Origin of the sequence: Halovenus amylolytica, from assembly GCA_004015825.1 — an archaeon.
In the GTDB taxonomy this organism is placed as follows: Archaea; Halobacteriota; Halobacteria; order Halobacteriales; family Haloarculaceae; genus Halovenus; species Halovenus amylolytica.
In genome coordinates, this window is record ML137216.1 from 1 (window position 1) to 57,671 (window position 57,671).

At 59.8% G+C, this 57,671-nt stretch carries 52 protein-coding genes and 1 tRNA gene (1 of these 53 running past the window's edge); 30 read left to right on the forward strand and 23 right to left on the reverse strand.

Annotated features, from left to right (window positions below):
- The 4 genes from sufB to EOW68_RS01185 all read right to left on the reverse strand — a co-directional run.
- The coding region (sufB, locus tag EOW68_RS01170; RefSeq protein ID WP_128223352.1) for a Fe-S cluster assembly protein SufB at positions 1–896 on the reverse strand (896 nt) is incomplete at its 3' end.
- 14 nt (positions 897–910) lie between these two features.
- A complete protein-coding gene (locus EOW68_RS01175; protein WP_128223353.1) occupies positions 911–1,834 on the reverse strand; it encodes an ABC transporter ATP-binding protein in 924 nt (307 codons plus the stop codon).
- Positions 1,835–2,078: 244 nt separating this feature from the next.
- Entirely contained in the window at positions 2,079–7,373 is a 5,295-nt protein-coding gene (locus EOW68_RS01180; RefSeq protein ID WP_128223354.1) for a DNA polymerase domain-containing protein, read from the reverse strand.
- Positions 7,374–7,615: 242 nt separating this feature from the next.
- Positions 7,616–8,149 (reverse strand): type 1 glutamine amidotransferase domain-containing protein, encoded by a 534-nt coding sequence (locus EOW68_RS01185; protein ID WP_128223355.1) that lies wholly within the window; start codon positions 8,147–8,149, stop codon positions 7,616–7,618.
- A gap of 518 nt (positions 8,150–8,667) precedes the next feature.
- Here EOW68_RS01185 and EOW68_RS01190 point away from each other — a divergent pair.
- Both EOW68_RS01190 and EOW68_RS01195 read left to right on the forward strand, forming a co-directional pair.
- Positions 8,668–9,240 (forward strand): magnesium transporter, encoded by a 573-nt coding sequence (locus tag EOW68_RS01190; protein WP_128223356.1) that lies wholly within the window; start codon positions 8,668–8,670, stop codon positions 9,238–9,240.
- Positions 9,241–9,296: 56 nt separating this feature from the next.
- Positions 9,297–9,818, forward strand: a complete 522-nt coding sequence (locus EOW68_RS01195) for a magnesium transporter (protein WP_128223476.1) — start codon at positions 9,297–9,299, stop codon at positions 9,816–9,818.
- A 14-nt stretch (positions 9,819–9,832) separates the two neighbouring features.
- Here EOW68_RS01195 and EOW68_RS01200 read toward each other — a convergent pair whose 3' ends face one another.
- Entirely contained in the window at positions 9,833–11,035 is a 1,203-nt protein-coding gene (locus EOW68_RS01200; RefSeq protein WP_128223357.1) for a potassium channel family protein, read from the reverse strand.
- 86 nt (positions 11,036–11,121) lie between these two features.
- Here EOW68_RS01200 and EOW68_RS01205 point away from each other — a divergent pair, with 86 nt between their 5' ends.
- Complete coding sequence (locus EOW68_RS01205; protein WP_128223358.1) at positions 11,122–11,967, forward strand: NAD+ synthase; 846 nt, start codon at positions 11,122–11,124, stop codon at positions 11,965–11,967.
- A gap of 30 nt (positions 11,968–11,997) precedes the next feature.
- On the opposite strand, the gene EOW68_RS01210 is transcribed toward EOW68_RS01205, so the two are convergent.
- The 5 genes from EOW68_RS01210 to EOW68_RS01230 form a co-directional block, all read right to left on the reverse strand.
- Complete coding sequence (locus EOW68_RS01210) at positions 11,998–12,264, reverse strand: elongation factor 1-beta (protein WP_128223359.1); 267 nt, start codon at positions 12,262–12,264, stop codon at positions 11,998–12,000.
- Between the two features lie 2 nt (positions 12,265–12,266).
- Positions 12,267–12,446 carry an HVO_2753 family zinc finger protein gene (locus tag EOW68_RS01215; RefSeq protein ID WP_128223360.1) on the reverse strand — a complete coding sequence of 60 codons (180 nt, stop codon included), beginning with the start codon at positions 12,444–12,446 and terminating at the stop codon, positions 12,267–12,269.
- Between the two features lie 492 nt (positions 12,447–12,938).
- Complete coding sequence (locus tag EOW68_RS01220; RefSeq protein WP_128223361.1) at positions 12,939–13,859, reverse strand: 3-hydroxyacyl-CoA dehydrogenase family protein; 921 nt, start codon at positions 13,857–13,859, stop codon at positions 12,939–12,941.
- 72 nt (positions 13,860–13,931) lie between these two features.
- Complete coding sequence (locus tag EOW68_RS01225; RefSeq protein WP_128223362.1) at positions 13,932–14,630, reverse strand: bacteriorhodopsin; 699 nt, start codon at positions 14,628–14,630, stop codon at positions 13,932–13,934.
- Entirely contained in the window at positions 14,630–16,957 is a 2,328-nt protein-coding gene (locus tag EOW68_RS01230) for a methyl-accepting chemotaxis protein (RefSeq protein ID WP_128223363.1), read from the reverse strand. The genes EOW68_RS01225 and EOW68_RS01230 overlap by 1 nt, the downstream gene beginning before the upstream one ends.
- Before the next feature lie 148 nt (positions 16,958–17,105).
- Between EOW68_RS01230 and EOW68_RS01235 the strand changes: the two genes are divergently transcribed.
- Together EOW68_RS01235 and EOW68_RS01240 are read left to right on the forward strand one after the other, a co-directional pair.
- Positions 17,106–17,978: a protein kinase domain-containing protein gene (locus EOW68_RS01235; RefSeq protein ID WP_128223364.1), complete on the forward strand. Its 873-nt coding sequence runs from the start codon at positions 17,106–17,108 to the stop codon at positions 17,976–17,978.
- Between the two features lie 3 nt (positions 17,979–17,981).
- On the forward strand, positions 17,982–18,728 hold the full coding sequence (locus EOW68_RS01240) for a hypothetical protein (protein WP_128223365.1): 747 nt from the start codon (positions 17,982–17,984) through the stop codon (positions 18,726–18,728).
- 24 nt (positions 18,729–18,752) lie between these two features.
- On the opposite strand, the gene EOW68_RS01245 is transcribed toward EOW68_RS01240, so the two are convergent.
- Entirely contained in the window at positions 18,753–19,001 is a 249-nt protein-coding gene (locus EOW68_RS01245) for a hypothetical protein (RefSeq protein ID WP_128223366.1), read from the reverse strand.
- A 298-nt stretch (positions 19,002–19,299) separates the two neighbouring features.
- Here EOW68_RS01245 and gltB point away from each other — a divergent pair, with 298 nt between their 5' ends.
- Entirely contained in the window at positions 19,300–23,847 is a 4,548-nt protein-coding gene (gltB, locus tag EOW68_RS01250) for a glutamate synthase large subunit (protein ID WP_128223367.1), read from the forward strand.
- Between the two features lie 73 nt (positions 23,848–23,920).
- Entirely contained in the window at positions 23,921–24,895 is a 975-nt protein-coding gene (locus EOW68_RS01255; RefSeq protein ID WP_128223368.1) for an NAD-dependent epimerase/dehydratase family protein, read from the forward strand.
- 1,653 nt (positions 24,896–26,548) lie between these two features.
- Here the strand turns inward: EOW68_RS01255 and EOW68_RS01260 are convergent.
- Complete coding sequence (locus tag EOW68_RS01260; RefSeq protein ID WP_128223369.1) at positions 26,549–26,848, reverse strand: hypothetical protein; 300 nt, start codon at positions 26,846–26,848, stop codon at positions 26,549–26,551.
- Between the two features lie 266 nt (positions 26,849–27,114).
- On the opposite strand from EOW68_RS01260, the gene EOW68_RS01265 reads away from it, so the two are divergent.
- The 4 genes from EOW68_RS01265 to EOW68_RS01280 all read left to right on the forward strand — a co-directional run bounded on the left by EOW68_RS01265 (position 27,115) and on the right by EOW68_RS01280 (position 30,635).
- Positions 27,115–27,525, forward strand: a complete 411-nt coding sequence (locus EOW68_RS01265) for a DUF5805 domain-containing protein (RefSeq protein WP_128223370.1) — start codon at positions 27,115–27,117, stop codon at positions 27,523–27,525.
- Positions 27,518–28,540, forward strand: coding sequence for a tyrosine-type recombinase/integrase (locus tag EOW68_RS01270; protein ID WP_128223371.1), 1,023 nt, complete (start codon positions 27,518–27,520; stop codon positions 28,538–28,540). The genes EOW68_RS01265 and EOW68_RS01270 overlap by 8 nt, the downstream gene beginning before the upstream one ends.
- A gap of 596 nt (positions 28,541–29,136) precedes the next feature.
- A complete protein-coding gene (locus EOW68_RS01275) occupies positions 29,137–30,165 on the forward strand; it encodes an amidohydrolase family protein (RefSeq protein WP_128223372.1) in 1,029 nt (342 codons plus the stop codon).
- 44 nt (positions 30,166–30,209) lie between these two features.
- Positions 30,210–30,635, forward strand: a complete 426-nt coding sequence (locus EOW68_RS01280) for a universal stress protein (protein ID WP_128223373.1) — start codon at positions 30,210–30,212, stop codon at positions 30,633–30,635.
- A gap of 1 nt (position 30,636) precedes the next feature.
- Here EOW68_RS01280 and EOW68_RS01285 read toward each other — a convergent pair whose 3' ends face one another.
- Positions 30,637–31,566, reverse strand: a complete 930-nt coding sequence (locus EOW68_RS01285; protein ID WP_128223374.1) for a biotin--[acetyl-CoA-carboxylase] ligase — start codon at positions 31,564–31,566, stop codon at positions 30,637–30,639.
- A 263-nt stretch (positions 31,567–31,829) separates the two neighbouring features.
- On the opposite strand from EOW68_RS01285, the gene EOW68_RS01290 reads away from it, so the two are divergent.
- Positions 31,830–31,914 (forward strand) — tRNA-Leu (locus EOW68_RS01290).
- Positions 31,915–32,105: 191 nt separating this feature from the next.
- Here the strand turns inward: EOW68_RS01290 and thpR are convergent.
- A complete protein-coding gene (gene thpR / locus EOW68_RS01295; protein ID WP_128223375.1) occupies positions 32,106–32,657 on the reverse strand; it encodes an RNA 2',3'-cyclic phosphodiesterase in 552 nt (183 codons plus the stop codon).
- A gap of 52 nt (positions 32,658–32,709) precedes the next feature.
- Here thpR and EOW68_RS01300 point away from each other — a divergent pair, with 52 nt between their 5' ends.
- Both EOW68_RS01300 and EOW68_RS01305 read left to right on the forward strand, forming a co-directional pair.
- A complete protein-coding gene (locus EOW68_RS01300; protein WP_128223376.1) occupies positions 32,710–33,453 on the forward strand; it encodes a tetratricopeptide repeat protein in 744 nt (247 codons plus the stop codon).
- A 13-nt stretch (positions 33,454–33,466) separates the two neighbouring features.
- The gene (locus EOW68_RS01305; RefSeq protein WP_128223477.1) at positions 33,467–33,757 is read left to right on the forward strand and encodes a DUF424 domain-containing protein; all 291 of its coding nucleotides are present in this window, start codon (positions 33,467–33,469) and stop codon (positions 33,755–33,757) included.
- Positions 33,758–33,784: 27 nt separating this feature from the next.
- On the opposite strand, the gene EOW68_RS01310 is transcribed toward EOW68_RS01305, so the two are convergent.
- Together EOW68_RS01310 and aroA are read right to left on the reverse strand one after the other, a co-directional pair.
- Positions 33,785–34,498 carry an SDR family NAD(P)-dependent oxidoreductase gene (locus EOW68_RS01310; RefSeq protein WP_128223377.1) on the reverse strand — a complete coding sequence of 238 codons (714 nt, stop codon included), beginning with the start codon at positions 34,496–34,498 and terminating at the stop codon, positions 33,785–33,787.
- A 61-nt stretch (positions 34,499–34,559) separates the two neighbouring features.
- The gene (gene aroA, locus EOW68_RS01315) at positions 34,560–35,849 is read right to left on the reverse strand and encodes a 3-phosphoshikimate 1-carboxyvinyltransferase (protein ID WP_128223378.1); all 1,290 of its coding nucleotides are present in this window, start codon (positions 35,847–35,849) and stop codon (positions 34,560–34,562) included.
- A 170-nt stretch (positions 35,850–36,019) separates the two neighbouring features.
- On the opposite strand from aroA, the gene EOW68_RS01320 reads away from it, so the two are divergent.
- The 4 genes from EOW68_RS01320 to EOW68_RS01335 all read left to right on the forward strand — a co-directional run bounded on the left by EOW68_RS01320 (position 36,020) and on the right by EOW68_RS01335 (position 39,241).
- Positions 36,020–36,511, forward strand: coding sequence for a pyridoxamine 5'-phosphate oxidase family protein (locus EOW68_RS01320; RefSeq protein ID WP_128223379.1), 492 nt, complete (start codon positions 36,020–36,022; stop codon positions 36,509–36,511).
- Positions 36,512–36,607: 96 nt separating this feature from the next.
- Positions 36,608–37,654, forward strand: coding sequence for a class I SAM-dependent methyltransferase (locus EOW68_RS01325; protein ID WP_128223380.1), 1,047 nt, complete (start codon positions 36,608–36,610; stop codon positions 37,652–37,654).
- A 62-nt stretch (positions 37,655–37,716) separates the two neighbouring features.
- A complete protein-coding gene (locus tag EOW68_RS01330) occupies positions 37,717–38,601 on the forward strand; it encodes a response regulator (RefSeq protein WP_128223381.1) in 885 nt (294 codons plus the stop codon).
- On the forward strand, positions 38,591–39,241 hold the full coding sequence (locus tag EOW68_RS01335) for a DUF7504 family protein (protein ID WP_128223382.1): 651 nt from the start codon (positions 38,591–38,593) through the stop codon (positions 39,239–39,241). Before EOW68_RS01330 ends, EOW68_RS01335 begins: the two co-directional genes overlap by 11 nt.
- On the opposite strand, the gene mfnA is transcribed toward EOW68_RS01335, so the two are convergent.
- Positions 39,238–40,296: a tyrosine decarboxylase MfnA gene (mfnA, locus tag EOW68_RS01340; RefSeq protein ID WP_128223383.1), complete on the reverse strand. Its 1,059-nt coding sequence runs from the start codon at positions 40,294–40,296 to the stop codon at positions 39,238–39,240. The genes EOW68_RS01335 and mfnA overlap by 4 nt on opposite strands.
- Before the next feature lie 153 nt (positions 40,297–40,449).
- On the opposite strand from mfnA, the gene trpD reads away from it, so the two are divergent.
- The 8 genes from trpD to EOW68_RS01380 all read left to right on the forward strand — a co-directional run bounded on the left by trpD (position 40,450) and on the right by EOW68_RS01380 (position 47,893).
- Entirely contained in the window at positions 40,450–41,451 is a 1,002-nt protein-coding gene (gene trpD / locus EOW68_RS01345; protein ID WP_128223478.1) for an anthranilate phosphoribosyltransferase, read from the forward strand.
- On the forward strand, positions 41,448–42,095 hold the full coding sequence (locus tag EOW68_RS01350; protein WP_128223384.1) for a phosphoribosylanthranilate isomerase: 648 nt from the start codon (positions 41,448–41,450) through the stop codon (positions 42,093–42,095). The genes trpD and EOW68_RS01350 overlap by 4 nt, the downstream gene beginning before the upstream one ends.
- Positions 42,092–43,693: an anthranilate synthase component I gene (gene trpE / locus EOW68_RS01355; RefSeq protein WP_128223385.1), complete on the forward strand. Its 1,602-nt coding sequence runs from the start codon at positions 42,092–42,094 to the stop codon at positions 43,691–43,693. The genes EOW68_RS01350 and trpE overlap by 4 nt, the downstream gene beginning before the upstream one ends.
- Entirely contained in the window at positions 43,690–44,328 is a 639-nt protein-coding gene (gene trpG / locus EOW68_RS01360; protein ID WP_128223386.1) for an anthranilate synthase component II, read from the forward strand. The genes trpE and trpG overlap by 4 nt, the downstream gene beginning before the upstream one ends.
- 40 nt (positions 44,329–44,368) lie before the next feature.
- Entirely contained in the window at positions 44,369–45,295 is a 927-nt protein-coding gene (locus tag EOW68_RS01365; RefSeq protein ID WP_128223387.1) for an HFX_2341 family transcriptional regulator, read from the forward strand.
- Positions 45,292–46,047, forward strand: coding sequence for an SIR2 family NAD-dependent protein deacylase (locus EOW68_RS01370; RefSeq protein WP_128223388.1), 756 nt, complete (start codon positions 45,292–45,294; stop codon positions 46,045–46,047). The genes EOW68_RS01365 and EOW68_RS01370 overlap by 4 nt, the downstream gene beginning before the upstream one ends.
- A 64-nt stretch (positions 46,048–46,111) precedes the next feature.
- Positions 46,112–47,452: a DUF92 domain-containing protein gene (locus EOW68_RS01375; protein ID WP_128223389.1), complete on the forward strand. Its 1,341-nt coding sequence runs from the start codon at positions 46,112–46,114 to the stop codon at positions 47,450–47,452.
- Positions 47,453–47,893, forward strand: a complete 441-nt coding sequence (locus EOW68_RS01380) for a GNAT family N-acetyltransferase (RefSeq protein WP_128223390.1) — start codon at positions 47,453–47,455, stop codon at positions 47,891–47,893.
- Between the two features lie 9 nt (positions 47,894–47,902).
- Here EOW68_RS01380 and EOW68_RS01385 read toward each other — a convergent pair whose 3' ends face one another.
- The 5 genes from EOW68_RS01385 to mutL all read right to left on the reverse strand — a co-directional run bounded on the left by EOW68_RS01385 (position 47,903) and on the right by mutL (position 55,389).
- Positions 47,903–48,562, reverse strand: a complete 660-nt coding sequence (locus EOW68_RS01385) for a glycerophosphodiester phosphodiesterase (protein ID WP_128223391.1) — start codon at positions 48,560–48,562, stop codon at positions 47,903–47,905.
- Between the two features lie 114 nt (positions 48,563–48,676).
- Positions 48,677–49,900, reverse strand: coding sequence for a lactate racemase domain-containing protein (locus EOW68_RS01390; protein ID WP_128223392.1), 1,224 nt, complete (start codon positions 49,898–49,900; stop codon positions 48,677–48,679).
- A 3-nt stretch (positions 49,901–49,903) separates the two neighbouring features.
- Positions 49,904–50,689 carry a GTP cyclohydrolase IIa gene (locus EOW68_RS01395; RefSeq protein WP_431358688.1) on the reverse strand — a complete coding sequence of 262 codons (786 nt, stop codon included), beginning with the start codon at positions 50,687–50,689 and terminating at the stop codon, positions 49,904–49,906.
- Positions 50,690–50,772: 83 nt separating this feature from the next.
- Positions 50,773–53,187, reverse strand: a complete 2,415-nt coding sequence (locus EOW68_RS01400; RefSeq protein WP_128223393.1) for a heavy metal translocating P-type ATPase — start codon at positions 53,185–53,187, stop codon at positions 50,773–50,775.
- Positions 53,188–53,268: 81 nt separating this feature from the next.
- Positions 53,269–55,389 (reverse strand): DNA mismatch repair endonuclease MutL, encoded by a 2,121-nt coding sequence (gene mutL, locus EOW68_RS01405; protein ID WP_128223394.1) that lies wholly within the window; start codon positions 55,387–55,389, stop codon positions 53,269–53,271.
- 130 nt (positions 55,390–55,519) lie between these two features.
- Here mutL and EOW68_RS01410 point away from each other — a divergent pair, with 130 nt between their 5' ends.
- From EOW68_RS01410 to pyrF, 3 genes are all read left to right on the forward strand, one after another.
- Positions 55,520–55,978 carry a DUF2240 family protein gene (locus EOW68_RS01410; protein ID WP_128223395.1) on the forward strand — a complete coding sequence of 153 codons (459 nt, stop codon included), beginning with the start codon at positions 55,520–55,522 and terminating at the stop codon, positions 55,976–55,978.
- Positions 55,979–56,051: 73 nt separating this feature from the next.
- Positions 56,052–56,417: a DUF7993 family protein gene (locus tag EOW68_RS01415; protein ID WP_128223396.1), complete on the forward strand. Its 366-nt coding sequence runs from the start codon at positions 56,052–56,054 to the stop codon at positions 56,415–56,417.
- 60 nt (positions 56,418–56,477) lie between these two features.
- Positions 56,478–57,314, forward strand: a complete 837-nt coding sequence (gene pyrF, locus EOW68_RS01420) for an orotidine-5'-phosphate decarboxylase (protein ID WP_128223397.1) — start codon at positions 56,478–56,480, stop codon at positions 57,312–57,314.
- 25 nt (positions 57,315–57,339) lie between these two features.
- Here pyrF and EOW68_RS01425 read toward each other — a convergent pair whose 3' ends face one another.
- Positions 57,340–57,540 carry a hypothetical protein gene (locus tag EOW68_RS01425; RefSeq protein WP_128223398.1) on the reverse strand — a complete coding sequence of 67 codons (201 nt, stop codon included), beginning with the start codon at positions 57,538–57,540 and terminating at the stop codon, positions 57,340–57,342.
- Positions 57,541–57,644: 104 nt separating this feature from the next.
- Between EOW68_RS01425 and infB the strand changes: the two genes are divergently transcribed.
- Positions 57,645–57,671 carry the 5' portion of a translation initiation factor IF-2 gene (gene infB, locus EOW68_RS01430; protein WP_128223399.1) on the forward strand. Its footprint extends 1,782 nt past the window's final position, so only the first 27 of its 1,809 coding nucleotides appear in the window; its start codon is at positions 57,645–57,647; its stop codon lies off the right edge, out of view.

Consider the following 57,671-nt stretch of genomic DNA (forward strand, 5'->3'; position numbering starts at 1 on the left):
CACTCCATCGTGGCGTCAGCCTCGGCGATGGCGCGTTTCGTGTTGAGGTTGTACGTATTCTTCGACCAGTTCTGCACCGTCGAGTACTGGACGTGGGCGTTTTCGCGCACGAAGACTTCGACACCACCGGAGTGCAAATTGAACTCGGAGTATTTGGGTGCCGAGCAGCCCTCGATGTAGTGGACTTCCGAGTTCTCTTCGGCGATGATCAGCGTGTGCTCGAACTGGCCCATCCCGTCGGTGTTCATCCGGAAGTACGCCTGCACGGGCATCTCCACGGTAGTATCTTCGGGGACGTAGACGAACGAGCCGCCGGACCAGATCGCGCCGTGCAGCGCAGCGAACTTGTTGTCGCTCGGCGGCACGGCTTTCGTCATGAAGTGCTCGCGCACGATTTCCGGGTGTTCCTGGACTGCTTTGTCCATGTCACAGAAGATGACACCTTTCTCTTCCCACCGCTCCTGCATGTTCTGATAGACGATCTCGGACTCGTACTGCGCGCCCACACCGGAGAGGGCGTTCTTCTCGGCTTCCGGGATACCCAGTTTGTCGAAGGTGTCCTGGATCTCCTCTGGCAGATCGTTCCAGTCGTCGACCCCGCCGCGGGTCTCGATGTCCGGGCGGATATAGGGGACGATTTCGTCGACGTCCACTTCAGAGAGATCCGGTGCGGCTGGCCAGTCGTCTGGCATCGGCATCTGCTGGAACTGCTCCAGCGCGCGGAGGCGTCGCTGTCGCTCGAGCATCCACTCGGGTTCGTCTTTGTCCTCGGAGATGAGGCGAATCGTCTCCTCGGTCAGCCCCTTCTCGGCCTCGAAGGCCGACTTCTCCTCTTTTTTGAACTCGAAGCGCTTCTCTGTATCCGTCTCTTCTAGATGGTCTTGGTCTGAACTCATGATTTATTTCACCGTTAGGCTGCCTCGTAGACTTCTTCGCGGACCCAGTCGTACCCCTCGTCTTCGAGCTCCTCTGCGAGCTCTGCGCCACCGCTTTTGGCGATCTTGCCGTCGAGCATCACGTGGACGTAATCGGGCTCGACGTAGTCGAGGATTCGCTGGTAGTGTGTGATCTGCAGGATGCCGGCGTTCTGCTCGTCACGGAGCGCGTTGATCCCGTCGGAGACGTCCTGGAGTCGATCGATGTCCAGCCCGGAGTCGATCTCGTCGAGGACGGCGATCTCGGGTTCGAGGATCGCGGCCTGCAGCACCTCGTTCTGTTTTTTCTCCCCACCGGAGAAGCCGGCGTTGAGGTATCGGTTCGCGAACTTCTCGTCCATGTCGAGTAGTTCCATCTTCTCCTGGAGGATCTGCTGGAACTCTGCGACGCCGATTTCGCCCTCTTCGACGTCTCCCTCCATCGGCGAGGTGTCGTAGCCGGCGGCGTCCTCGTTGGTGGACTCCTCGGCCTCTGCTTCCTCTTCTTCTTCGTCCTCGAATAGCTCCTCACGCTCTTCGAGCTTGGCGTTCAGGGCAGTGCGCAGGAAGTTCACCATCGTGACGCCTTCGATCTCTGCCGGGTACTGGAAGCCCAGGAAGATCCCGAGGGCTGCTCGCTCGTTCGGTTCGAGATCGAGCAGGTCCCACTCCCGGAGATCCTCGTCGGCTGCCTCCTCGAACTCGTCGCCCTCGAGGTGGAGTGTTACCGATCCATCTGTGACGCGATAGGCCGGGTGACCGGCGATGATCTTCGCCAGTGTGGATTTCCCACTCCCGTTTGGACCCATCAGCGCGTGGATCTCGTCGCTTGCGACTTCGAGATCGACACCGTGCAGGATCTGTTCGCCGTCTTCCTCTGCGACTTCTGCGTGCAGGTTGCTAATTTCGAGTGTTGCCATAGTAATCTTAGGTCAACCGAAAAGTAGGGCGACTAACGCATAATAGTTTCGTATTCCATCCTCGTATTTTCAGTACGGGGAACTCATTTTTAGATTCCCAAAGATCGAATTTCTGGAAACGGGTACAGAAACGGGTTGAAACGAATTTACTGGTTATGCTGTCTCATACCACAGATCGACCTCACGGGAGTAGATGGATTTACAGAGGCTTTCGAAGTCAACGAGTATGTTCTGAGATGATCTCTCACATGAATTCGCCGAGGCCCTTCTGCTCCTGGCCGGATTTGACCTCGTTCCAGGAGATACCGAGTGCTTCGAGAATCCGGGCAATCGGCCCCTTGAGTGTCTTGTCGAGCATCTTCTCCCAGTCGATTTCGAACTCTTCCGGGAGCTGGTCGGCGTACTCGAAACAGATCACGTCCGGATTGCGCCGGAACTCTCCATAGAGTGGGTCTGTCCCCGGATCGAGGCCGTACTCGGCTTCGACTGTATCGAAGAAGTTCGCATGCACGCGGTCGAGATAGACTCGCTTGGGTTTCGAGCCGCGCTGGAAGTTCGTCCCGAGCAGCATGTTCGCGTACTTCGCACCACGGACCTGTGCAGTATCGGTATCGTAGTTGTCGAGACGTTTGCCGATTCCACCGGGAATGCCGATCTGCTCCGGATCGACGTTCCCGTTCTGGAAGTCCTCGATAACCTCGGTGACGTAATCCTTGATCGACTCTCTGCTCTCGCCGGTGACGATCCTGTCGATGACCTCCTTCTGGACCTCCTTGGTGATCGGCGCGATATCTGAGCGCTTGTACTCGAATCCCGTGATGTCGATATCGTCGACGTCTTTGCCCTCCTTCCAGACGATGTGGCCTGCGTACCGCTTCTTTTTGCCAGCCTGGAAGAAGCGCCTGTACAGCTTCTCGAACTCGATCTGGAAGCGGTGTTCGGCCGCGTTGAGTTCTTCCATCGCGAACTCGTCGTAGGAATCGTTGATCGTCTCTTCCAGCTCGAATGACTCCTCGATTGCGTCCTCTTTGGAGATGTCAGCGCCGAGTTCGACCATAACCGAGTCGGTATTGTGGAGGACTATCCCGCCGACTCCATCGACGAAATTGTCGTTTTCGGCGACACTCAGATCATAGACGTATCCGTCGTGGGTGGATTCGGACCGGACGGCATCACGTCCACCGCGGTAGTAATCACACGTTCTGATCGTGTAGCTGTCTTTGTCGTCACGATATTTGAGAGAGTACTTCTTATCGCGCTGGATCAGAAGCATGCCGAGACCGGCAGCGAGTTCCCGACTCGTGGTCTCGAAATCGAAATTCCGTTCGGCGTACTCTTCCGAGTACCGCGGGAATTCGCGTGAACCGTCACCTTCGACAAGTACATTGAGGAACAGTTGCTGCTCGGGCTCCGGGAGGTGAAAGACGAATGATGGAACCTGCTTGCCCCGAGATTGCTGTCCAGCAAACTCCCGGAAAAAGACCGCCGCCAGTTCGTTCATCATCTGCAGTTTGTGGGTCACATCGTTGTAGGTCGCCTGTGTAGCCCCTGCGTTGGTTTCGTACTCGACCGTTCTGGCGTCGCCCGTATCGCTCTTGACAATCGATGCTGTACTGTTCCCGAACAACCGGTGGTAATCGTCCTGCAACTGTTCGAGCCAGGAGCGTCGTTCCTCCGCGATACTCGCACCGAATCGGGATGCCGTAGTTTCTATCGTCGAGGAACTTCCTTCGGAGACGTATGCAGCCAGCAATCGGATGAGTGCGTGGCCATCCTCGCTTTTGATATCGATGTATCTCTGGAGCCTGACAGTCTTATCTTGTCCTTTGTGTTGCTGGTGTCCGAACCAGACAGTTTCGCCGTCCGAATGGACTCGTTTCGTCTTTGTTGTCGCGTTTTGTGCGCCCACACTTCGTCCATCTTCGTACTCTCTAGTATAGCCGTCGAGCACTTCGTACAGGTCGATCGTCTCACGAGTCTCGACTGATGGAAGCGATGGAATACGCAACGGTGTGTCGACGTTATCGGGCTGGAGTTCGGTAAGCTCTCCATCCTGCTCGACGACAAAGGAGTGGTCACGTGTGGTTGTCGACTCTCCAAATTTGTGCTGGAGTGTGACGACGTCCTTGTCCGTTTTGTGGCGTATCGCCCGCTCGATCGGTTGCCACTCAGTTATCATATCTTCGGAAAGTGATAGTGCCTCCCAGCCATCCAGTGTGCTGTATTCTTTTGCTGTCTCTTCACCAGTACCGTGATCGACAGTGAGAATTTGTTCGCCTGTATCTGTACTCTGCCCGATCTCGAACAGTTCCTCAATCGGGAGTATTCGGATCGTACCTGATGGATCACGAACGACAACCGGCCGGTCGCCTGTGACACTATCCCCATACACCACTTCCTTGTCGAGTTCGGTAGTCACTTCCTCGGTGAACTCGATCACGTCCCGTCCAGTCGCAGTGACTGCCGCGCCCATCTCGCGGTCGTAGAGTCTGAACCGATCCCAGCCCAGCACACCATACAAGGACTGCCCGACGAACTGCATTCGGCCATTTCGCCCGGCCAGGAGTGTGTGATTGTCTGCAACGGTCACACAGTACACACCATCATCTGCCGTACTCCGTGATCCGCTCCGGTGCATCCGGAGTGTGTTTTTGGCATCTTCGCTCACGTAGATTCGCCACGAACCGCTATTTTTGTTGTAGTTTGCTGTCAGTCCCAGGTGTGTACAAAGTCGTAGGACATCGTCTCGCAGCTGTTCACTGGCGGTCGTATAGCGCCACGAATTGGGTTGCCTGTCCCCATCGCCGTCGATCAGCGTTTCGAGGAACTGTCGTTTCTGTTCTTGGGATAGATCGTAGACGAACTCTGGAATCTGCTTCTCATAGCTATTTGCCCCGCACATCTCTTCGAGAAGGTCACCGAACAGACGGGATGTAAACTGATAGGATCGATCATCGACGTAGTACTCGATCCCCATTCTATCCAGCAACTGCCCAATGCTGCCGTGATTGTCGTCGCCGCCGTCTGCGACCGCCAGTGCCTCCTGTGCGATTTTCACTGTGGTTGCAGAGCCCCGGAGTTTGTCGCCGAACTCCTTCGTCTCAGATGTGTAGACGTTACCTTCGGTGATATACCAGGCGAGTAGATCGAGGAAATCGTCGCCCTCGTACTGCCGGGGAACCCACTTCCGTCCGGACTCCTTGTGAATGTAGGACAGTTCGGAGACTTCTTCGATATACTCTCGGTGTTCCTCGAAAGATTCTGGATCGAAAACATATCCTTCTTTACCGATGTCGTTTTTCAGAACTGTGTCGGGATAGTAGCCCAGTTCCGAAGCGAAGGTATGTCCGTGAACGTCTGGGCGGATCCAGACCTCGTACTCGTCGACGTACTCTGTTAGATCAACCGTTTCGAGTTCACGCCCGTCTGGGCCGTCCCAGTCGTGCGGGAGTTCGTAGTTCGTTGCACGGTCTAACTCTCCCGCTTCGACGAACGACCAGCCATCTTCCGTGATACCGTTCGTCTCGTTTTTCCGTACGAGCATCCGATGGTTCGGTGTGACGCTGAAATCGATCTTGCTCGTCTGAATATCGACTAGCTCACCCTCGTATTCTGGATACGCGTGCGTTTCGACGACCGGTTTGACTTCCATCTCCATCGTCTCTGGATCGAGTGAGTACACGTCGTCACCCACTTCCAGATCACGGATGCCCCGAACTCCATCTGGAGTCAACACGTCTGTATCCGGGGTGAAGCAGTTCATTATCACCTTGACAGCTGCTTGCTGCCTGTCGTACTGGTCGTATTCGGGCTCTTTGGGGTCGTGCTCGTCACGCAAGGATTTCTTCTCTTCCCGTTCTGTCAACAACTCGTCAACCATTCCGCGGATCGCACCGTCGGGTTCCTTCCGGAACCGTGTCCCGTTCGGTGCACGGTAGGTCTCGCCGTCGTAGGCCTCCGGATCGACCTTCGTCTCGGGAGATGCGTTAATTGTTACCATGCACATGGGATAGAGCGACTTTAAATCTAGTACACTGACATTTTCTCGAACGCCGGTAATCGGGTCGAAGACGGCTCCACCCTCGTAATCCTCACTCTCCTGTTGGCCTTTCGATGGGAGTGCGAAGTTGTCGTGGAGTTTGTGCAGGACGTACATGTCGACTGCATCGCCGGGGGTGGTCGCGTCCTCGATCTTGCAGCCGACGAACTGCCGGACCTCGTTCCAGAAGGCGATGATCGCCTGGTCGCGGTCGAGTTCGACACACAGTTCGACGTCCCGGAGGTTGTATTCGAGCAGGCGTTCTGGGTCGTTCTCCCAGAGGTCGCCGATATCGCCGGGATACCGCTCTTTCCCGATGCCGAGTTCGCGCTGGCCGACATCCTCCAGCTTGTAGGAATCGAGCTCGGAGAACTGTGTGCGCTGATAGGCGTAGAGCAGATCGAAGACGATCCGACCCTTGATATCCGGCCCCTGCCAGTCACTGCGCCAGACCTCGTTGACGCGGGAGAGCCGGTCTGGGTCGAGATCGTAGTCGGTACCGCTGTCGAGGACTTCTAGTCTGTCGATCAGATACGGCGCGTCGAAATCGTCGAAGTTCCAGCCAGTCAGGAGGTCGACGTCGGTGTCTTCGATGTAGGTGAGGAAGCTATCGAGCATCGCCTCCTCTTCTTCGTAGGATCGAATATCGTAGTCGAGACTCCGGGATGGGTCGTCTACATCGTCGACGTTGATCGGTTCGTAGTCGTCGATGCGCTCTGGCGGTGACTCGCCGTCGGGTGCCTCGTACAGCCAGAGGATGTACTCGTCGTCGTAGGAGTCGTGGCTCGCGATACAGATGATCGGCTCCTCCCCTTCTTCGGGGAACCCGTGGCGGTCGTCGACCTCGATATCGAAGGTGTTGACCCGGGGTGTGGCGTCGGCCTCGACTGGTGAGAGTTCCTCGTGGTGGACCCGGAGCGTTTTGCGAGGGCTATCGTCTTCGTCCTCACGGGCAGGGACGCGGACACCACTCGTAATATCCTTGTCGATGAGCAGCCTGTTCGGGAACAGGATATCTGCCTCGTAGTGGTCGAACTCGTCTCGGATCTGGCCCACGTCCCGCGGCGTCTGCCCGAAGATCTTGGTCAGCTTCTCGCCCCGGATCGATTCGTAGGGGTCGCCGTTCTCGTCGGTCTCCTCCCAGCCAGTGATCCGGTCGTACTCTTCGAGTCGCCCGTCGGTCAGGTTCTCCGTCGGCGCGTAGAAGTACGGTCGGAACTCGTAGACTTTGACGTGGACGAGTTCGCTGTCGGGCGCTCGTCCGAAGACGTGGACGACCGGGTATTCGTCGTCACCCCGTCCCTCGACGGTGTAGTTGACTTGCATGACTGCAAGGTCGACGGTGTCCTCGACCGCCGGAAAGAGATGCTCGTCGGTCTCGATGCGCGGGGCAGTTGTCCCGCCGTTTGTGCCCGCGACAGCCTCGGCTTCGGCGGCGGGGCGACCCGCCGAGCCGTCGTCCCCATCGTCTTGGAAGGCCCCGAGTTGCGACTGCGACATACTGCCTCTCTTTGCGTGCCCGGCTAAAAACCCCGATGGTCCAGCGGCGAGATGTATGCCAGCCAGATCGAACTGGTATGATCACAAATAACAAGCATAGCAAGAAAGCGACCGCCCTCTTTCATTTACACCCACGTCGTTCGGTTGGCCAGCCAATAATCAGTATGCGACGTTTCTTCTGGCACCGGTCGAGACTCCGGGTCACGGACGTGCCCGCGCCTACCGAGAACCGAGACGGTTTCTTATGCGGGGTGCTCGGCCAGTGCATCCACCAGGACGCGGCAGTAATCGGGGATGTCCTCGACGACGCGTCCCCAGACGATGTTGCCGTCGCGGAACGCCGGTTCGTCGACCCAGGTTGCGCCGGCGTTTACGAGGTCGTCTTTGATGCCCAGCGATCCCGTCGAATCCGAGCCCTCGACGATGCCTGCGGAAATGCCGACCAGCCCGGCATGACAGATCATTCCGACGATTTTGTCGTCCTCGTAGACGTCCCGAACGAGGTCGAGCACCGACTGGTCGCGGCGAATCTTGTCTGGGGTCCAGCCGCCGGGGACCAGGACCGCGTCAACCGCCGCCGGGTCGACCTCCTCGGCCGCAAGTTCGGTCTCGGCGGTGAGCCCGCCGCTTTTTCCCGTGTACTCGACGCCCGCTTCCGTGCCGACGACGTCGATCTGTGCCCCTTCCTCTTTGATGCGCATATAGACGGCCCAGAACTCCAGGTCCTCGAATCCGGGTCCGACCAACATGGCGATTCGTTTGTCTTCCAGTTTCATGTCGGATCACCGTTGGGAGTACGAATTATACGTTCCGAACGTGTGCCGTCCACGTCGGCCCCGTCCGGCCGATACCCAACCGTACATCAGAATAGAGTTCATTCCGTGATAATCTTTTATTTCGGCCTGACGAAAAGATAGCCCACAGATCAGTTCAGCCCCGACCGGTTCCTGATAGTGATTAGTGCGGTTATTTTCGTGACCGAGTCACAGATCTACATGTGTCACGGCGCCTAACTCACAGTTTGCGTTGCCAGAGCCGTACAGACTCGCAATAATTACTATAAGACGATTGTTTTCGGAGGGTAGAGTGCAGTTTGGCTGATGAGATACAACCACGAACGCGGAGACACTCTGGGAAGGACGATCTCCAGGGTGGGTGAAGCGTTCTACGGCACCCTCGCCTAGAGCGAACAATTTTCTCCGCAACTCGAATCACTCTACACAGAATAATCACCTAAACCAGTACACCGTCGCCGTCTCGTCAGGTTTAATGGAGCCGTCAATCTGTAACTGGTATGGGCGTCCGCGAGGACATCTGGAAGATCTATCGGGAATCGCTCCCGATCCTGTTCGTGGCGCTCGGCGGCGGATTATTTTCCGGCATTGTCCTCGAAGGATTGACCGATAGCGTCGAACGATTCCCCGGCCTCCTGGTGATGGTCCCAGTCTTTCTGGCAACGCGGGGCAACGTCTACGGTGCACTCGGGGGCCGGATCTCCAGCGGCCTCCACCAGGGGCTGATCGATCCCGAGTTCGAGTACGACGAACGAATTGTCAACGCCGTCATCGCATCCCTCATCAACGGTATCGGGATCTCGATTTTCATCGGCTTTCTCACCTGGATCGTCCTCTCCGTGCTCCCGGGCTGGGAAGTCGCACGGCTCCTCGAACTGGTCGGAATCATGTTCATCGCCGGCTTCCTGACCTCGTTTCTGATGATCGTCGGCCTGCTCGGGATCATCTTCGCCGGCTTCAAATACGGCTACGATCCGGACAACCTGGTCGGGCCGATCGTGACCACGCTCGGCGATATCTTCGGCATGCTCTTTATGATTCTCTCGGTGTGGCTCGTCGGGGTGTTGCTGTAGTGGCCCGGTCGGGGAGTTCACTCGGCTCCTGGCAGTGGCAGCGCATCGTCAGGAACATGTTTCCGCTACTGGTCGTCCTCTCGGGTATCGTCCTCATCGCCGGGATCACACTCGAAGATGCAGAGGCGTTACTCGACGAGTACGGTCTCCTCGCCGTGATGGTCCCGACGATGGTCGGGATGGGTGGGAACCTGGGCGCCATCCTGAGCGCCCGGCTGTCGACGCGCTTTCACCTTGGGACGACAGAACTCGACCCCAGAGACCGGGATCTGTGGGCGAACATCCTCGCAATCCTGGCACTGGCAGCGACGGTGTTCACCGCACAGGCCGTCGGTGCGTACATCATCGGGTTCGTCATCGGCAGTTCGCTGGGCTTTGGAACCCTGCTTTTCATCTCGCTGGTGAGCGGGATGTCTCTCGCAGTGATTGCCATCATTTTCAGCTTCGCTGCAACCTACGTCTCCTACCAGCTGGGGATCGATCCCGACGACACCACGATCCCCATCGTGACGAACGTCGTCGACGTCTTCGGGATGATCATCTTTATCGGCGTTTCCGGTTTTGTCCTCGGATTTTGACCGTCGGCAGGCAATCAAATCGCGTTTTCGACCAGCTTCTCTGTCGCGTCCCAGGTTCCACGGACGAGTATCACGTCGTGTGCGTGGACCGTCTCCTCGCTGTCGGGATAGAACACCCAGTCGCCGTCCTTTCTGTGGATCGCGATCACCGAGACGCCCGCGTGGTCGGACAGGATCTCGCTGACAGTTTGTCCAGCGTAGCCGCTTTCATCCGCCAGTTCGACCCGTCGGACGCCGACATCGCTCTCCCGGACTGATTCGGCGATCACCGGGTGGGTATCGATATCCCGGAGGATTCCCTCGGTGATTTCGAGCGCTGCATCGCTGATCATCTCGCTACTCCCCGCGAGCCCCAACAGTCCCCGAAGTGAGACTGGGTCGGCCACGTCCGCTGCGGCCTGGAGTGTCCAGGCTTCGAGCCGGGCCTTCAGACTGTCGACCTCGACTTCCAGTGAGCGCACCTCTCTGGCGAGTTCCTCGTCGTCGAAGAGTACACTCGCGTACGCGAGGTCGACGGCGAGTTCGCTGACATCTTTCATCAGGACGATCGTATCGACGGCACGTTCCAGATCCGTCAGTTCCTCTGTCTCCCCCTCGGGGCGCTCGTAGGGTTCGCCAGTCACAGACTGATACACGCCGGAGATGTTCGACTCCTTGCCCCGGAGCAGGACCACGTCATCGACATCCAGCTGTGTCTCTCTGTCGGGGTTCAGATCCCAGTCGTCGTCCGACCGGAGCCCGATGACACGCACGCCGGTCTCGGTTTCGAGATGGATCTCGCCGAGTGTCCGGCCACTATATTTCGACCCCTCGACGACGACGGCGCGTTCGAGAACTTCGATCGCCTCGGGCAGCGAGGTCTGGATCGCTCCCGGCAGCGCCTCCTCGCCGAGTACGAGCTGTGCGATATCACCGGCCGCGTCGCTGATCTTCTCCGTCGCGCCGATGATCCCCAACACTGGGGCGAGCTGTCTGGCATCGTCGGGCTTGCGGACGGCCATCAGCATGTTCATGCGGGCCTGCAACTGGAGAAGATCCATCTCCCGTTCGAGTTCCAGTACCTCCGCAGCGAGATCCTCGCTGTTGTGCAACAGCGCCGAGTAGGCCAGATCGACGATCAGCTCCGAGCTGTCTTTCATCGAGACCAGCAGGTTCTTGACGCCGACTGGCTCGTACTCGACCGTCCTGGCGTCGACGCTGTTGTCGAGCGAGTCCATACCCGCACTTTTCACGTCACGGGCTTGATTCTATCGACTCCCCCAACCGAGACAATTTTTCACACTCCAGTACTACTAGCCGGTATATGCCAGAGATTGTACAGACAGATGCGCCACTGGATTTGGCTTTTTCAGAGGCAGAGCTGGAAGAACACCGGGAGCACATTACAGAGTTTATCAGCTCCCAGTACGAGGCTGCCGGGGCGGATGTCGCGGTCATCGCCCTCTCCGGCGGGATCGACAGCACACTCACTTCCCATCTCGCCGTCGAGGCACTCGGAGCCGACAGCGTCTACGGACTCGTCTTGCCGAGTACGGTCAACAGGGAGTCGAACATGAGCGACGCCGAAAGGGTCGCGAGCGAACTGCTCGGCATCGAGTACGACGTGATCGAGATCGAACCACTGATCGAGGCGTTCATGGACGCCAACCCGAACGTCGATCCGTCGGATGCAGACGACGAGGCGATTCAGGTTGCAGTCGGCAACACTCGCGCTCGCATGCGCGCGATCACCTCGTATTTCGAGGCCAACCGTCGCAACGGTATCGTGCTGGGAACGGGCAACAGGAGTGAGGCCGCTGTCGGCTACTTCACCAAGTACGGCGACGGGGCAGTGGACTGCCACCCGATCGCGAACCTCTACAAACAGCAGGTCCGCCAGCTCGCAAAACACGTCGGTGTCCCAGACGATCTCGCAGAGAAAACACCGACTGCGGGGCTGTGGGCCGACCAGACCGACGAAGACGAACTCGGCATCGGCTACGACCTGCTCGACTCGGTTCTCGCATTGCACATCGACGGGCCGGTGTCAGCCGCCGGGACCGCTCGCGAACTCGAGATCGATCTGGAGACCGTCGAGACGATCGAGGAACTGTACGAGCAGAGCGCGCACAAACGCGCAGCCCCACCCGGTCCGGAGCCGCTGCTGTGAGTTCGAGACGACAGTAAAAAACGGTCCGAGCTAGAGGCGACCGACGTCTTCGACCGAGACACTCTCGACGTGGTCGACCTTCTTGAACGCTTCTTCGACGGCTTCGGTCCCGCCGGCGTCGTCGGGGACGATCACCGTCGGGATGAGTGCGGTCAGCCCGAAGGCAACGTCGTCACGTTCGACGCCGTTGATTTTCGCGCCTTCCGGCAGTGATTGTTCGAGCGCTTCCTGTAGTTGATCCAAATCGACATCCGGATCGTTCGGCATGACTTTGACGGCAGCTGCTACTTTTCCCATGGTTATGGTCCTGTGAATCCGCAGTCGGGGCACTCGTAGAGGTTACTCTGTTTGCGACACTTCGCACAGCGGTGGATCTGGTGACCACAGTCGGGGCATTTGAACGAGGCCGCACTCGTCCCCGCGACGTGGATCCCACACGAGATGCATTTTGGCGTTTCTCGCGCCTGACTATCGCTCATACCCTCTCTATCACAGCATCGCTTTTAAGAATTTCCAAGTTGTGTTGGCGTGTCTGATCTGGCTGATGTAGAATTTTATAGTGAGCTTAGTACGAAAATCGTTTTCGAGTTACTGAAGACAGAAATGCCACTACGAACAGCAAGAAAGCCCCCGTCCGCTTGACCGCCCGAGACTCGCTACGGTCCTCACTGCGTTGCGGTCCTTGCTTCGTCTGGGACGGACCAAGCGGACGGCCCCTTTCAGTCCCGCCCCGGCGTGACTTTCTAGGGCGGGCGGGACTGAAAGGGGCGCGGCTCTGGACGAAGGCGGACCCATCAAGCGTCGGGAGACTCCGTCTCCCGGGCCCGCGGGTGTGACCCGCGGCCACCGACTGGAGCGCAGATGGGTCCCCCGAGTTCAGAGCCGCGGGGCTTTCTTGCTGTTCATAATCTCCAAAAAGCTGATTTTTAGCTAATCAAAGTACTGCTAGACTCAAACTTCTCTTCTTTTCTCTACGACTGCGTCGGATCGTCGATTTGCTCGTCTTGCTGGGCGATCCGTGGTGTTTCGAGAGCCGATTCGACGGGCTCGCCGCTCTCCCACCGGTAAAACCCGGTCCCCGCGGCCATCCCGGTGTAGCCGTTTTCGACCAGCTCCCGCAGGATCGCCGGTGGTTCGAACCGGGCTCCGAGCGCCTCGGCGAGCGTTTCGAGCGTCTCCAGCCGGCTCTCCAGTCCGGCGCGGTCAGCCCGTTCGAGCGGCCCCATCGGATGGTGATACGCCTTCGTCGACAGCGAGTCGATCCCCTCGACGGTTACCACTTCGTCTTCGACAGCCCGCATCGCTTCGACCTCGTGGACGAGTTCGAGCCTGGTCGAGGCGATGCCGGCCACGTCAGCGACGCGAACCGGTGTGACGCCGATGGTTTCGAGGAACGCCTCTGCGCGCTCTGTCGCCTCGGCAGTCGCCTGTTTGGCGACGACCAGTTCCACGACTGTCGGCTCGGAGCGGTCGAAAAAGTGCAATCCGAATGCGCGGTCGGGCTGTCGGAGTCCGGCCGCGGCTGTCGTCACAGCGTGCGTGATCGTGCTGGTTGTAATCAGTGTCTCCCGCTCGGTGGCGGACTCGATCTCCGCAAACTTGGCCTGCAATTCCCCCGGCTCGGTGATCGTCGTCTCGAAAACCACGTCTGCACCGGCGACTGCGCCCCCCAGATCTGTCGTCGCTTCCAGTTCGTCCAGGACGTCACTTTTCATCTCCAGTGTGATTTCGCCATCGGCAGCAGCATCGATGATCCTTCGTTCGATATCGTCGATCCGATCCATCACGCTGGTGGCTTCTTCGGCATAGAGGCTCACCCCGTGTCCGGCCCGGGCGCACAGTGACGCAATGTCCCGTCCCGCGGAGTCGGCCCCGAGTACAGCAACGTTCATACGGGCAGTGTCACGCCTGACTAACTAAGCATTTGTGAGAAATTGCGTCGTGTTGACCGCCCGTGATAGCGATCAGTCGGCTGTCACACCGGCCGGATCGGTCGTTCCGGTCGCGACCAGCTGGCCCGACAGCGCGATCAATCCGAAGCCGACCTTTGCTACGATGTCGAGATAGGAGATGACGAGTGCGCTGGTCTCGATGTTCATCAGTCCCAGTCCGACGGGGGCCAGAACCCAGATGAACGGATAGATGAGCCAGAGGACGATCAGGAACGCCCGGAGCTTCCGGTACAGTGCGACTGTGCTGTCGTCTTTCTGCTGGACAGCGTCGTCGAAATCGTACATCGCGTAGTAGATCACGCCGACGAAGGCAACTGACCCGAGGATGTACAGCAGCCAGCCGAGGATACCGTCCAGCACTGCCCCACCGAAACCGAGGACGATCGTCAGCGCCATCAGGCCGATCGAACGGTAGATCGTCCCCATCGCCGCGCCAGCCAGCAACCCGAGATAGAGGACGTGCAGCGGCGTCGTCAACAGCCAGTCGATATACCTGAGGACATACACACTCTCCCCGCTCTGGGTCGAAATATTACTGATCCCCAGTGCCATCAGACCGTATGCACCGACCGCGATCAGTGGGACGGCGACGAGTATCGAGTAGCGTTTGTGATTCTTCTCGTCGATTAACTTGAACCCGTACGCGAGCGCGAGCGTCCCGAGGGCCATCCCGACAGTGCCGAACGAAAACCACGTCGTGAGTGTTGACATTACGAATCACCTCCTTCGATGGATCGACCGAAGCTGGTGGTCGACCCACCCGCGTTCGAATCTGATTTGACCGTAAACCGGTCGAGGAGATCGTCGAGTGCCTGTGCACTGTCGCGCAGCTCGTCGGCGGAGTTGGCGACCTCGTCGATCGACTCGGTCTGTGCCTGTGCCGCGTCGGCGACACTGTCTGCTTCTGTTGCAGTCTCCCGGCTGATATCCGTCAGATCGTCGATGACGCCCATCACGTTCTGTGCCGTCCGTGCCTGTTCTTCGGTCGCATCGTCGATCTCCTGGATGCCGGTATCGACCTCCTCGGTCGATTCGACGATCCGTTCGAGCGCGTCGATCGCCTCTTCGACTGTCTCTGTCCCGATGTTCACCTGTTCGCTTGTTGCTTCCATAGTTTCGACTGTCTCGTCGGCCTGCGCCTGGATCCGGTCGATCCGGTCTTCGATATCCCCGGCTGCGTCTTTCGTCTCCTCGGCGAGTCCCTTGATTTCGTCTGCCACGACCGCGAAGCCGTCACCGCCCGCGTCCGCGCGGGCGGCCTCGATCGAGGCGTTCAACGCGAGCATGTTCGTCTGCTCGACGATCTGTGTGATCAGATCGACGATCTCGCCGATCTCGGAGAGATCCTCGGCTAAGGCGTTGATCTCTTCGACCGTTCTATCCGTCTCCTCGTCGATGCTGTTCATCTGCTCGACTGCTTTCTGAGCGGCTTCACGGCCGGTCTCGCCGACCTCCGCAGCAGCCTGCGAAGTGGTCGCGACCTGCTGGGCGGAGGCAGCGACCTCTTCGGCGGTCGCGGAGAGCCCCTCCATCTCCGAGGCGGCATCCTGCAGACGCTGACTCTGGTTGGAGGCACCCTTCGAAATCTCGCCGATCGAGTCCCGGACGTTCTGGCTCGCCTGGTTGACCTGTCGCGCGTTGTCACCGGCTTGCTCCGTTGCCATCGAGACGTCCTGTGCGAAGGATTTCGTCGTCGCGATGATCTCTTCGAGTGCATCCAGCGTCGTGTTGATCTCCGCACCGACCTGCTGCATCGCCTCGTTGGAACTGTCGGGTTCGACACGCTGTGTGAGATCACCCGCCGCCGCTTCGCCGAGCACCTCCTGGTACTGGGCGGCCTGTCGTTCGAGATCATCGTTGATCTCCTGCATGACTTCACTCTCGTTTTCTGCCTCCTTTCGTGCCTCTTCTGCCTCCTTACGGGCCTGCTCTGCCTCCGCCTGAGCCTGTTCGGCTTCCTCGATACTGTTACGTAACGAGGTTCGCATGGTATCGAACGACTGGTAGAGGCCACCGATCTCGTCGGAACGTGACGTGGAGAGATCGACGTCCAGTCTCCCCTCACCCATCTCGCGAGCCCGGTTCGACAGCCGTCGAAGCGAGGTGACCGTGTTCGCACCGATAGTCACACCGACGAGTCCGAGATTGATCACTGCGAGCAACAACAGTCCGATGAGATCCGAGTTGATCTGATTGCTCAGGGCGAATGCCTCTTCCCTGTCTGAGTGAGACATCACCGTCCAATCGGTCGATTCCAGCTTCGTCATCCCCATGACTTCTTCGTCCATCTTCATGAACGTCGACTCGCCGGCGGAAAGCATCGCACGCATCTCTGCCCCTCCCTCGTGGTCCGCGAGAATCCTGCTCGCGTTCGGGTGCGCGATGTACTGATTCTCACTGTTGACAACCACGGTAAACGAATCGTCGCGTTGGTCCGATATCGTTCTCGTGCGCTCTCGGAGATCAGTCATATACACGAGAACGTGGTTTTCCTGGCCTGTCACCGGAGAGAGGACAGCGATGATCGGGTGATCCGCGATCGATACCTCGAACGGTTCGGTGATGTGTGTCTCGTGTGGACTGTCGAACTCGGGCGGATTCTCGGCGAATGCAGCCCCTTGCTCGGCTGGATCGACGCCGACGAAGTTCTCGTTCGAACTGGCCTCGATCGTCCCGGTTTCGGTGTTGTAGTAGTGAACCGCCGCGACGTTCGTCGAGACCTGTTCGTTTTCCACGCGATCTTCGAGATAGTCACTTATCGCTGTCGTATCGTCTGTATTCAACGCAGCGGCGTCAGAACTTCCTCTGACGCTCCGTTCGGTACTCTGTAGCCACGCATCCAGTTCGCCAGCCTGTGACTCCGAGAGACCAGTGAGATCGGACTCGACATCGTCTTCCAGCGTCTCGGACGCCTGGACACTGATGACGAGTCCGAACACTAGCATCACCACCACAGCAAACAACAGTGCAACCCCGAGTCGGGCTGCATAGCTGTTTGCAATGATGCTTGGGAGAAGGGAGCTGTTCTTGTCGCTCATTACGTATGCATTCGGTCACTCGTATGTTAAACTGACCGTGGAATTATCATTGCTGAAAGTACCAGTGAAGGTTCCGTTACAGTAGAATCATATTTGATGCTCAATAAATACCTTTAAATCACAGCTTTCGCCTTTCTAGGGATACGAGATGGATCTGCCCGAATCGGTTCTCTCGATCGCATCACAGAGTCGATTCGACCATCTTCATATGACTGGTTCACAGTACCGCGGGCTGTACGGCACTGTGTACGAGGCTCTCGCTGGGGTCGGGGGTCGTCAGGAAGATATCGCGCGTCGGATTCTCGACCGGCCGGAGTCGGCTGTCTCGGAGTTTGCCGACCGGATTACCGATACTCTCGGTCGATTTGCCCCGGTCACAGCACACGAACGACTGGTGACTGTCCTGGATTACGGAGCACGCCCGCGACCCTGGATCGCAACCGCGATGATAAACGAGCGTCTCGCCGACCGAGGGCCGATGGATTTTCTCTCACCGCTGACGACTGCCCGCGAACTCGTCGAGGGAGTTGCACATCTCCACCAGCACGATCTGATCCACGGCGGGCTCGACCCCAGAGCTGTCGTCTTCGTCGGGGGAGGGTTCGAGGATGTCGGACGGGGAACCCCGTTGATCGACAACGCTGGATTGATGCAGGAGTTCCGGTACGACTTCGAACCCGCAACGTACCTCGACCCAGCGTATGCCGCACCGGAGTACTACAGCCAGCAGTTCGGGATCGTGGATCACCAGACCGACCTCTACCAGCTCGGTGCCGTCCTCTATTACCTCGTAACTGGTCAGCCCCCATATCAGGGGACGTTCGAGGAGCTCAGGACCCAGGTCCTGCACGAGCCGCCACCGACCCCGAGCGAGGCAGGCGCACCTCCGGGGTTCGACGATATTATCAGGAAAGCAATGGCAAACGAGAAAATAAAGCGGTACGAAACAGTAGAGTATCTTCAGAACGATCTTACAATGATTGCTGCAAACCGTGAGTACGAGTGGGTAGATGGTGAGTAACGTATGGTCGAGGTAGGGATCTTCGGCTTCAGTATCGACTTTAGTCTCCACCTGATCGAAGGAAACGCAAATCTGACGTTCATTTTCTTCCTGGGTGTCTCCCTGCTGGCAGCCCTGGGTCTCCGATTTTCCTACTACGCCCACCGCAACATGCTGGCTTCGGATATCGAGACACAGCGAGAGATCTGGGAGTCACTCCGGTACATCGGCGTCTTCGCGGCGGTGTACGCCCTCGCCTGGATTGTCGATATCGTTAGCTCGATCCAGTTTGCCTCGAAAAACGGACTCCTGCTCGCGATGACGCTGTTTCTCGTCCTCTCGCTGCGGAAAATTGCCACACTGACAGGCCGCGAGGGACTCGGACAGTCGAACCAGATCCAGGGAGTGTTCCAGCTGATCGCTGCCGTCGCCATCGGTCTTTACGTGGTTACGGTGACTGTTCTCGGGCAGACGTCCCTGACCGCACTCATCGAAGGAGTCACTGGTCTCCTGCTTGTCGGCTACGGAGTCGTCTTCTTCCGCCAGCAGGTCGCGAACAGACGTCTCCAGGGAACGATGCTCGACTCGTTGCTCCGGCATCTGCTCCCGGTGCTCGTCTTCGGTGGCCTGGTGAGTATCGTTGCACTCTCCATCCCACTCGGGATCGACCGCGCTGTCGTCTTGCATATCCAGATCGTGTTCCTGATTATGACTGCAACGGCGCTGATGACGACGACGATCAAACTCAGGCAAAATCTCGCTTCGTTGTAATGTGGCTCGGTACGTCGGACGTCGCTACAGGTGGCCGTTGTCTCCCTGTCCCGCGTTAAATTTCCCATACCACGTACCGAACCACCAGGCAACGACCGGGACGGCGAGTGCGACCGGCCATCGCCAGATCTCTATGCCAAAGGCGATTCCCGACAGGACTCCCATCAGGAGAACGCCGAGGATGAGCATCTGAAACCAGATATTTGCGAGCGCTTCGACCAGTTGATTGTCCGCACTGGAGTCGTAATCGATATTTAGTAGGTTTTTCGTCATTGTCTTGTCTCGTCGGCTGCACCAGCCTGCGGGATCGGTCAGAACCCGTACAGTAGTGTAATTCGGATATCACCTGAAAAGTGTTCGTCAGACGTCCGACTGACAATGCTGGGAGTAAACAGTGTATACCGTCACGTTTCGGAGGCTGCACGAAACCCTGGCTGCCTGTGGTGCTCGCATATCGTTCATTATTTTCCATAAAAATATAAGTGGCATAATATCGCCTTATTTGGCTATTATACAGGAAGTGGGTTTGAGGGGTAGGCTCATATGGTTCCAGCCCATGGACTGTACTGATATGACTGGGCGAGACTCAGAGACTGGTCAGGTCGGTCTCGCCGACCCCACGGACGCCCGATCAAACTGTGGGGTTGGCATGGTGATGGATCTCGATGGTGTACGTAGCCACGAGGTCGTCGCCGATGGACTCGAACTGGTAGAATGTATGGAACACCGGGGGACGACCGGTGCAGAACAGAACACTGGCGATGGCGCAGGTATTTTGCTTCAGATTCCACACGAGTTTTTCGAGGCAAAGATCGACGTCGAACTCCCGGAACCGGGGAACTACGCTGTCGGCTCGCTTTTTCTGCCACAGGATCCGGACGCTGTCGAACAGCTGAAAAATCGTGCCGAGGAGCTGTTCGCCGAGGAAGGACTCGACGTGCTCGCATGGCGCTCCGTCCCGACGGACAACTCGGATCTCGGTGCCACGGCCCTGGAGTCAGAACCGAACATCCAGCAGGTCGTCGTCGCACCCACCGAGGACGTCGACGAGGAAGAGTTCGAACGACAGCTCTACATCGGACGGCGAGTCGTCGAAGATACGATCGAATCTGAGGAGCTACCCGGCTCGGAGCGGTTCTACATCGTCTCGCTCGACCGGAAGACGGTCGTCTACAAGGGGCTGCTCAAGGCCGAACAGGTCGTCGACTACTTCCCGGATCTCACAGACGAGCGGATGCAGTCGACGTTCGCGATGGTCCACGCCCGCTTCTCGACGAACACACTCGGTGCGTGGCATCTCGCACACCCCTACCGGAACATCATCCACAATGGTGAGTTCAACACCATCCAGGGCAATATCAACTGGATGCGTGCACGCGAGACAGATATTCAGGACGAGGCCTTCGGTGAGGATATCGAGAAGATCAAGCCGATCATCGACGACCCCGAGCAATCCGACACGGCGAGTGTCGACAACGCGCTCGAACTGCTGATGGAGACGGGTCGATCACTGCCACACGCACTCCGAACACTGATCCCTGAAGCCTGGCGTGGCGAGAACACGAACGTCTCGGGTGCCCGCGAGGAGTTTTACGACTACCACGCCTCGCTCGTCGAACCGTGGGATGGTCCCGCGCTCGTCGCGGCGACTGATGGCGAACGCGTCGGTGCGGTGCTCGACCGGAACGGACTCCGGCCGTGCCGGTACGACATCCTCGAAGACAACACGCTCGTGATGTCCTCCGAGGTCGGTGCGCTCGACTACGACGAGAGCGAAATCACGAAACGTGGTCGCCTCCAGCCCGGCGAGTGTTTCCTCGCCGATCCGAACGAGGGACGAGTCGTCCCCGACGAAGAAGTCTTCGATGGACTCGTCGACGACAAGTACGGCGAGTGGGTCGAGGAAGAACAGGTCGTCATCGAGGATATCTCGCCGGACGACGACAACACGCCACAGCAGGAAGTCGACACACTCCGGGGCCACCAGGCGATGTACGGCTACACCTACGACGAGGTCGATCACCTCCTCGAACCGATGGCCGAAAAGGGCAAAGACCCTGTCGGCTCGATGGGTGACGACACCCCGCTGTCGGTGCTCTCGCAGTTCAACCGACCACTGTTCACCTACTTCAAACAGCTGTTCGCACAGGTCTCGAACCCGCCGCTGGATTACATCCGGGAGGAACTGGTCACGAGTCTGGAGACGCGGCTGGGTAACCAGCGCAACCTCCTCGACGAGACCCAGGCACATGCCCGCCAGCTCGTCCTCGATTCGCCGATCCTGACTGACCAGGAGATGGCAGGCATCAAAGAACTCGACGAGAACGGGATGTCGACGAAAATCGTCGATATCACGTACGATCCGGACGAAGACGATCTCGAATCCGCCGTCGAGGTAGTACGAGACGACGCGTCTGCTGCCGTGAACGAGCACGACATCGTGGTTCTCTCGGACCGGAACGCCGATCCGGACCGTGTCCCGATCCCGTCGTTGCTCGCCGTCGGTGGTGTCCACCACCACCTCGTCCGGAACGGACAGCGAAACCACGTCGGGCTCGTTCTCGAATCTGGCGACCCGCGTGCAGTTCATCACTTCGCGACGCTGATCGGCTACGGTGCCGGTGCAGTCAACCCGTACCTGGCATACCAGACGATCACCGATCTCGTCGCCGGTCCGGACGGTGCCGATCCGTCCAGGGCCATCGACGCGTACATGAATGCAGTCGAAGACGGTCTCCTGAAGACGATGTCGAAGATGGGGATCTCGACGGTCGAGAGCTACCAGGGCGCCCAGATTTTCGAGGCGGTCGGCCTCTCCTCGGATTTCATCGATGAGTATTTCGAGGGGACCGAAAACCGGACCGAAGGAATCGGGATGGAGGAGATCGAGTCCGATCTCGAAAAACGACACGAGGTCGCCTGGACAGACGACGCCGACATGGAACGTGTCGGCGAGTACGAGAACCGCTCGAACGGCATCTACCACCAGTGGAACCCACAGACAGTCAGCCACCTGCAGCAGGCCGTCCGGCAGGGCGATTACGAGACCTACCAGGAGTTCGCCGAACTCGTCAACGACCAGCAAGAACAGCTCGCGACACTCCGGGGGTTGCTCGAATTCGAAGACGAACAACGCGAGTCGATCCCGATCGAAGACGTCGAGCCAGTCGAGGATATCGTCAAACGATTCGAGACAGCTGCGATGTCGCTTGGCTCGCTCTCCCCGGAGATGCACGAGAACAACGCGATCGCGATGAACCGGATCGGTGCCACGTCGAACACCGGCGAAGGCGGTGAGCCACCGGAACGGTTCGACACCGAGAAGAACTCCGCGACCAAGCAGGTCGCTTCCGGCCGGTTCGGCGTCACCTCGACGTATCTCTCGGCTGCAGAGGAACTCCAGATCAAGATGGCACAGGGTTCCAAGCCCGGCGAGGGCGGCCACCTCCCCGGCAAGAAGGTAAACGAGATGATCGCTCACGTCCGCTACGCGACGCCGGGTGTCGGCCTCATCTCGCCACCACCGCTGCACGACATCTACTCCATCGAGGATCTGAAACAGCTCATCCACGATCTGAAAGCCTCGAACCCCGACGCGGACGTCAACGTGAAACTCGTCGCCGAGGCAGGTGTCGGTATCATCGCGACGGGTGTCGCGAAGGCGAACGCCGACGTCGTCCACATCTCCGGTGACAACGGTGGGACAGGTGCTTCACCGAAGACGAGCATCAAAAACGCCGGTGTGCCGTGGGAACTCGGCCTCGCCGAAGCGAACCAGATGCTCTGTCAGACCGGGCTCCGCGACCGGATTCGAGTGACGACCGACGGTGGGCTGAAAACTGGCCGTGACGTTGCCGTCGCAGCGTTGCTCGGTGCGGAAGGCTACACGTTCGGGACAGCGTCGATGGTCACCTCGGGCTGTGTGATGGCACGGCAGTGTCACGAGAACACCTGTCCGGTCGGGATCGCGACCCAGAACGAGAACCTCCGTGAGCGGTTCCCCGGCCAGCCACAGCACGTCATCAACTACATGACGTTCATGGCCCAGGAACTCCGCGAGATCATGGCCGAACTCGGCTTCGAATCGATCGAGGAGATGATCGGCAGAGCGAGCCTGCTCCGTCAGCGTGACGACATCACCCAGGAGAAAGCGAAGAAACTCGACCTCTCCACGCTGCTTGTCGAACCGGACCGTCCGGAGGGTGTCGACCGGTACAAGACCCGTGAACAGGACCACGAGGTCGACAAACAGCTCGACTGGGAACTGCTCGAAGAGGGGAAAGGCGCCATCGAGAACGGCGAACCGGTGACCATCAGCAAGGATATCGACAACGTCCATCGCACTGTCGGTGCCACACTCTCGAACCGGATCTCCGAGGAGTACGGTGTCGAGGGACTACCCGCTGATACGCTGTCGATCCGCCTGGACGGAACCGCCGGACAGAGTTTCGGTGCGTTCACGCAGGACGGTGTGACGATGGAACTCGTCGGCACGGCGAACGACTATCTCGGCAAAGGACTCTCGGGTGGGAAGCTGATCGTTCGACCACCCGAGGAGGCCAGCTACAGTGCCCAGGACAACATCATCACCGGAAACGTCGCGCTGTACGGTGCAACCCAGGGCGAATGCTACGTCAACGGTGCCGCCGGTGAGCGATTCGCGGTCCGGAACTCCGGTGTGAAAGGTGTCGTCGAATCTGTCGGCGACCACGGCTGTGAGTACATGACCGGCGGTGCAATCGCCGTGCTCGGCGAGACCGGGAAGAACTTCGCCGCCGGGATGTCCGGGGGTGTTGCCTACGTCTACGATGCAGACGACACGTTCGACCAGCGTGCAAACAAAGGGATGGTTTCGATCTCGGGAACGCTCGAAGGGAGCGACCGGGAGATGCTGACTCGCCTCGTCGAAAACCACGCTGCCTACACAGGCTCCGAACGCGCCGAGGAACTCCTCGATAACTGGGACGAGGAGATCGAGAACTTCACGCGTGTGATGCCGGATGCCTACGCAGAGGTCATTCAGGACCGTGCACGCGACGACGTGCGAAACGAACTCCCCGAATCGGCGACGCTCGAAGCAGGCGAGATGTCGACTGCGATGCAAAGCGGCGCTGACTGACGACGGCGTTCCGAGACGTATCAGCCGACGACGCTGACGCTGTTTTTATTTTCCCACCTCCCGACAGTCCGGTATGACCAGTGTTCTAATTATCGGTGGTACTCGGTTTATTGGCCGGCACCTCGTTCGGGAGTTTCTCGACGCAGCATACGATGTTACGCTATTCAACAGGGGAAACCACGACAATCCCTTCATTGATACCGCTGGTGTCGACCAGTACACCGGCGATCGAACGAGCGATGCAGCGCTGATGAATGCAAAGGAAACAGTCGATCCCGACATCGTCGTCGACTGTGTCGCGTACTTCCCGGGTGAGGTCCGGATGGCGACCCGGGTGTTCGACGACGTGGATGCGTACGTGTTCATTTCGAGCGGGGCAGTGTACGAGCCGGATACGGTACCCAAGCGTGAAGACGAGACACCGCTGGAGCCCTGCACGGACGACCAGGCAGTCGATGCCACTCCGGACAGCTACGGTGCACGCAAAGCCGAGGGTGACCGGATCGTCTTCGAGGCCGCAACAGAGCACGGGGTCCGTGCGATGAGTGTTCGACCGACGATCGTCTACGGCCCACACGATTACACTGGCCGGTACAACTACTGGGTCGATCGCATCCGTACCGACGACCGAGTGCTCGTTCCCGGCGACGGGACGAACATCCACCACCTCGTGTCGGTGTACAATACAGCCCGGGCAATCCGGACTGTCGCCGAAACCGGGACCGCCGGGGAAGCGTACAACGTCGGTGACCGGACGGTGTTGCCGCTAGGTCGGTTACTCGAAACGACAGCGGACACCGTCGGAACTGATCCCGAGTTCGTCACCGCCACCGATCGAGAACTTGCCACTGGAGACCTCTCGATGACTGACTTCCCACTGTACAACCCAGAGACGCACATTCTCTCCACAGCGAAGCTTCACGAGATCGGCTGGGAACCCGTCCCGGTCGAAACCGCGATCGAACGGACTGTGGAGGTTCCATCGAACCCGGAACGGTCTCCGGGGCCAGCACGAAGCGCAGAGAGGCAAGTTCTGGATGAGTTGTAAATTCCACCCTCGTTGAGGTTACGATCTCTCACGTATCTGGCCAGTAATCTATATAGCAACATATGATTTATCAGTTCGATACTCGACAGAATACCAGTCCGTTATTCGATTCGAATGGAACCAGTACACGTCTGATCGTATAAATTGGCCATTGGTGTACACCGCTAACTGCTTCGTACGTCTGCCACTCGATATGTCGATTGCCCGAGCCAGTTTATTCGTGACCGACGGAAATTTTGAAAAGAAGAGTCAGCCGACCGGTAGTCCGGAGATACAGGTCTGCGACGCAGTCTCCACGGTTCAAGTTACGATTTTCAGTGGCCGATTTCGTGATGGATACTCTGGTTGACATCCGAACTTTGTGTCGGTGTCATAGTGGTTATTGCAGGTCTATACCGCCGGGTGAAGAGATACTCGCATTTACAGAGTTGAAGCAGCCTGGTTTTCGTGGCCGTGTCGAAAATCACCGCACGAATCACTCTCAGTCGAATCAGGGCAGATCGTCTGATCGTACACTGCCCGACGAGATCGACGGGGGACAGATACGTTGCCGGTCCGCGGTACTGGAAATAACACGGCATCAGTTCGATCTGCCCCGGATATTCACAGATTCTCTGCTTTTGGAGGGTTCACTCTGATAGCTGTCAGCCTCCATACTGTGGCTATATCCCCCAGGGGATGGGCGCAGGATGCAGCAATTCGAGCTCGTCAGTTCACCCTAACTGTCTACAGATCTGTCTCTGTCCGGGAATCGCACTTGACCCTGTAAGAAATCACGTCTGGGACTGTTGCCCAGACCACGCATCACCAGTGTGGCCATCACCGGTTACACCCCACCAGACCGGCCCACTATGGCTGCATCAACGATGGGTCCGAATACTGGTGGCTAAACGAAACAGAGGAATTTCGACCCAACGGGGGGTGAACCGAACAACCTGAGGCGATTCCCGTGAGATCGAGTGCTCACGGGGATCGACTATCTTGACGAATGTATAGTCACCAGTATGAGGGAATGAGTTAGCTGCCTTTCGTCAAACACTCACGGGATCTGTGGGTGCCAAAGAACGCCTGATCGGAACCCAGCCCCCTGAAGTAAACATCTTCAGGCCGACAGACGAGCTCTAGTAACGGAGTTTGCCGAAGTTCTTCGAGGCTCGCTGCACCTGGTGTGATGGGAAAGTATCTGTCCGCTGTGAGTAGATATGTGTATTGTTAGCACTCGACCTTCTGTAGAAGAGACACCCCGGAAAATCCAGGGCGATACTGCCACAGGACCCGGGTTGCAGTTGATCTATTGGCAGGAACACACCGTTACCCCACCCCATTTAAAGACGGCTAGGGCAAGCTATATTCCGGTCGAACACACGGATGCACGCGGATTCGACCGGCGTAATTATTTTGTCCAGATCAAGCTTTTCTGTCCTCTGATAAACGACGGATCTGTCGGTGCTTTCGCTACCTGTATTTTTAGATGTGAGCGTGATATTTCAGCCCTATCATTTGCCTATTTTCCACCATTTGAGGATAGCACTCATACAAATAAGGGTCTTTAGACGGAAGTATAATATTAGACCGTGGTTCGAGAGCACTGTAATCTCTCTAAATATAGTTTTTCTGACTAGAATGTAGCTGATGCTGTTTTGCTGGGGGTGACTATTTTTCAGCTCCCACTTCCTGGGAGAACAGAATCCTCGAACTCGAATCAGTTTCGTATACCAGCAGTATCTCGTCGCCGTCCTCGACCCCCTGGACGGTTGCCGAATCGCCTGCAGTAATCGACTCGTCGGGGCTCGCTGGCGACGCATCTGTGAGTTCGTGCCACCTGCGTCCTGCATCGGCTGTCTCACCCCGAACGACGAGACCTCCGGCCCTGTTATCCGCATCAGCTACTTCCGCGACGACGGTCATCGTAGCGCTTTCGGAGTCATACTCGCCGGCGAAACTGATTTCCACCTGCTTTCAAAACGTCTCGTCGAGATACCGAACGATCAGTCATAGCAATATATTCCTGACTACTATATAAATACTGACGACTTCCTAACAGTTGAAGACCAAAGTGATCACTCTCTGCGATTGGACGATACGGGGGATACAGTCACAGTGTAGTCTATTGCCGATCTCTCGGTGCCTTACATGACCTACTGACCGCTATCTGGCGGCCTCGTACTTAGACGTGAATCTAACATTAGTTTAATACCAGCTTGGTACGAGAACCCAGTATGGCAGAGGAAACTGACCGGGATACGTCACGGACTGTCGTCCAGACGTACGTCCCCGCGTATCAACGCGATCTGTGGGACGACCACGCCGAGGAACTCGGTATGAGCCGGAGCGAGTTCGTCAAGGCGATGGTTCAAGCGGGCCGTCAGTATTTCGGGACGGAACCAGCTACCCCCCGTGAAGGGGGTAGCTCGACGGCAGATACCACCGAAGACAGTGATCTAGAGGACGAAATCTGTGGGTATCTGGCTGATACTGGCCCCTCTTCCTGGGACGAACTGCTGGCCGGGGTGACCGGCGATATCGAGACACGCCTCGAAAACTCCCTGCAGGAACTCCAGGAGGCCGACGTAATCCGGTACAGCGGGCGTGCGGGTGGATACGTTCTCGTGGAGGGTGCCGATGAGTGAAACCGATGGGAGACGCCGCGATTCGTCGCGGGAGCACATCGATTACTTCCTCGAAGATATCCGCTACCAGGGAAAATCAGAGCGGACCCAGGATGCCTACAGACGCGTTCTGACGGATTTTGCAGCGTATCTCGATACACGCGACCTCTCTATCGAGCACGCGAATCACAGAGATTGTATGGCGTATATCCACCAGCTACGGGGTGCTGTCGCCGAAAGCACCGTCGCGACGTATGCCTCCTATCTGCACCGGTTTTACGATTATATGATCCGGGTCGATGCCTTCGACAACAACCCGATGTCGATCGTCGTCGAAGAGATGGACGAATCGATAAACAGCGACCCCACACGACGAGATCTCTCTGTTCCTGCAATGCAAACCTTCGTGGGCGATATCACCCACCCACTGGACCGGGCAGTCATTCTGACACTGCTCAAAACCGGGATACGAGCCGGTGAGCTGTGTAACCTCGATCTTCGAGATCTGAACCTGAGCGACGACGAGAGTTCGCATCGGCCGCGCCTCGACGGTCGTGAGAACTCACTGTTCGTCGATAACGCCCCCGCTGCGGGTGCGATCTACAACGAGGAACGTCGAACAGCGTCTAACAAGCGGAAACGTGCGACGACTATCCCCGTCGACGGCGAGCTATCGGAGTCACTCGAAGACTGGCTCGCGATTCGTCCCGACCCGGTTTCGACTGCAAAACCACTGTTCGTGAGTACAGCAGATAGCTGGGGGAAGCGTCTGACGCCAGATATGGTCCATCATATTGTCGAAACCAGGGCCCGTGCGGCCGGCTGGTACCGGGAAAACGGTGGGCCAGAAGAGAACGTCACACCGCATTACTTCCGGCATTTCTTTACCACACATCTCCGTGATCGGACGGGTGATCGGGGCGTCGTCAAATATCTCCGTGGTGACGTCGCTACCGACGTGATTGATACCTATACGCACGACTGGGGGAACCGTGTCCGGACCGTATACGAAGAACACATCTATTCTCTGATTTAGTTTATATATCTGTCCTGGCTAAATCTCCAGAGCACTGCTTTCACTCGAACACATAAACTATATGTTGCTATATCAATTGGTGGCCACTTTTTCTTGTTTACTGACCTGGAAAACGAGGCGAGTACTCGAACAAAAATAGATTGATCGGAGTACGCGCATCGGATGTGAAAAAAGTGAGAAACAGACGAATTAGCGCTCATAGTGATTATTGCGGTAATTTTCAGCACGGCAGCGAAACCGAGGCTGTTTCGGCCCTCCTAGACCAGTTCTATCTGAACTTCGCGGTACAGACTCGCAATAATCACTATCAGAGCCAGTGATATTCTCGAAATCGCTGCTCAGCTCCTGACGGCCGACGCGGGTGATCCGGTAGAACGGTTGCCGGCCATCCTGGTCTTCTGGTGCCGCAGTTCGTGGACGGGTCCGGTGTCGACCAGTCCCCGAGGTGGTGGGTAAGATCGAATGGGGTCGTCGATCGCTGCAGCGAGTTTCCGTGTAGAACGCACCCATACGACGAGTTTCGAAGTTCCCCTCGGACGACACTGGAAGCCGACCAACTCCGGTGCGTTCAAACGGGGGCCATCCATACCAGCAGTATGATCCTCGAAGGACGAATCTTACGCGGACGGTCGTTCGAGCCGGTCGAGGGGCGGGTCATCGTCGAAGAAGGCGAGATCGCCGGCATCGAAGAGACCGAGACAGACAGCGAGGGGATCATTCTCCCGGCATTCGTGAACGCGCACACGCACATCGGCGATTCGATCGCAAAAGAGGCCGGAGAGGGACTCTCGCTGGCGGAACTCGTCGCACCGCCGGACGGACTCAAACACCGTCTGCTGGATGCAGCCGAACGGTCTGAACTGATCGCTGGGATGGAGCAGTCGATCTCGTACATGGAGTCGGCTGGAACCGCCGTATTCGTCGAGTTTCGCGAGGGCGGTGTCGATGGCGTGACCGCAATCAGGGAAGCACTGTCCGGCCACGATATCGACTCCGTCGTGCTCGGCCGGGAGACGGAGGACGCTATGCTCGAAAGCGACGGATTCGGTGCCAGCGGCGCGAACGACGCGACATTCGACCGGCTCCGGAAGGCGACTGCCGAGGCCGAGAAACTGTTCGGGATACATGCGGGCGAAGTCGACAGCAGTGATATCAATCCCGCCCTCGATCTCGACCCGGATTTCCTCGTCCACATGACCCACCCCGAACCGCTCCACCTGGAGCGTCTGGCCGACAGCCAGATCCCAGTCGTGGCCTGTCCACGCTCTAATATCACGACGAATGTCGGCATGCCACCGATCCGTGAGTTGCTCGACCGGACCACTGTCGGTCTCGGTACCGACAACGTCTTTTTGAACAGTCCGTCGATGTTTCGGGAGATGGCCTTTACTGCCAAGTTGTTCGACGTCTCCACACGGGAGGTCCTGCAGATGGCCACGATCAACGGCGCGGAGATTGCAGGGCTGAACTGCGGTCTCGTCGAAGACGGGCGGGACGGGGCGTTGCTGGTTCTCGACGGCGAGTCGGCGAATCTCACGGGAGCGGAGGATATCGCCAGAGCAGTCGTCCGGCGTGCTGGCGTCGACGATGTCGAGCGAGTCGTCTATCCAGCAGATAGCAGATAATCTGCGCGGGTACAACTAAGTCATCGCGTGGTGTAGTTTCAACTATGTACGACAATATACTCCTCCCGACAGATGGCTCAGAGAGCATGGATTCGGTGCTCGACCACGCGATCGAACTCGCCACAGTTCACGACGCGACCCTGCACGCACTCTACGTTGCGAACACAGCCTCGCTTTCGGATCTCCCGATGGAGTCGTCCTGGGAGAACGTCAGTGCGGCATTACGAAAGCAGGGTGAAGATGCGATAAAGACGGTCGAAGAGAAAGCAGGTGATTTGCTGGTCGAGACAACGATTCTCGAAGGATCGCCTTCGAGGGAGATTGTCGACTACGCCGAGGAAAACGACATCGACGTGGTCGTGATGGGAACACACGGTCGATCGGGTGTCGACAGGCTGTTGCTCGGCAGCGTGGCCGAGCGAGTACTGCGGTCCTCACCAGTACCGGTGCTTGCAATACGACTCGACTGAGCTACTCGGCTGGGCGGAGATGCTCGCAATCACCCGCGCTAATCGTGAGTTTCTCTGCACCAGTATCGACGATCAACGATCCTGGAAATTCGATTCCGACAGCTTCGCCGACTATCTCTTCTCTCTGGGTTTCGACTCGGACTCGCTGACCGATTGTCGACGTCAACTCCCGCCAGGCGGGGAGGATCGACTCGGTCTGTTCCGAGCGGTTCCAGAATGCTTCGAGAAGGTTCTGGGTCAGCCTCCGGCGATCGACGTCGCCGATTTCGGCGCGGAGACTCGTCGCCGGTCGTTCGCCGGGCAACTGCGTGCTGTCGACGTTCGCGTTGAGTCCGATGCCGACGACGAGCCAGGAAATCCGGTCGGCCTCCCCTTCCATCTCGGTCAGAATCCCGGCCAGCTTTCGCCCCTCGACCTGTACGTCGTTGGGCCACTTGATGGTCGCGTCGACGCCGAGTTCTCGGACAGCACGGGTGGTCGCGACGGCGGCTGCGAGTGTGAACAGTGGAGCGTGGACGGCCGGCACTTCTGGCCGGAGAAGTATCGAGAGCCAGATGCCACCACTGGGAGAGCTCCACTCGCGGTCGAGTCGACCCCGCCCGCCGGTCTGTTCGTTCGCCAGGACAACCGCGTTCTGCTCGCCCGCTGCTGCGAGTTCTCGCGCCCGACTGTTCGTGCTCCCAATCGAGTCGTGGTATTCGACGGTAAAGGGGGCTGACAGCCCGAACTCGACGGCTGACCCGCCGAACTCAGGGATCGATTCGAGTCGGTATCCCGACTCCCTGCTCGCTATCTCGAAGCCCTCCTCGCGCAGTGCCTCGATGTGTTTCCAGACGGCTGCTCGCGTGATATCCAGCTGCTCCGCGAGCGCCGGACCGGTAACCGGGCCGTCGGCGAGGTGGGCCAATATGTCCGCACGTCGTTCCTGCATATCTGTTCCTGTCGCCCGGGGTACTACGGTCTTTCTCCACGCCCACGTGACAGATGTCTCGACACTCCGGGAGTTCTTGGCTCATAACTGGCTCTCTCACGCTGACAGTTGTCCCCACCCTGGACGATTTATCGCTTTCTTTGGTGGTCTTCGGTTAGGTGGTGTGCCCGTGGGTCTGTCACGCAGTGAGCGGGCGAATCGACAGTCATTTTAATGTCCCTCGGAAATAGGCAGATGCAGGAGACAGACACCGGATAGCGTGTGCGTGGGTAGCCAAGCCAGGCCAACGGCGCAGCGTTGAGGGCGCTGTCCTGTAGAGGTCCGCCGGTTCAAATCCGGTCCCACGCATCGCTTTGCCCGAACGGAAGTGAGGGCATCGGTGCTCGGTGCTATCCTACAGAGATCAGCACCCACGCAACTTCTCACGAAGCTACGATCGACAGTAGTGACTACACTCTATACGTCCTGTAGCGATCCGCCGGTGAGCGGTCGGTCGTAACTCCGTGGCAGGAATACAGTACAAACTGGAGCCGTGAGTATTAGAGTTCGAATCGCTCGACTGTCGAGTACTCGGGTCCGTCAGACGTTAGTTCGCTCTCTTTCAACCGGACCTCGTCGATCTGTACGGTTCCAATGTTCGGGTCCTGATTCTCGACGACCTCCTGGACCAACTCCTTGCCGCCAGCGTGATCCATCCGCGCGACCGTCGCATGCGGCGTGAAGTCGTGGTCTTCCGGATCGAACCCAATTGCAGTTATCTGGTCTTCGACTGCTTCGTGAAGGCGAAGTAGCTGATTGCTTCCCGACCGGACGCCGACCCAGACGACGCTGATGTAATCGAGATGTGGGAAGACCCCGAGACCGCCGATCTCTGCCGAAAAGGGGTCGACACCGGCCTCCCCGACGGCGTTTTCGAGTTTCTCCGTAAGTTCTGGGAGGCGATCTTCGTCGGTATCGCCGAGGAACTTCAGCGTGATGTGTGCCTGTGAAGGGTCGGTCGGCCGGATGCCGGATGCGTCCTCCAGGTGCTCCTGTACGGTCGCTATCTCGTCGGCCAGTCCGTCCAGATCCACACTGACGAACAGTCGCATACAGACAGTTCGGTGACGCAGGCCTTAATGCTGGGCCATCCCAATCTACTGTATGACCAAAGAGCCAGAGGATCACGAGTTCTCCGAGGGGCAGGGATTCACCGATCCCTACGAGGGGTTCGATATCGATCCGCCGGAGCTCGAAATCGATGCCGATCAGATCGATCCCGTCGACTCGCACGCACTCGCAGACCTCATCGACGAGGACAATCTCGGGAAAGACAACGTCGACGCGGCAAAACTCGTCGACGTCGGGCTGGAGTATATCCGGATCAACCGTCACGAGCAGGCGACAGAGGCCTTCGAGCGCGCGGCGCGGTACGCCGACAGGGAGACGGTCGAGCAGGAAGCCTGGGTAAACAAAGGTGTGGCCCACGCGGAACTCGAAGAGTACGACGCTGCGATCGGTGCCTACCGAGAGGCGCTCGATATCGACGAGGATTCCGAGCACGCCGCGAGTGCGGAGACGAATCTCGCGTACGCGCTCTGGGAGTTCGGTCGCACGGAGGAGGCACTCGAACACGCCGAGCGCGCAGTCGAACTCGATCCGCGATTCGGCCAGGCCTGGTACAACCGGGGCTTTTTCCTCAACGAGCGCGGACTCGCCGAGGACGCACTCAACGCCTTCGACAACGCGATTCGGCTGGGGTATCGCAGCGCGGATCTGCTCGAAGAGAAAGCGATCGCCCTCGAACAGCTCGGCGAGGACGAACGTGCAGAGGAGGTCGCCGAAGAAGCCGAAGAGATGCGCTCCGCGAACGAAGAAGAGCTGATCGACGACCAGCTGACGGAGTGAGCAGATGGTCGAGTTGTTGCTCAACGAACGGGAGACCCAGAAGGGCCGGCTGGTCGCGGTCTGTGAGGCCGATCTGCTCGGCGAGAGCTTCGAAAACGGCGAGCTCTCCCTGACTGTCAACGAGGAGTTCTACGACGGTCAAGAAGTCGACGAGGATACTGTAGTCGACAGCCTCGCGAACTGTTCTGTCGCGAATATCGTCGGGACGAAAGCCGTCGAAATCGCGATCGAACACGGCTTCGTCGAGGAGGAGAACGTCCTCGATATCGGCGAGACGCGTCACGCACAGCTGCTCTGGATGTAGCGCGGGTTTTCGAGTGGAACTTCGTTTTCAGGCTTCACCGTAAACCGGCACGGCAGCGCCGCTCGTGACACTCGCAGCCTCGCTACAGAGGAAGACGACCACGTCGCCGATATCTGCGGGATCGACCCATTTCGAGTGGTCCGAGTCCGGCATCATATCGCGGTTCATGGGCGTATCGATCACGCTCGGCATGACTGCGTTCGCTCGGACTGTTCCTTTGTTCTCCTCGGCGATCGTCTCTGTCAGGAGGCGCACACCTGCTTTAGACGCGCGGTAGATCCCGTCGCCTTCGCCGCCTTCCAGCGACGACCGGGAGGAGACGCTGACGATTGCACCCTCCGAATCCTGGATGTGTGGCAGCGCATGTTTGGAGGCGAGAAACATCGTCTTCAGATTCACGTCGAACAGAAAGTCGAACGTCGAGGCGTCGGTTTCGTGGATCGGATCGCCGCCGCGCCAGGTCCCCGCGATGTTCGCCAGGTAATCCAGCCCGCCGTGTTCCTCGACGATCGCGTCGATCGTCTCTTCGACGACCGACTCGTCCGTGAAATCACCCTGGTAGAAGTCGATCCGGTCCGGATCGTCGAGCAGGAAATCCTCTCCGTCGTCCGGTGAGACCAGATCGGCCCCACAGACTGTCGCCCCGGCAGCGAGGAACTGTTCCGCGATGGCACTTCCCAGCGCACCACCGACACCAGTTACGAGCACGGTCTTGTCGTCGAAATCAAAGCTGACTGTCATACTACAACCTTCGGCCGCCACCGTCATGGGTACTCCCGAACCCCCGCTGTTTTGCCGACAGTTACGCCGCCGAGAGCTCGGCTCCGAGTTCTTCGAGGAGTTCGAAAAAGTCGGGGAAGGAGACGTCGACGTGCTCTGCGCCGGTCACTGTCGTCTCCCCGTCGGCGACGAGGCCGGCGATTGCAAGCGACATGATGATCCGGTGGTCCGCCCGACCGTCGACAGTCGCTCCAGTCAGATCGGACTGCCCGCCGTGGATCGTCAACGTCTCCTCTTCCTCCTCGACCTCGGCACCCATCGCGTCGAGGGCCTCGGCCATCGCGCGCACGCGATCAGTTTCTTTGTATCGCACGTGCTCGCAGTCGGTGATCGTCGTCGTTCCGTCGGCGGCCGCGCCGAGCACCGCAATCGTCGGGAGCAGATCCGGAGTGTCCTCGACTCCGACTTCGATCCCCGCGAGATCACTCGTTCGTGCTGTGATCTCGCCGGCATCTTCGTCCCACTCGACGTCGCCGCCCATCTGACGGACGATATCGACGATCGCTTTGTCACCCTGCGCACTGGGGAAGGCACCGGTGATCGTCAGGCCGTCATCCGAGGCGAGGACGCCGGCAGCCAGCAGGTAAGAGATAGACGAGAAATCGCCGGGGACAGTGTAGCTGCCGCCGGCATCGTAGCGCTGGTAGCCGTCGACCGAGAAACCTCGCCCTGTTTTTCGTGCCGAGACGCGGAAATCGTCCAGTACTTCGAGCGTGATATCGACGTAGGGCGCAGATTTGAGCTCCGTCTGGAGCGTGATGTCGATGCCCGCATCCGTGACACCGCCGGCCATCAGCAGGGCGGTGATGTACTGTGAGGAGACATCGCCTGGGATCGCCGCGGAGCCACCGGTGACCGGGCCACGAACGACGAGTGGTGCCTGTCCGTTCTCGCGTGTGCTCTCTGCCCGCGCACCGAGTTGTTCGAGCGCGCGGAGCAGATGTTTCTGTGGCCGGGAGCGCAGGGAGTCGTCACCGGTCAGAACGGTGATCCCGTCGGTCAGCCCGGCTGTCGCCGTCGTCAGGCGCATCGTCGTCCCGCTGTTCGCACAGTCGATCACGTCGTCGGGAATCTCCGGTCGCCCCTCGAAGCCCTCGATTTCGAGGGTGTGCTCGGCCTCGTCGTGTTCGACAGTGCCGCCGTAGGCCTCGACAGCGCGGATCGTCGCGCGCGTATCGGCGCTCATGAGTGGATTGTGAACTGTAGTCGTCGCTCCGTAGCCAGCCGCGAGGATCGCGCGGTGTGTGTAACTTTTCGACGGCGGGGCCTGGGCCTCGCCCGCGACCGTCGACGTACTGATCGTAGCGTCCATGCTCACCGCGTGGGTTGGGTCGGTCTTGAGAGTACCGGAAGGCCCCGCGAGAGACGCCAGTTCGAGACAGACGAGTTCGGATTCGAACAATGACTACACGACTGTCGGCTTTTCTACGATTTCTGGAACTGTGGGATGGCTTTTTGTTCACTCTCGTCAATATGTCATACATGACAGTTGATGAACTGGAACGGTACGGAATGGAGCGGATGGACGACGAGGAGATCCAGCAACTGCTCACGACGCAGGATTACGGTATCCTCGCGCTGCCGACGGATGGGGCGCCGAGTATGCGCCCGCTTTCGTTCTGGTTCGACGGCGACGACAACGTCTACTTTCTGTACGTCTCTGGCGACTCCAGCAAGAAAGAAGAGTTGAGCCGGCGAGCCGAGATTGCCCGGTTTCTCGTCTACCGGATCGAGACGACGTTCAACTGGCGGAGTGTGCTCATCACCGGACGAATCGAGCCAGTTCCGGAGAGTGAGCGGCCGGAAATCGAGGAGCAGGCGGACATTCCATGGAAACCCGACGTGTTCAGACGAGCCATGGAGTCGGAACCGACCAGCCTGTACCGGTTAAAGATCGACGAACAGTCGGGAATCAAACAGCTCGAACTGCCGCCGGAGCTTCGAACCGAAGAGTCCGGGAGCAAGCCGAACTGACTGGGAACGCCGAGTCGGGGACGATACCGAACTGACGGACCGAGCCGAGCTAACGGGTCATATATACGCGTCAGACCCCAGGGCCAGGTAGAGACGATGTCCGAGCAGCCACTCTCCGCAGTCGTCGAGAAACCACGGGCGCAGGCAGCGATCGGCTCACTTCGCGACGAAGGGGTGTACGACGATTCCCGGAGTGTCTACGAGTGTGGCGACGAAACCGTCGCCATCCCGGTGACTGCGCTCCCCCAGGAGACACGGGTGCTGGATCTCATCGAGGAGGTCGGCGAACCGCGACTCCAGACAGTTACAGACCACCTCAGAGACCGCGGCTGGAGTGACGAGGAACTCGAACGCGCGCCGGGGTCGTGGGCAGTCATCGGCAGCGCCATTCTGGTCGAGGCCAGCGACACACCACGACCGTCGGAGGTCGGCGAGGCGCTGCTCGCGATGCATGGCAGCGCAGATACGGTCCTCGCCCGGCAGGGAATCTCCGGTGACCACCGCGAACCCGAGGTCGAGGTGCTCGCAGGCGAGGGCGATACCGAAACGGTCCACCGGGAACACGGCACCGAGTACGCACTCGACCTCTCCGAAGTGATGTTCTCGCCCGGGAACAAGGCCGAACGCGCCCGGATGGGTGAGATCGTTTCCGACACCGAACGCGTCCTCGATATGTTCGCCGGGATCGGCTACTTCACGCTCCCGATAGCCAGGGCCGGCGCGCACGTGACTGCGGTCGAACGGAATCCAGCCTCGTTCCAGTATCTCGTCGAAAACGTCGTCAGAAACGGTGTTCAGGACCGTGTCGAGACCTATCGCGCCGACAACCGTGACGTGATCGCGGGCGGCCAGGCAGACGAGACCCCAGAGCATCAGTTCGAGTTCGACAGGATCGTGATGGGCTACTACGACGCACACGAGTATCTCGACAGTGCACTCGGTGTCATAGAGCCCGGCGGCTGGGTCCACATGCACGAGGCGACACCGGAGGGACTCGTTCCCGACCGCCCGCTCGGACGGTTGCGCGAGGCTGCCGAGCGACAGGATCTGGACATCGAGACCCACTCTGTCCAGAACGTAAAGGGCTACAGTGAGGGTGTCGCCCACGTTGTCGTCGATGCCAAACTGCAGCCGACCGGGTAGGGTATGTACCAGTTATTTTCAAGACAATCAGGTATATACAACTGGATACGTCATTGCTGGTAATGGGAGTAACAGTCGTTCTAATCGTCGACCGCGACGAGCAAACGCGGTTACGAACTGCGAGATTCATCCGTGAGAGGCTGGAGGACGTGTCGGTTCTAACGGCAAACTCACTGGCGACAGCGAGAGATGCAGTTGAGAACCAAACTGTCGACGTGGTGGTGACGGGGTACACGCTCGGCGACGGGAACGGGCTCGAACTCGCCGACTACGTCCGGAAGACCAGTCCGGGGACTGGCTGCATCCTGTACACGGACTCGGAGAGTGTCGACACCGACTCCTTCGAGGATGTCGTCGTGGAGTTCGTCGGGAAGGAGTCACCGGATGCAGCGGAGACGCTGGCTGCACTCATCGAACAGGCCGGCGTGGAACTGACACAGGCGTCCTATCCGGTCCCGGAAGCGGAACGGGAGCGCCTCGAAGCAGCCGACCAGTTCCTCACGATCAGGGCGGAGATCGTGCCGGTCGGTGAGCGCCTCGCGGGGCTCGCAGTCGATCATTTCGACGCGAGTGCCGCCGCTGTGACGGTCATTAGCCGTGACCGACAGGAGATCGTAGCTGGTGAGGGGGAGCTTACCGTCCCGACGGTCCGGGAACAGTCGCTGGCGACACATACGATCGTCTCCGAGACCGGCGTGATGGCTGTCGGGGATACGCAGGCTGACCCCCGGTTTGCCGACACCGAGAAGATCCACGATGCGGGCATCCGCTCGTATCTCGGTGCGACAATCGAAACGAGAGACGGTCACGCCGTCGGGACGCTGTCGGTGTACGACGACGAAGTCCGCGAGTTCTCCGAGGCCGACCGGAACTACATCAGGGAACTGGCAGGAGTGATACCAGAGACACTCGCGCTCCGAGAGCGAGGTGACAGGTATGCCCACTGAACCGTTCGAATTTCCGACCCTGCCGGTCGAAGCTGTCCGGGCTGGAACGACGCTACTGGTTACCGCATCGGGTCGGCTCGGCTCGCGAGTCGCTCGTGAACTGGCCCTCGGTGGCGGCCACGACGATGGGATCATCTACATTTCGACGAACAACTCGGGCAGAATGCTGGCCGAGGAGTGTCAGAGTTCCTATCCGGATCTCGATTTCTCCGAGTTCGGCATCATCGATGCCACCGGTCGGGCGGACACCGAGACAGCGACTGGTGCCAGGGTCGAAAGTGTCTCGAACAGCGCCGATCTGACGGGCATCAGTATCAAAAACTCGATCCTGACGACCCACCTGCAAAAGAACGGTATCGACCGGATCCGGAGCTGTTTCGACTCGCTTTCGATGTTGCTCCTCTATACGAATTTCAAGACGATCACCCGCTTCGTCCACACGATGGACGGACGAATCGCTGCAACTGACGGGCTCGGACTGTTCGTGCTCGATCCGTCGATGCACGATCCACAGGTGAAGTATACGCTACAGAACATCTGTGATGGGGTTATAGACGTTCGCAACGAAGAGGCAGGCCCGGAACTCCGCGTCGAGGGGCTCCCCAATCAGTCCCGGAGCTGGCAGTCGCTCGATCTCTAGTACCAGTCCAGGTCGGCGACAAAGGAGCGCAGCATCGACCGCGTGACGTGGGGCATACAGACGATTCGGAGTTCGCCAGCACCTGTTTTCGAGACGCGCCAGCCACGCTCTCTGAGTTCGTCGGTCATCGGGACCGAGAGATCGGCAGTTACCAGCGGAAGCTCCGGACCGAAGACGTCGTGACCGCGACTGTCGAGTTGTGCAGCCAGCCACTCCGCATTCTCCATCGCCCGGTCGTACTGTTCGCTGTAGCCGCTGGGCCACAGCGCATCCATCGCGGCGACCGCGCTCGCGACACCTGCGCCGCTCCGCGTACCGGTCAGGGAGATCTGTGCGGCAGATTCCAGATACGGCGTATCGATCGTGAGATCTGCGAGGAGTTCTTCGGAGCGAGCGAGCAACCCCCCGGCCGGGACGGCGGCCCGGCCGGCCTTGTGTGGGTCGATGGTGAGCGTATCGATCGCCGCGTCATCGAAGTTCCAGTCGTAGTCGGCGAAGGGAAGATAGAATCCACCCCAGGCAGCGTCGACGTGGCAGATCGCGCCAGCGTCCTCTGCGAGTTCGGCGATTTCCGGAATCGGGTCGACGACACCGTACTCCGTCGATCCCGCGACACCGACCAGCCCGACTGTATCCTCGTCGACGAGTTCTTTCATCGCCGCCAGATCTGCCCGGTGGTCGACCGTCGGTGCGGATCGGAGTTCGACACCCAGCAGTTCGGCCGCCTTCCGGAAACTGAAGTGTGCGCTCTTCGGTGCGACGATGTTCGGCCTGTTCGTATCGCCACGATTTCGTGCGACCCGGACGGCCTGAATGTTCGACTCGGTCCCACCGCTCGTAACGTAGCCTGCTGGTTCGGAGAGGCCGGCGATGGTACCGAGCATCTCGACTGCTTTCTCTTCCAGTTCTGCAACCGTCTGGTACGTTCCCGGGTCGCCCGGATTCGTCGCCAGAAACCGCTCGGCGGCCGCCCGTGCCTGCGGGTGTGGTTCCGTACACATCGAGGTGAGAACTCGCTCGAAATCCTGCGGTTCCGCGCCCTGACCCTGCTGCATATATTTTCTGTAGGCAGGGAACTGTTTAGGAATTACGTGTTTAATGTGCATAGTTTTCGAAATACCGTCTCCGGGTAAGGACGACACGCTTAAGTTAGTGTACGGATTTGTTCATCACATACCGAAAAAGTCCATTGGTGGTACTCAATGTCACTGGAATCCTACATCGAACGCGTCACAGACGGTGAAGATCTGACTCAGGCACAGGCACGCGAGGCGTCGACAGCAGTCTTCGAGGATGCGACGGAGGCACAGATCGGGGCCCTGCTGACGGCGCTGCGGGCGAAAGGCGAGACCGAGCAGGAGATCGCGGGCTTCGCACAGGGTATGCGCGGGGCAGCCCGGACGATCACCCCCCAGCGGGAGACACTCGTCGACACCTGCGGGACGGGTGGTGACGATTACGATACGATCAACGTCTCGACGACGAGTGCCATCGTCGTCGCCGGCGCTGGCGTACCAGTCGCCAAACACGGCAACTACTCGGTCTCCTCGTCGTCGGGGAGTGCGGACGTGCTGGAAGAGGCCGGCGTGACAGTCGACGCCGAACCGCCGACTGTCGAGCAGGCAATCGAGGAAGATGGCATCGGGTTCATGCTCGCTCCGGTGTTCCATCCGGCGATGAAAGCCGTGATCGGTCCGCGCAAGGAACTCGGCATGCGGACCATCTTCAACATTCTCGGCCCGCTGACGAACCCTGCAGGTGCCGATGCACAGGTTGTGGGCGTCTACGATCCAGAACTCGTACCGGTTATCGCTCGCGCACTCGCACAGATGAATGTCGAACGCGCACTCGTCGTCCACGGCTCCGGGCTGGACGAGATCGCAGTCCACGGCGAGACGACCGTTGCAGAGGTCGACGGCGAGGCAGTCGAGGAGTACACGCTCACACCGGAAGGGCTCGGGGTTGGCGAACACAGTATCGATGCGATCGCCGGTGGGCAGCCCGAAGAGAACGCGGCAGATATGCGCGGGATCGTCGACGGCGCCATCGACGGTGCGAAACAGGATATTATCCTCGCAAATGCGGGCGCAGCGATCTACATCGCCGGTGAGGCAGCGTCGATTCCCGACGGTGTGGAGCGAGCCAGAGAGGCAATCGAGTCAGGTGCTGCCGGGGAGAAATTCGAGGAACTGCGTGGAGCAGGCTCATGAGCAGTACCCGCGTCAAAATCTGTGGAATCACGAGCGCCGAGGACAGAGACTGCGCGGTTCAGGCAGGTGCGGATGCCGTCGGCTTCATCAGTCAGGTGCCTGTCGATAGCCCCCGAGAGATCACTCCCGAGCAGGTCAGCGAACTCGTCGCAGGTGTGCCACCGTTCGTGACGAGCGTCCTCGTGACGATGCCAGACACAGTCGAAGCGGCAGTCGATCTGGGAGAGCAGACGAGAGCCGACGCGATCCAGATCCACGGGACGCTGACACCTGAAGAGATCGAGGAGCTGCAGGAGCGAATCTCGATCCCAGTGATCGTGGCAGTCGATATCGACGAGGAGGCGATCGAAGCATACGCGGATGCAGCGAGTGCACTTCTCGTCGACTCGACAGATGCAGACGGCGGAGGTGGCACTGGACGGACACACGACTGGGGCCGGAGCCGAGAACTCCACGAATCGATCGATTCCCCGTTGATCCTGGCTGGCGGCCTCACCCCCGAAAATGTGGCCGAGGCTGTCGGGACAGTCGAGCCATTCGCCGTCGATACTGCGAGCGGTGTCGAACAGTCCGGCGGCGTAAAGGACCACGATGCCGTCGAGCAGTTCACGAGGCGTGCCCAGCGCGCGGTGAAAACAGTATGACGTTCGACGTCGACCGCGAGCAGTTCCGGTCCATCGCCGAGACAGACCAGCCGGCAGTCGTACGGGTCGAAGCCGACCTGGATCTGGATATCGACCCACTGGCGGCGTATGCAGCACTGACTGGCCGGACGACCGACGCAGCGAACGCGCCCTACTCCTTCCTGCTCGAAAGCGCCGAGAAGGTCGCGTCGAGCGATCCTGACGGGGCCTTCGCCCCCACCACCGAAGACCGCCACGCACGCTTTTCCTTTGTCGGCTACGACCCGAAGGCAGTCGTCACGGTCGGTGCCGAGGAGACCGAACTCGATATTCTCGACGACCGCTACCGCGATCTGCTCGAAACCAACGGTGGCGACACGATCGACAGTTTGCGCGCCGTGTTGCCCGACGTCACTCGGAAGAACTTCCCCGAGCGTGATCGACAGCAACTCGACGGTGGACTGGTTGGCTTTCTCGCCTACGATGCCGTCTACGACCTCTGGCTGGAGGAGGTCGGTATCGAACGACCCGAGTCGCGCTATCCGGACGCACAGTTCGTCCTCACGACGCGGACACTGGTGTTCGATCACGCCGAGGAGACGCTCTCGGTGGTCTGTACACCCGTGATCAGGGAGAGGGACGACGCCGGCGCGATCTACGACGACCTGACTGCGGAGGTCGATCGGATCTCTGATCTCCTCGAAAATGCCGATCCCCTGGAAACAGGTGGCTTCAGCCTCGAACGAGAGGTCGCAGGCCCGAAAGACGAGTACGAAGACGCCGTCGAGCAGACCAAAGAGCACGTCTACAGCGGTGACATCTACCAGGGTGTCATCTCCCGGACCCGGGAGCTGTACGGTGAGGTGGACACGCTCGGGCTCTACGAGTCACTCCGGGAGATCAACCCCTCGCCGTACATGTATCTCCTCTCTCACGACGACAAATCGATCGTCGGGGCGAGTCCCGAAACGCTCGTCTCGGTGGGCGACCGCCGGATCGTCTCGAACCCCATCGCGGGCACCTGCTCGCGAGGGAACAGCCCCGTCGAGGACCGACGACTCGCCGGTGAGATGCTCGCGGATGGCAAAGAACGTGCAGAACACACGATGCTCGTCGATCTGGCGCGAAACGACGTCCGGCGGGTCGCAGAACCGGGCAGTGTCCGCGTCGAGGAGTTCATGAACGTCCTGAAATACTCCCACGTCCAGCACATCGAATCGACGGTGACGGGAACACTCGACAGGGAGTACGACGCCTTCGACGCAGTGCGTGCCTCCTTCCCCGCAGGGACGCTCTCCGGTGCGCCGAAGATCCGCGCGATGGAGATCATCGACGATCTCGAACGAACACCGAGAGGTCCCTACGGCGGCGGTGTCGGCTACGTCTCCTGGAGTGACGACGCAGACTTCGCGATCGTGATCCGAACCGCGACGGTCGAACAGACAGAGACAGACCAGCGAATCACCGTGCAGGCCGGGGCCGGCATCGTCGCCGACAGTGATCCGACCGCGGAGTACGAAGAGACAGAGAAGAAGATGGACGGCGTCCTCGATGCACTGGATCGAATCGAGGACACGGGAACGGACCGCGAGGCAGAGACTACGGAGGTTGAGCAATGACCGCAGAGACGACACAGACCGACTCGGCGGAATCAAACGGCGCCGACAGCGACGAGATTCGGGTCCTCTTTATCGACAACTTCGACTCCTTCACCTACAATCTCGTCGAGTACGTCAGCGAACATGCCGAGACGACCGTACTGAAGAACACAGCCTCGATCGAGGAGGTCGAAGCTGTCGATCCGGATGCGATCGTCATCTCGCCGGGGCCAGGCCATCCAAAGAACGAACGCGATGTCGGTGTCACGAACGAAGTCCTGCAGGATTTGAGCCAGGATGTACCGACGCTTGGTGTCTGTCTCGGTCTCGAAGCGGCCGTCTACGCCTACGGCGGCAGTATCGGCCGGGCTCCGGAACCCATCCACGGCAAGGCGTTCCCGATGGATCACGACGGCGAGGGTGTCTTCGAGGGCCTCGACCAGGGGTTGCAGGGTGGTCGGTACCACTCGCTGATCGCCTCGGAGGTACCGGATTCCTTCGACGTGACGGCGACGACGACCGTCGACGGCGAGGAACTCGTCATGGGAATCCGCCACGCGGAGTACCCCATCGAGTGTGTACAGTTCCACCCCGAGTCCGTGCTGACCGCCGTCGGACACGACATCATCCGGAATTTCCTCGCAGACCTCGAGTAGTCTCGCGGGTTTCTTAACTGCGCCAGTCGAACAGAGATGTATGCAGACGCATATCGTCCCGGTCGGCTTCGACTACGACCGGCTCATCGCGCCGCTCGTGCGCGAGCAGATGGATGTCGACCGCGTAATCCTGTTGGAGGGTGATATGGGCAGCCAGGCCAACGTCGAATACTCGCGGAATCTCGCTGCGAAACTCGAAACTGATTTCCAGAACCTGCTCGGGGCGGAGACCGAGCGGTTCACGATCGAAGACGTCTACGACTACGACGAAGCCTTCGAGCAGGCGTTCGACCTGATCAACAAAGAACTCGACCACGACGCTGCAGACGGCGAGGTCTGGGTCAACATCTCTGCGATGCCCCGGACAGTCTCTTTTGCCTTCGCGACCGCTGCACACTCGATCATGGTCGAACGGCAGGGCGAACGCGACCGGATTCACACCTACTACACGGTCCCCGAGAAGTATCTGGAGACCGAACTCGCCGAGGAACTCCGCCGTCAGATCCAGCTTCTCGAAGACGTACAGGAAACCGAGACGGACTCCGAGCGCATCGACGAGCGGCTGGCGAGTGCCAGACAGCTTCTCTCCGAGTTCGACGAACGCGGCACGACGATCGGTGCGAAAGAGATCGACGGGAGCCACATCGTCGAACTCCCTGTCGCGCTGTTTTCGAGTGTCGAACCGTTCGAGGAAGTTATCCTGTTCACGCTCGGCGAACACGGCGAGTTCGCGTCGATCTCCGAACTGGCCCAGCAGCTGGCCCGCGAACTCGGCGAGGAGTACACGGATTCCTTTCGCTCGAAAGTTATCTACAACGTCGACCGCCTGGGCCCGGGCGGGAAAGGCTACATCGAACAGGAAGACCACGGCAAATCCTACCGGACACGACTCTCCCGGATCGGCGAACTCTGGGTCCGCGCACACTCCGGCCGGGAGCGGACGGGTCGCGAGTTCGATCTCTCATGAGCGACGATATTCAGCAGGCAGCAGCGGCAATCGAGACGGCCGACACCGTCGTCGCATTCACGGGTGCGGGCGTCAGCACTGCCTCGGGGATTCCCGACTTTCGGAGCGAGGGCGGGCTCTGGGAGCAGTACGACCCCGCGGAGTTTCACTACCAGCGGTTCAAGCGAGATCCCGGTGGGTTCTGGGAGAAACGGCTGGAGATGTACGAACAGGTCTTCGCGGACGATATCGAACCCAACGAAGCCCACGAGACGCTCGTAACGCTCGAACAGCGAGGCGTCCTCGATACGGTCATCACCCAGAATATCGACGATCTCCACGGCGCGGCAGGCACGGAGTCGTTGCTCGAAATCCACGGGAATGGACGGCGCGTGGTCTGCGAGGAGTGTGGCAAACGGTCGACGCTGGAGGACGTGACCGACCGGATCGAAGCTGGGGAACTTCCACCACGCTGTCAGACCTGTGGGGGACCACTCAAACCAGATGTCGTCCTCTTCGGTGAGGAACTCCCCGAAACGACGATGCAGCAGGCCAGAACAGCGGCCCGCGAGGCCGATCTCTTTCTTGCAATCGGTTCGTCGCTGACCGTCGAACCGGCTGCATCGTTGCCCCGGATCGCACACCGGACCGGCAGCTCGCTGCTGATCGTCAATCTCGAAGCGACCAGCTTCTCGGACGTGGCAGCCTTCGAGTTCCGGTCGGACGTGACCGAGACCTTGCCCGAGCTTGCCGCTACCCTCGAACAGCTGTAGTCTGAGGCAAATTTTTCGGGTCGGTCCGGAAAGTGTAAGTGCTAATCGGCTATATCCGCCCGTAGTGACATCGCCTGTCCGGCGCGCCGCTGCCTTTGCCCTCGTCGGGTCCCTTGCCCTGGTCGTTCCACTGGCGAGCACGCTCGAGGAACCCGCCTACGCGACCGTCGGCGCGATCGCACCGTTCATGCTGGTCGCTGCGGGCGCGCTGTCCGTGAATCCCGGCGGGCTCTTCTTCGAGTTGTTCGCCCGACCCGGGGATCGACGCGACCGGAAACTGTACGGGCTGGCCGGCTTCGCACTGGCTGGGGCAGGTATCGCGATCCTCGCAGTCGAGTTCGGCATGCCAGAGACGGTCTACGTCGGAACGCTGTTTTTGCTCTCCTACGGCAACCTGACCGGGCAGGTTAGCCGCCACGTGACGGGCGATCCGGTGCTCGCGACGGCCGGCTTCGTCGCCGGTGGCTCGCTCGCGGGCGGTGGCGGTCAGCTGCTCGCTGCCCTGATCACCGGCGATACGGTCGCCTGGCAGACGGTCATCTTCCTCGCCACGAGCGGGAGTCTGCTCGCCGCACTGTTGCGGGAAGTCCTGTTCAAACGTGACGACGTACTCGTCATGACCAGCGTTGCCCTCCTGCTGTGGCTCGTCGCCAGCCTCCCGCTCGAAATTTCGACGACACGGATCGCCATCGCGATCGGCGTCACCGTCTTCCTCGGCTACCTCTCCTTCGCGCTGGAGACGGCATCGCTCCCGGGGATGCTCACTGGTGTCCTTCTGGGACTGCTGACGATCGTTCTGGGGGATTACGGCTGGTTCGCGATGCTCATCGCCTTCTTCGGAATCGGTGGGCTCGCCTCGAAGTTCAAATACGACCGGAAGATAGATCGCGGCATCGCACAGGAGAACGAAGGACAGCGGGGTAGTGGGAACGTCCTCGCGAACTCGCTGGTCGCGCTCGTGGCAGTGATCGCAGCGGCCGGCAGCCACAGCATCAGTATCTCCGAGGCCGTCTTTTTTTTCGCCTTCGCCGGCTCTGTGGGCGCTGCGCTCGCTGATACACTGTCGAGTGAGATCGGCGGGCTGTTCGACAATCCTCGATTGATTACGACACTCGAAGTCGTCGAACCGGGCACGGATGGCGCGGTTACCTGGCAGGGTGAAGTTGTCGGGTTGACGGGTGCAGCGATCATCGGCGTCATCGCGTTCGTGGGCTTCAACGGCGTCGGTCCGACGGGTGCCGGTGTGATCATACTCGCTGGCGTCGCCGGCATGACAGTCGACAGCGTACTGGGTGCGACGATCGAAGGCACACTGTTCGGCAACCAGACGGTGAATTTCCTCGCGACGCTTTCGGCCGCTATCGTCGGCAGCGCACTCGCCGTCTCTATCGGACTCACGCTCTAGATGCTCGAACTCAGACGCGGAACACGGGGCGATCTCGATCGACTCCGACAGATTCAGGCCAGAACACTCGCCGAACCCTGGCCGGAGCTACTGGCAAGTGCCGTCGGCGGCTATCCACCGGTGTTCGTCGCTGTCGACCACCAGCCTGTGGGCTACGCGATCGTCATCCACGGGCCGGAGACGGTCGCCTACCTGTCGGAACTGGCAGTCGCACCTGATCGGCAAGGAGAGGGCTACGGCTCGAAACTGCTGGAATACGTCTGTGAGGAACTCGCTGCTGACGGCTACGACCGACTCCGGCTCTCCGTGCTGGCCAGCGACGAGCGTGCACGACAGTTCTACAGCGACTGTGGATTCGAGCAGGTCGAACGGCTCCCCGACGAGTTCGAGCGCGGTGACGGCATCTTGCTGGCCAAAGAGCTGACCGCCGACAGTGACTGATGATCGAAATTACGCGTCCGGCACGATCAGCCAGTCGTCGACGATCACACCGTCGACCCCTAGCTCTCTTAATTCGAGGACATCTTCCGTGGTTGGGACAGTCCAGGCGTTGACGGAAAATCCGTGGTCTCTGGCCTGCTCGATCAGGCCCTCGTCGACGAGTTCGTGAAGTGGATGGATAGCATCACAGCCGAGTTCAGCGGCTGTCTCGATGCTCTCGGCACCCGGCCCGGCGAAGAGGTATGCAGTCGGGACGGGTTCTCTGGCGAACTCCGCGAGGGCCTCGGATTCGAACGACGAGACGAGAACCTCCTGATCGAGTTCGTCGAGCAGTGGTGCGACATCCTCGACCATTCCCGCTCGCTTGAGTTCGACGTTTATTCCTGTCCCTGCAGGCAGCGCGTCGAGTGCGGCTTCGAGCGTCGGAATCACCTCCTCGGAGTTACCGATTTGCAACGACTGTATCTTCTCCAGTGGTGTCTCACTGACTCGCCCGCTTGCTCCGGTCAACCGGTCGAGTGTGTCGTCGTGGAAGACGATAATCTCGCCGCTCCCGCATCGCTGGACGTCGATCTCGACCATGTCGACGTGCTCGGCCGAGCCACGAATCGCTGCCAGACTGTTTTCCGGGAACTGGTCAGCACAGCCTCTGTGCCCGATTACGTTCACATGTAGTAGTGGCCTGCAAGAGGTATAAAGATGACACAGAGCCCAGCAAAGAATTCAAGCCTACGGTACGAGAAGGTGAAAACCTACAAGATACTGTCTGACACGCCGGTTTTATTAGACGAGGAGTGTGTTCAGCGCGTCGGGAACGACCAGCACATCACTCTCTGGTTCGATCGCGTCTTCGACACCCTTTGCGGCGTGCATGAGACACTCTTCGACGATCTCCGGCGTGTCGCTGTTCGTGATCCACACGTCGTGTTCCCGCAGTGTCCGTGCGAGGACGAACGCACGCTGGGCACCCGGTTCGTACCCGTCCTTCATTTCCTGGTACAGTTCCTCGGGACTGCTCGCCGCCGACAGTCGCTCGTAAAATCGCTGTTCGCCACGTCCCTCGCCAGCACCTTCGGAGAGGGTCGCTGGCACGACGACACGCCCGTCCGGTCGCAGTGGATTCCGTGCACCGAGAACGATGTAGGTCGGGCCGCGGGTCGTCTGGTAGAGGTTCGCGTCTTTCGGTGCGCCGACGCCCGCGACGACGGCGTCGTACTCCGCCGTCACTTCGACCGAGAGCGCCTCCCTGGCCGTCGCTGCGAGATCCCGCACGACTGCCCGGTGGTCGCCCGCGCTCGCGCCCATGATGCCTGCCGGTCCGTGGGTGACGTTTAGACAGAACTCGACGTCGATGAGATCGCCGCCACTGTCCAGGAACTCCCTGAATGGGTTGCCGTCGATCCGACCGAGCCGGACACCGTCGCGGGCGAGCATCTCCGGCCCGTGGGTGTACCGGAGCTGTGACTCGCCGCCAGCGCCGATCAGTGCGGTCTTCGCGCCGCCGGAGAATCCTGCGTACTGGTGTGGCTCGACCATACCCGTCGAACAGAGGACGTCTGTCTCGGTGATCGGTTCGAACAGCTCGACCGGACAGCCCTCGATTTCGCCGACGGTCACCGTTCGATCTGGGTCGTGGTTGACCGCGAGATCCGCGTGCTCACCCAGTGCAGATTCGATCTCCTCGTCGGTCATCGGCCGGTGCAGACCGAGCCCGATCACGACACTGATCTGGTCGCTGTCGACGCCGGCTCGCTCGAATGCGGCGACCAACACGTCGAGCAGGACGTCTTCCGGAGTTGCGCGAGTAACGTCAGTGACGACGATCGAGACAGAATCAGACGGTTCGATACGGTCGGTGAGTGGTGGGCCATGTGGGTCTCGGAGTGCATCTCTGGCAGCCTCGCGCACGTCGACAGCCTCTCCGCCCGGCGGTCGCGCAGTCGTGACTCGACAGGATGGCAGCGAACACTCGACCGTCTCCGTTCCGAGTGGGAGTTCGAACCCCATCGATCAGTCCGTGGCGGCCTGCTGTGAGATCTGGTGGACACGGTGGCCGTTCTCGCGACACTCCTCCAGGGCGAGCTTGGCGCGGTAGCCCGCCCCGTGTGCGGTCGTGCCGCGGCCGACACCGACCTGCAACTCGACACCGGCTCGCTCCCCGACGACGTCCCGCGCGGTGTCGAACGTATCGCGGTCCAGCGTCGGACAGACTGCGATCATGTTGTCGCCGCCGACGAAGCGTGCGATGCTGTCGTGTTCCGTCTGCATGTACTCGGCGAGTTCGAGCGCAGTCCGCTGGACAGTCAGTGTCGTCTTCGCTGCGTTCTGGGTATCGGTGAGCGTCCCTGTCACGTCGACGATATCGAAATGTGCGATCGTCAGATCGCCGTCCGTGTGTCCGATCGTCTCGTCGATCGCGAGGATCTCGGTCCGGCTGGGGTCCTGTGCGCTGCCGGCCTCCTGGAGTTTTTGGGTCGCAGTCCCGAGTGCATCGATCGGCGTCTCTCCGACGCCGACGCTCATGCTGGCAGTGATGGGGTACTGGTTCCGAACTCGTTCCTGGAACCGTTCGTGGGCTTTTCCGTCGATCCCGTTCGTTACTCCGATGATGTTGTCGAACCGGTCGAAAAATGCGTAGCCGTCTTCCCGGCCGACGAAGTCGGCGAAGTCGGCGTACAGCCGTGCCTGTAACGACTGCAGGTCCGTCTCACGTCGCGGTGATGGTGTCACCGTCCACGGGCCGTAGTTGTCCAGCTGTAAAAGCGTCAGCTGGATATCATCGGGAGGGTTCGTCACGGTCCAGTATTGGCTCCTGACGCATATAAAGTGACAGGAATCGGCCCGGAACTGTCCAGCTATCGGCTACCAGACACCGAAACTCAGAGAAGCGACCGCGTGCTGTTGAGTGCGATCGTCCCGCCGCTGACGACTGCTGCCCCCATGACGAAAAGTGGGTTCAGCACGCCAGCGACTGCGAGTCCGATGGCAAACCCGTTGAAGCTAAGCGCCAGCCCGGTGTTCTGGTAGAGGCGCCGTCGGGCAGCGTCAGCCAGATCGAACGCGGTCTCCACGGTCGAGATATTCTCGTCGAGGATCGTGATATCGGCCGCCTCTGCAGCCAGCGCGGTCCCGGTACTGATCGAAATTCCCAGATCAGCACCGGCCAGTGCAGGTCCGTCGTTCGTGCCGTCGCCGACCATGGTGACGTGACCCCTCGCCCGCAGTCGCCGGATCGCCTCGGTTTTGCCATCCGGCGACACGCCGGCGAAGACGTGGTCGACGTCCTCGTGTGCTTCGAACTGGGCGGCTGCAGCCCCGTCGTCACCCGTCAACACCACGATCTCGATATCCCGGTCTGCGAGCCGACTGATCGTCTCGGCCCACTCCCGTCTCGGCGAATCCCCCAGCACGACGAGCCCCTCGGCACTCCCGTTGTCCCCGACGATTACAGGGAGGTTGCCCGCCTCGCGTTCTTCGAGTGCACGCTGTTCGATCTCGCTTTGGACAGTCCAGCCCTGATCGGCGAACAGATCGAGATTACCCACGAGCAGTGTCCGGTCACCGTCTTTTCCCTCGATGCCCGTCGCGTGTGTCTTCACGTCGGTTATCTGTGGCTCCACTCTTTCGGGCTCTGACGCTGTCTCCACAGATCTGCGTCCGCCATCAGCCCGGCGGCCGAACTCGTCTTCGATCACCGTACTCGCCGGATGTGCGGCATATTTTTCGAGTACAGCGACGGCCGAGAGGAGTTCTGTCGGTGCATCGGCGTCGAGTAACTGCATCTCACCGGTGGTGAGCGTCCCCGTTTTGTCGAAGACGACAGTATCGGTCTCCCGGAGTCGTTCGAAAATCGTCTCGTCGAAGATGATGATCCCCCGTCGAAGTCCCGCTTCGATACTCGTCGCCACCGAAAGCGGTGTCGACAGTCCAACGGCCCACGGGCAGGTGACAAGCAGTGTTGCGAGTCCAGCGAAGATGCCCCCCAGAATTGATCCGCCAACGGCGACTGTCGAGAGTGTGACGACGACTGCCAGTACGGCGAGTGCCGGGACGACGAGGGCGGCGAGCCTGTCGCTCCGGCGCTGGACACCGTGTGACGCACTTTGCAGATCCCAGACGGCCGTCGTGAGCCCATCGAGACTGCTCGTCGGCGGGTCACCGACTTCGAGGACTGCCCGGTCTTCGACCACGATGGAGCCACCGATCAGTGAGTCTCCGGCTTCTTTGCGGACTGGCAGGGACTCACCGGTCACGACTGCCTCGTCTACCGTACAGCCTCCGTTTTCGAGGCTGCCGTCGACCGGAATACGGTCGCCCTGTGTAACGAGGACGCTGTCGCCGGCCTGGAGTTCTTCGACCGCCACCTCGCTCGTGGTCCCATCCTCGTCGTACCGCTCGGCGTGGGTAACCTCGGAGACAGTCAGTTCAGTCAGTCGGTCGACGGCGCGCTGTTTGACCAGCGACTCGTAGTAGATCGCGGCGACCACGGTCGCCGAGATGACGATCGTCAGGTCGTAGTAGACCTCGACATTGCCAGTCAAAAACGCCAGAGTGCCGTAGACGTACGCGCTCACGATCGTGATCGTGACGAGCAGATCGGTGTTGGGCTGGCGCATCCGCAGACTGACGTACGCACCCCGGAGCACCGGCAGCCCGGTAAAAAAGAGGACGATGCTGGTCATCCCGAGAAATGCCGGGAGAATAAAGATTCCATCCCCGGGTCCGGGGCCACTCTCGAACAACGTCATCGCATCCAGGAAGCCGGGAATCTGGGACGGGTAGAAGACAAGAATGTAGGGCATGAGGATGAACATCCCGACGAGAACGCCCGCTGCGTAGCGGAATCCAATCATATCGTCCATGTGACGTTCGTCTGTGCGCCGGTTCTGATCGTCAGCAACAGTCGAGAGTGTCTCTCTCGGGACCGCAGAGTATCCGACGGTGCTCAACGACTCACAGAGTTCCTCGACTGAGATCTCGTCTGGATCGGACTCGATACGGATCGTCTCCGTGATGTAACTCGCCTCCGCACCGGAGACTCCCTCCTCCGCTGTCGCGATCCGTTCCAGAAACTGCTCGCAGGTGTGGCAGTGCATCCCGTCGATGTGGAGAAAGGTGGCCTGGGCAGACTGATTCGATGATGTCGTTTCGCTACTCGCTTCTGTGTCCGCTACGTCGAGTGTGGTCGCGACTGACCTGCATCCGTCTGAACAGTAGCTGTCACCCTGTTCGTCGACGACAGCCGACGTCTTCAGGCTGCATCCACAGAGCGAGCACAGCGGTTCGGATTCCATAGCCGACAGTATCTGTTCATCTATGTTCGAGGCATAAAGCGATACTGCAGATTTACATTCGCGTTCGCGGACCGAGAGATATCAGTGCTGGTGGCCGGGATAATCCCGTTCGAACCGTGCCTCCAGTTCGTCGGTGTCGAACTCGACGATCACAGGTCGGCCGTGTGGACAGGCGTAGGGATTCTCACAGTCGTCGAGTGCCCCGAGCAGGTCGACAATCGACCCCTCGGTCAGTGACGTGTTACCAGTAATCGAGGGGTAGCAGGCGAGATCCGAGAGGAGTTCGTCCGCGGCAGCCTCGACTGTCTCACTCGCAGTGCCACCGTCAGCGACGAACTCGCCGAGAACGTCACGCAGTAGTGCTGGATCGGCCGCCTCGGCGATCAGCGAGGGGACAGTCGTCACCTCGACTGTTCGATCACCGGTCTGGGAGGCACGAAAGCCGAGTGTCGCCAGCGCATCCTCGTGAGCCGTGAACAGTTCGGCTTCTCTGGCTGTGAGTTCCAGCGTGACTGGTTCGGCGAGTGCCTGTGTGGTCGTCTCGGCGGTCAGTGACTCCCGGAGTCGTTCGTAGTTGATCCGTTCGTCCGCGGCGTGCTGGTCGATCAACACCATCCCCTCGCCCGTTTCGGCGACGATGTAGGTCTCCTGGAGCTGGCCGAGTACGCGCATCGGCGGCAGTGATTCGAAGGACTGCTCGACATTCTCGTCCTCGGCGAGTCTCGCCTGCTGGCCTGCGTCGGCAAACTTCCGCGCCGAGGGGGCGGTAGATTCGGTATCTGGTTCCCGGGGGGGAGTGGTTTCATCGGTCGAGTCCGTCGGATCATCCGCCGTTGACTCCTGGTCCGGGCTGTCGGAGTCTGCGGGGTCGGTCCTGACCGTATTCGCCCGTTCAGGCGAGTCAGTTCCATCCGTCGAAGATGCTGCTCCGGACTCGGTATCGGCTGATTCGGCAGTGGGCTCGGGCGTTCGTTTGTCCGTTCGTTCAGAAATCGAGTCGGACTGGATCCGAAGCTTCCTGGACGCTGTCTCCTCCGTGTCGGAGGCGTCTGTTGTCTCTGTCGCATCCGTGGCGTCGGCTGTCTCTGTGTCGGCATCCACCACACCCTGCTCCGCAGATCGGGATTTCTCGGGTGTGATTTCGGTCTGATCCGGTGCAGAGCGTCCGCGTGGGGCGGAACTCCGTATCAGCCCCTCCTCCAGCAAGGTCCCTTCGACGACTGTCTCGATCTGTTCGCGGATCCCTGCCTCGTCGGCAAATCTGACTTCCATCTTCCGGGGGTGGACGTTCACGTCCACTGTTCCTGGGTCGACGTCGAGATAGAGGACCGCGAAGGGGTATCGATCGCCTGCGAGCTGGCCACCGTAGGCGTCGACTACAGCCTCCCTGACGGTGTTCGCGGTCACGTACCGCCCGTTGACGAACGTCGAGAGGTAATCGCGGCTGGCCCGGTTCGTCTCCGGGTGACTGATCACGCCCGAGATCCCGTCGAGGGGGCCATCTGGCATCGCCTCGCCGTCGACGTCGATCATCGCCTCCGCGACCTCCCGGCCGTAGACCGACAGCACTGTCTCCTGCAGACTGCCGGTGCCGTTCGTCGCGAACGTCTCCCGACCGTTGTGTTCGAGCGTGATCGCCACGTCCGGATTCGCCAGAGCGTAGTTCGTCACCACAGTGTTGACGTGGGCGAACTCCGTCGCGTCCTGTTTGAGATACTTCCGCCGTGCCGGGACGTTGTAGAAGAGATCCTCGACCTCGACAGTGGTCCCCTCGGGACAGCCAGCGGGCGAGATGTTGGAAATCTCACCGCCTTCGACAGTCAGCTCGGTGCCCCGGTCGCCATCGCGCGGGCGGGTCGTGATCGTCAGCCGGGAGACAGCGCCGATAGCGTGCAGGGCCTCCCCGCGAAAGCCGAGTGTTCCGACACCACGCTCCAGATCAGCGATATCCGTGATCTTGCTCGTGGTGTGCTCCTCGACAGCCCGTTCGACTGCCGACCGGGACATCCCGATGCCGTCGTCTGTGACCTGAATCCGCTCTCTCCCCCCGGATTCGACGGTGACAGTCGCTCTGGTCGCATCGGCGTCGATGCTGTTTTCGAGCAGCTCTTTGACTGCGGATGCTGGCCGTTCGACGACCTCTCCCGCGGCGATACGTTCGACCGTCTGTGCGTCGAGTGCAGTGATCTCCGGGCCAGTCATTGTACGCTCGTCTGAATACAGACGGTTGGACTGGCACTGACTTGAGTTGTGGGTTCTGGCCCACACTGCGTTCTCGGCTGACGGAGAGAGCCCGATAGATTTACCCCCCAGCAACCAGCAGTTGCTGACGATGAGTCTCCGCCGAGCAGTCTCGGTACCCTTCCGCCAGCGCGGGGTCACACGGATGACCGAGAGTGAGTTCGTCGTCGCGCTATCGCTGGACCGCGACTGGTTTTCTCCCGATCAGGCCAAACGGCTGGTCACCGTCGCGGCCGGTGAGGGACTGCTCGACCGCGAAGACGACGATATCGAGGTAACATTCGATCCGGCCGATATCGAGGTGCCAGACGGCTACGAACCCGACGAGAGCATCCTCCAGCAGCGTACGACGTTCGAGCGTGTGCTGGAGACGATCGTCGATGCCGGGACGGAAAAACAGACCGCCGTCGCGGAGATCAACAAACTCCAGTCGGAGCTTGCGATCACGATCGAGGCTGCCGCGGTGCTGTACGGCCGCCAGCAGGGTGTCGAGGCGTCGGAACTGTCCGGCCACGTAGAGACAGAGTTGCTGGCAGATCGAAGCGAATAGAGCGACCACTCTCGGGAGTAACACCTATACTCACCCGGATAAAAATACCCGCACGGTTGGGACCACCCTACGCATGGTCACAGATAGCATCACAGACGGGAAGCGAATCGCACAGTTACTCGCCTCGGAAATCACAGGGTTACAGACCGGTGGCCTCGGTGCTGTTTCGGTCTCAGAGGCGGATCCGGACGCGATGCCCTCCGATACCGGGACGCTCGCCTACCGGGTCCTCGACGAGGAGACCGAACTGGCGGCGGTCTATCTCTATCCCGCATACGTCGAACTCCAGTTTGCGGTTCCCCGCCCACCCGAACAGACTGCTGACCGTGGCAACCTCGTCGAAGCCGACAACGAAACGGTTCAGGTGACGACCGGTGCCGACGTCAAAGGGGCGGTCGATCTGATCCGGGAGACGGTGGAGCAGCGAAACAGCGCTTGACCGGCGGTCAACTGGCTTGATATCGAGAGATTCATTTCGACCGCGGCCGGGAACTGCACAATGAGCTTTTTCGACCGGCTGGACGAACGGATTCGTAAACACGAGACTGTCGTTTCGGTAGGGCTCGATCCCGACCCCGACCGACTCCCGGAATCTGTCCAGGATGCGGAGCTTCCCCGCTGGGCGTTCAACCGACGGATCATCGACGCGACACACGAACACGCCGCCTGCTACAAGCCGAACGCAGCCTTCTACGAGGACCCCGACGGCTGGCGGGCACTTCAGGAGACTGTCGCGTACGCACACGGCAAAGACGTCCCGGTCCTCCTCGATGCGAAACGTGGCGATATCGGCAACACGGCCCGGCAGTACGCCTCGATCCTGGACGATGTGGACGCGATCACGGTCAACCCCTATCTCGGTGGCGACTCCCTCCAGCCGTTCCTCCAGCGCGAGGAGAGGGGGATCTTCGTGCTCTGCCGGACCTCGAACCCTGGCGGAAGTGATCTACAGGATCTCGTCCTCGACTCCGGCGAGACCGTGTACGAACGTGTCGCGAGGATCGCAGATACCTGGAACGAGAACGGTAACGTCGGGCTGGTCGTCGGCGCAACCGCGCCGGACGAACTCGAGGAGATCCGCGAACTGGTCCCCGAGATTCCGTTCCTGGTGCCAGGTGTCGGCGCGCAGGGTGGTGACAAAGAGGCTGCCGTCGAGTACGGACTCGCCGACGGTGTCGGACTCGTCAACTCCTCGCGGGGGATCATCTTTGCCGGTGAAGAGGTCACCGGTGGGCGAACGGATCGGTCAGTCCGTGGCGGGGACGGTGGCCCCTATTTCAAAGCAGCAGGCGAGGCTGCAAAGCAGTTGAAACGATCACTGAACCGTCACCGATAGCGCCGCACCCAGCGCCACCACCCAGTTACAGCTCGTAGGTATCGACGCCGTCGGGCATCTGCTCACCCTGCTCGGGCTGGTCACCACCGCCAAAGCGAGACTGACAGTCGACACAGTAGCCGCTATCGGTGTCGAAGTGTCGTTCGCAGACCAGCTGTCCACAGTGCGAACAGGAGTACTCTGCTGTTCTCGATTCACAGATCTCACAGAGTGTCGAAACGCTCATATCTAGTGGTACGGCCCCACACGGTTTGAACGCTGTGTCGAACTCCGAGACGATGTACTTAACTTGAATCGCCGGCTGGTTTACACTAATTCTAGTGAGACGAGATGTCCGAACACGAACAGTCCGAACGC

Coding starts and splice junctions, on each gene's coding strand:
- EOW68_RS01350 (WP_128223384.1), top strand. CDS start 41,448: ATGAGCAGTACCCGCGTCAAAATCTGTGGAATCACGAGCGCCGAGGAC.
- mutL (WP_128223394.1), bottom strand. CDS start 55,389: ATGACTGGCCCGGAGATCACTGCACTCGACGCACAGACGGTCGAACGT.
- EOW68_RS01325 (WP_128223380.1), top strand. CDS start 36,608: ATGTCCGAGCAGCCACTCTCCGCAGTCGTCGAGAAACCACGGGCGCAG.
- EOW68_RS01415 (WP_128223396.1), top strand. CDS start 56,052: ATGGTCACAGATAGCATCACAGACGGGAAGCGAATCGCACAGTTACTC.
- EOW68_RS01335 (WP_128223382.1), top strand. CDS start 38,591: ATGCCCACTGAACCGTTCGAATTTCCGACCCTGCCGGTCGAAGCTGTC.
- trpE (WP_128223385.1), top strand. CDS start 42,092: ATGACGTTCGACGTCGACCGCGAGCAGTTCCGGTCCATCGCCGAGACA.
- EOW68_RS01280 (WP_128223373.1), top strand. CDS start 30,210: ATGTACGACAATATACTCCTCCCGACAGATGGCTCAGAGAGCATGGAT.
- EOW68_RS01275 (WP_128223372.1), top strand. CDS start 29,137: ATGATCCTCGAAGGACGAATCTTACGCGGACGGTCGTTCGAGCCGGTC.
- EOW68_RS01245 (WP_128223366.1), bottom strand. CDS start 19,001: ATGACGAAAAACCTACTAAATATCGATTACGACTCCAGTGCGGACAAT.
- trpG (WP_128223386.1), top strand. CDS start 43,690: ATGACCGCAGAGACGACACAGACCGACTCGGCGGAATCAAACGGCGCC.
- mfnA (WP_128223383.1), bottom strand. CDS start 40,296: ATGCAGCAGGGTCAGGGCGCGGAACCGCAGGATTTCGAGCGAGTTCTC.
- EOW68_RS01230 (WP_128223363.1), bottom strand. CDS start 16,957: ATGAGCGACAAGAACAGCTCCCTTCTCCCAAGCATCATTGCAAACAGC.
- EOW68_RS01185 (WP_128223355.1), bottom strand. CDS start 8,149: ATGAAACTGGAAGACAAACGAATCGCCATGTTGGTCGGACCCGGATTC.
- EOW68_RS01425 (WP_128223398.1), bottom strand. CDS start 57,540: ATGAGCGTTTCGACACTCTGTGAGATCTGTGAATCGAGAACAGCAGAG.
- aroA (WP_128223378.1), bottom strand. CDS start 35,849: ATGGACGCTACGATCAGTACGTCGACGGTCGCGGGCGAGGCCCAGGCC.
- EOW68_RS01235 (WP_128223364.1), top strand. CDS start 17,106: ATGGATCTGCCCGAATCGGTTCTCTCGATCGCATCACAGAGTCGATTC.
- EOW68_RS01380 (WP_128223390.1), top strand. CDS start 47,453: ATGCTCGAACTCAGACGCGGAACACGGGGCGATCTCGATCGACTCCGA.
- EOW68_RS01240 (WP_128223365.1), top strand. CDS start 17,982: ATGGTCGAGGTAGGGATCTTCGGCTTCAGTATCGACTTTAGTCTCCAC.
- EOW68_RS01310 (WP_128223377.1), bottom strand. CDS start 34,498: ATGACAGTCAGCTTTGATTTCGACGACAAGACCGTGCTCGTAACTGGT.
- pyrF (WP_128223397.1), top strand. CDS start 56,478: ATGAGCTTTTTCGACCGGCTGGACGAACGGATTCGTAAACACGAGACT.
- EOW68_RS01180 (WP_128223354.1), bottom strand. CDS start 7,373: ATGTCGCAGTCGCAACTCGGGGCCTTCCAAGACGATGGGGACGACGGC.
- EOW68_RS01410 (WP_128223395.1), top strand. CDS start 55,520: ATGAGTCTCCGCCGAGCAGTCTCGGTACCCTTCCGCCAGCGCGGGGTC.
- EOW68_RS01205 (WP_128223358.1), top strand. CDS start 11,122: ATGCCAGAGATTGTACAGACAGATGCGCCACTGGATTTGGCTTTTTCA.
- EOW68_RS01300 (WP_128223376.1), top strand. CDS start 32,710: ATGACCAAAGAGCCAGAGGATCACGAGTTCTCCGAGGGGCAGGGATTC.
- EOW68_RS01220 (WP_128223361.1), bottom strand. CDS start 13,859: ATGAACGTTGCTGTACTCGGGGCCGACTCCGCGGGACGGGACATTGCG.
- EOW68_RS01390 (WP_128223392.1), bottom strand. CDS start 49,900: ATGGGGTTCGAACTCCCACTCGGAACGGAGACGGTCGAGTGTTCGCTG.
- thpR (WP_128223375.1), bottom strand. CDS start 32,657: ATGCGACTGTTCGTCAGTGTGGATCTGGACGGACTGGCCGACGAGATA.
- EOW68_RS01400 (WP_128223393.1), bottom strand. CDS start 53,187: ATGGAATCCGAACCGCTGTGCTCGCTCTGTGGATGCAGCCTGAAGACG.
- EOW68_RS01265 (WP_128223370.1), top strand. CDS start 27,115: ATGGCAGAGGAAACTGACCGGGATACGTCACGGACTGTCGTCCAGACG.
- EOW68_RS01330 (WP_128223381.1), top strand. CDS start 37,717: ATGGGAGTAACAGTCGTTCTAATCGTCGACCGCGACGAGCAAACGCGG.
- EOW68_RS01200 (WP_128223357.1), bottom strand. CDS start 11,035: ATGGACTCGCTCGACAACAGCGTCGACGCCAGGACGGTCGAGTACGAG.
- EOW68_RS01225 (WP_128223362.1), bottom strand. CDS start 14,630: ATGTCAACACTCACGACGTGGTTTTCGTTCGGCACTGTCGGGATGGCC.
- EOW68_RS01175 (WP_128223353.1), bottom strand. CDS start 1,834: ATGGCAACACTCGAAATTAGCAACCTGCACGCAGAAGTCGCAGAGGAA.
- EOW68_RS01285 (WP_128223374.1), bottom strand. CDS start 31,566: ATGCAGGAACGACGTGCGGACATATTGGCCCACCTCGCCGACGGCCCG.
- EOW68_RS01210 (WP_128223359.1), bottom strand. CDS start 12,264: ATGGGAAAAGTAGCAGCTGCCGTCAAAGTCATGCCGAACGATCCGGAT.
- gltB (WP_128223367.1), top strand. CDS start 19,300: ATGACTGGGCGAGACTCAGAGACTGGTCAGGTCGGTCTCGCCGACCCC.
- EOW68_RS01270 (WP_128223371.1), top strand. CDS start 27,518: ATGAGTGAAACCGATGGGAGACGCCGCGATTCGTCGCGGGAGCACATC.
- EOW68_RS01255 (WP_128223368.1), top strand. CDS start 23,921: ATGACCAGTGTTCTAATTATCGGTGGTACTCGGTTTATTGGCCGGCAC.
- EOW68_RS01370 (WP_128223388.1), top strand. CDS start 45,292: ATGAGCGACGATATTCAGCAGGCAGCAGCGGCAATCGAGACGGCCGAC.
- EOW68_RS01320 (WP_128223379.1), top strand. CDS start 36,020: ATGACAGTTGATGAACTGGAACGGTACGGAATGGAGCGGATGGACGAC.
- EOW68_RS01215 (WP_128223360.1), bottom strand. CDS start 12,446: ATGAGCGATAGTCAGGCGCGAGAAACGCCAAAATGCATCTCGTGTGGG.
- EOW68_RS01195 (WP_128223476.1), top strand. CDS start 9,297: ATGTTTCCGCTACTGGTCGTCCTCTCGGGTATCGTCCTCATCGCCGGG.
- EOW68_RS01365 (WP_128223387.1), top strand. CDS start 44,369: ATGCAGACGCATATCGTCCCGGTCGGCTTCGACTACGACCGGCTCATC.
- EOW68_RS01190 (WP_128223356.1), top strand. CDS start 8,668: ATGGGCGTCCGCGAGGACATCTGGAAGATCTATCGGGAATCGCTCCCG.